This is a genomic window from Kitasatospora aureofaciens (genome assembly GCF_001188955.3).
GTDB lineage: Bacteria > Actinomycetota > Actinomycetes > Streptomycetales > Streptomycetaceae > Kitasatospora > Kitasatospora aureofaciens.
The window spans coordinates 1-57,671 of sequence record NZ_JPRF03000031.1; the positions used below are offsets into that span (position 1 = coordinate 1).

At 74.2% G+C, this 57,671-nt stretch carries 47 protein-coding genes and 1 pseudogene; 27 read left to right on the plus strand and 21 right to left on the minus strand.

Translation table 11 applies throughout. The features are described from left to right. The 3 genes and pseudogenes from HS99_RS20115 to HS99_RS20125 form a co-directional block, all read left to right on the plus strand. Positions 1 to 323, plus strand: a pseudogene (locus HS99_RS20115) (hypothetical protein); the annotation flags it as partial. Between the two features lie 121 nt (positions 324 to 444). Next, positions 445 to 879, plus strand: coding sequence for a sec-independent translocase (locus tag HS99_RS20120; RefSeq protein WP_030287429.1), 435 nt, complete (start codon positions 445 to 447; stop codon positions 877 to 879). Between the two features lie 213 nt (positions 880 to 1,092). Further along, entirely contained in the window at positions 1,093 to 1,767 is a 675-nt protein-coding gene (locus tag HS99_RS20125; protein ID WP_030287431.1) for a hypothetical protein, read from the plus strand. A gap of 85 nt (positions 1,768 to 1,852) precedes the next feature. Here the strand turns inward: HS99_RS20125 and HS99_RS20130 are convergent, their stop codons facing one another. The 4 genes from HS99_RS20130 to HS99_RS20145 all read right to left on the minus strand — a co-directional run bounded on the left by HS99_RS20130 (position 1,853) and on the right by HS99_RS20145 (position 5,650). Next, the gene (locus HS99_RS20130) at positions 1,853 to 3,013 is read right to left on the minus strand and encodes an Mrp/NBP35 family ATP-binding protein (protein ID WP_030287433.1); all 1,161 of its coding nucleotides are present in this window, start codon (positions 3,011 to 3,013) and stop codon (positions 1,853 to 1,855) included. A gap of 56 nt (positions 3,014 to 3,069) precedes the next feature. Next, complete coding sequence (locus HS99_RS20135; RefSeq protein WP_046386574.1) at positions 3,070 to 3,585, minus strand: DUF1003 domain-containing protein; 516 nt, start codon at positions 3,583 to 3,585, stop codon at positions 3,070 to 3,072. A gap of 109 nt (positions 3,586 to 3,694) precedes the next feature. Further along, a complete protein-coding gene (locus HS99_RS20140) occupies positions 3,695 to 4,981 on the minus strand; it encodes a magnesium transporter MgtE N-terminal domain-containing protein (protein WP_030287437.1) in 1,287 nt (428 codons plus the stop codon). Between the two features lie 129 nt (positions 4,982 to 5,110). Next, positions 5,111 to 5,650: a pyridoxamine 5'-phosphate oxidase family protein gene (locus tag HS99_RS20145; RefSeq protein ID WP_030554386.1), complete on the minus strand. Its 540-nt coding sequence runs from the start codon at positions 5,648 to 5,650 to the stop codon at positions 5,111 to 5,113. A 174-nt stretch (positions 5,651 to 5,824) separates the two neighbouring features. Here HS99_RS20145 and HS99_RS20150 point away from each other — a divergent pair, with 174 nt between their 5' ends. Beyond that, complete coding sequence (locus HS99_RS20150) at positions 5,825 to 6,754, plus strand: DMT family transporter (protein WP_043387846.1); 930 nt, start codon at positions 5,825 to 5,827, stop codon at positions 6,752 to 6,754. Between the two features lie 27 nt (positions 6,755 to 6,781). Here the strand turns inward: HS99_RS20150 and corA are convergent, their stop codons facing one another. After that, positions 6,782 to 7,903, minus strand: coding sequence for a magnesium/cobalt transporter CorA (corA, locus tag HS99_RS20155; RefSeq protein WP_030287444.1), 1,122 nt, complete (start codon positions 7,901 to 7,903; stop codon positions 6,782 to 6,784). A gap of 405 nt (positions 7,904 to 8,308) precedes the next feature. Between corA and HS99_RS20160 the strand changes: the two genes are divergently transcribed. Continuing rightward, a complete protein-coding gene (locus tag HS99_RS20160; RefSeq protein WP_078939048.1) occupies positions 8,309 to 8,950 on the plus strand; it encodes a suppressor of fused domain protein in 642 nt (213 codons plus the stop codon). 99 nt (positions 8,951 to 9,049) lie between these two features. On the opposite strand, the gene HS99_RS20165 is transcribed toward HS99_RS20160, so the two are convergent. From HS99_RS20165 to HS99_RS20180, 5 genes are all read right to left on the minus strand, one after another. Continuing rightward, positions 9,050 to 9,910 carry a PHP domain-containing protein gene (locus HS99_RS20165; RefSeq protein WP_030287448.1) on the minus strand — a complete coding sequence of 287 codons (861 nt, stop codon included), beginning with the start codon at positions 9,908 to 9,910 and terminating at the stop codon, positions 9,050 to 9,052. Positions 9,911 to 9,970: 60 nt separating this feature from the next. After that, positions 9,971 to 10,609 carry a DUF6758 family protein gene (locus HS99_RS20170; protein ID WP_063736192.1) on the minus strand — a complete coding sequence of 213 codons (639 nt, stop codon included), beginning with the start codon at positions 10,607 to 10,609 and terminating at the stop codon, positions 9,971 to 9,973. A gap of 354 nt (positions 10,610 to 10,963) precedes the next feature. Beyond that, positions 10,964 to 11,110, minus strand: coding sequence for a DUF8834 family protein (locus HS99_RS45080; protein WP_094742985.1), 147 nt, complete (start codon positions 11,108 to 11,110; stop codon positions 10,964 to 10,966). A 391-nt stretch (positions 11,111 to 11,501) separates the two neighbouring features. After that, positions 11,502 to 12,377 (minus strand): alpha/beta fold hydrolase, encoded by an 876-nt coding sequence (locus HS99_RS20175; RefSeq protein ID WP_030287453.1) that lies wholly within the window; start codon positions 12,375 to 12,377, stop codon positions 11,502 to 11,504. A 226-nt stretch (positions 12,378 to 12,603) separates the two neighbouring features. Next, on the minus strand, positions 12,604 to 14,616 hold the full coding sequence (locus tag HS99_RS20180; protein ID WP_043387848.1) for a DEAD/DEAH box helicase: 2,013 nt from the start codon (positions 14,614 to 14,616) through the stop codon (positions 12,604 to 12,606). A gap of 702 nt (positions 14,617 to 15,318) precedes the next feature. Between HS99_RS20180 and HS99_RS20185 the strand changes: the two genes are divergently transcribed. Next, complete coding sequence (locus HS99_RS20185; protein WP_030287457.1) at positions 15,319 to 16,044, plus strand: ferritin-like fold-containing protein; 726 nt, start codon at positions 15,319 to 15,321, stop codon at positions 16,042 to 16,044. 15 nt (positions 16,045 to 16,059) lie between these two features. Here the strand turns inward: HS99_RS20185 and HS99_RS20190 are convergent, their stop codons facing one another. From HS99_RS20190 to HS99_RS20200, 3 genes are all read right to left on the minus strand, one after another. Next, positions 16,060 to 16,386 (minus strand): hypothetical protein, encoded by a 327-nt coding sequence (locus tag HS99_RS20190; protein ID WP_063776500.1) that lies wholly within the window; start codon positions 16,384 to 16,386, stop codon positions 16,060 to 16,062. Positions 16,387 to 16,519: 133 nt separating this feature from the next. Further along, positions 16,520 to 16,747: a DUF3107 domain-containing protein gene (locus HS99_RS20195; protein WP_030287462.1), complete on the minus strand. Its 228-nt coding sequence runs from the start codon at positions 16,745 to 16,747 to the stop codon at positions 16,520 to 16,522. Between the two features lie 134 nt (positions 16,748 to 16,881). Next, positions 16,882 to 17,541, minus strand: a complete 660-nt coding sequence (locus tag HS99_RS20200; RefSeq protein ID WP_046386135.1) for a TetR/AcrR family transcriptional regulator — start codon at positions 17,539 to 17,541, stop codon at positions 16,882 to 16,884. Positions 17,542 to 17,763: 222 nt separating this feature from the next. Here HS99_RS20200 and HS99_RS20205 point away from each other — a divergent pair, with 222 nt between their 5' ends. The 4 genes from HS99_RS20205 (at position 17,764) to moeZ (ending at position 23,390) form a co-directional block, all read left to right on the plus strand. Next, on the plus strand, positions 17,764 to 18,681 hold the full coding sequence (locus tag HS99_RS20205; RefSeq protein ID WP_033347674.1) for an alpha/beta fold hydrolase: 918 nt from the start codon (positions 17,764 to 17,766) through the stop codon (positions 18,679 to 18,681). Positions 18,682 to 18,953: 272 nt separating this feature from the next. Continuing rightward, positions 18,954 to 20,975, plus strand: coding sequence for a DUF3492 domain-containing protein (locus tag HS99_RS20210; RefSeq protein ID WP_063737899.1), 2,022 nt, complete (start codon positions 18,954 to 18,956; stop codon positions 20,973 to 20,975). Beyond that, positions 20,972 to 21,979 carry an NAD-dependent epimerase/dehydratase family protein gene (locus HS99_RS20215; protein WP_030287470.1) on the plus strand — a complete coding sequence of 336 codons (1,008 nt, stop codon included), beginning with the start codon at positions 20,972 to 20,974 and terminating at the stop codon, positions 21,977 to 21,979. The genes HS99_RS20210 and HS99_RS20215 overlap by 4 nt, the downstream gene beginning before the upstream one ends. Positions 21,980 to 22,211: 232 nt before the next feature. Continuing rightward, positions 22,212 to 23,390: an adenylyltransferase/sulfurtransferase MoeZ gene (moeZ, locus tag HS99_RS20220; protein ID WP_030287472.1), complete on the plus strand. Its 1,179-nt coding sequence runs from the start codon at positions 22,212 to 22,214 to the stop codon at positions 23,388 to 23,390. A 72-nt stretch (positions 23,391 to 23,462) separates the two neighbouring features. Here the strand turns inward: moeZ and HS99_RS20225 are convergent, their stop codons facing one another. Beyond that, entirely contained in the window at positions 23,463 to 26,180 is a 2,718-nt protein-coding gene (locus HS99_RS20225; protein WP_078867498.1) for a lysylphosphatidylglycerol synthase transmembrane domain-containing protein, read from the minus strand. A gap of 134 nt (positions 26,181 to 26,314) precedes the next feature. Between HS99_RS20225 and HS99_RS20230 the strand changes: the two genes are divergently transcribed. From HS99_RS20230 to HS99_RS20245, 4 genes are all read left to right on the plus strand, one after another. Then, complete coding sequence (locus HS99_RS20230; RefSeq protein ID WP_030554400.1) at positions 26,315 to 26,692, plus strand: MGMT family protein; 378 nt, start codon at positions 26,315 to 26,317, stop codon at positions 26,690 to 26,692. Positions 26,693 to 26,777: 85 nt separating this feature from the next. Then, complete coding sequence (locus HS99_RS20235) at positions 26,778 to 30,098, plus strand: ATP-dependent helicase (protein ID WP_030554402.1); 3,321 nt, start codon at positions 26,778 to 26,780, stop codon at positions 30,096 to 30,098. Positions 30,099 to 30,131: 33 nt separating this feature from the next. Further along, entirely contained in the window at positions 30,132 to 33,362 is a 3,231-nt protein-coding gene (locus HS99_RS20240) for an ATP-dependent helicase (protein ID WP_030554405.1), read from the plus strand. Positions 33,363 to 33,556: 194 nt separating this feature from the next. Beyond that, on the plus strand, positions 33,557 to 34,741 hold the full coding sequence (locus tag HS99_RS20245; RefSeq protein WP_050366590.1) for a PP2C family protein-serine/threonine phosphatase: 1,185 nt from the start codon (positions 33,557 to 33,559) through the stop codon (positions 34,739 to 34,741). 4 nt (positions 34,742 to 34,745) lie between these two features. Here HS99_RS20245 and HS99_RS20250 read toward each other — a convergent pair whose 3' ends face one another. After that, a complete protein-coding gene (locus HS99_RS20250; protein ID WP_063736195.1) occupies positions 34,746 to 35,720 on the minus strand; it encodes an endonuclease/exonuclease/phosphatase family protein in 975 nt (324 codons plus the stop codon). Positions 35,721 to 35,787: 67 nt separating this feature from the next. Here HS99_RS20250 and HS99_RS20255 point away from each other — a divergent pair, with 67 nt between their 5' ends. The 6 genes from HS99_RS20255 to HS99_RS20280 all read left to right on the plus strand — a co-directional run bounded on the left by HS99_RS20255 (position 35,788) and on the right by HS99_RS20280 (position 43,906). Then, positions 35,788 to 36,420, plus strand: coding sequence for a PadR family transcriptional regulator (locus HS99_RS20255; protein WP_030287488.1), 633 nt, complete (start codon positions 35,788 to 35,790; stop codon positions 36,418 to 36,420). An 85-nt stretch (positions 36,421 to 36,505) separates the two neighbouring features. After that, a complete protein-coding gene (locus tag HS99_RS20260; protein WP_030287491.1) occupies positions 36,506 to 37,270 on the plus strand; it encodes an ABC transporter ATP-binding protein in 765 nt (254 codons plus the stop codon). Next, a complete protein-coding gene (locus HS99_RS20265) occupies positions 37,267 to 40,137 on the plus strand; it encodes an FtsX-like permease family protein (RefSeq protein WP_030554408.1) in 2,871 nt (956 codons plus the stop codon). Before HS99_RS20260 ends, HS99_RS20265 begins: the two co-directional genes overlap by 4 nt. A gap of 200 nt (positions 40,138 to 40,337) precedes the next feature. Then, on the plus strand, positions 40,338 to 41,741 hold the full coding sequence (locus HS99_RS20270; RefSeq protein WP_030554411.1) for a dipeptidase: 1,404 nt from the start codon (positions 40,338 to 40,340) through the stop codon (positions 41,739 to 41,741). A 142-nt stretch (positions 41,742 to 41,883) separates the two neighbouring features. Next, the gene (gene nudC, locus HS99_RS20275; protein WP_030287498.1) at positions 41,884 to 42,825 is read left to right on the plus strand and encodes an NAD(+) diphosphatase; all 942 of its coding nucleotides are present in this window, start codon (positions 41,884 to 41,886) and stop codon (positions 42,823 to 42,825) included. Positions 42,826 to 43,066: 241 nt separating this feature from the next. Further along, on the plus strand, positions 43,067 to 43,906 hold the full coding sequence (locus tag HS99_RS20280) for a GntR family transcriptional regulator (RefSeq protein WP_030287500.1): 840 nt from the start codon (positions 43,067 to 43,069) through the stop codon (positions 43,904 to 43,906). 36 nt (positions 43,907 to 43,942) lie between these two features. Here the strand turns inward: HS99_RS20280 and HS99_RS20285 are convergent, their stop codons facing one another. Then, positions 43,943 to 44,200 (minus strand): mycoredoxin, encoded by a 258-nt coding sequence (locus HS99_RS20285; RefSeq protein WP_030287501.1) that lies wholly within the window; start codon positions 44,198 to 44,200, stop codon positions 43,943 to 43,945. Positions 44,201 to 44,409: 209 nt separating this feature from the next. Between HS99_RS20285 and HS99_RS20290 the strand changes: the two genes are divergently transcribed. From HS99_RS20290 to HS99_RS48450, 4 genes are all read left to right on the plus strand, one after another. Then, on the plus strand, positions 44,410 to 46,677 hold the full coding sequence (locus tag HS99_RS20290; protein ID WP_078938980.1) for an ATP-dependent DNA helicase UvrD2: 2,268 nt from the start codon (positions 44,410 to 44,412) through the stop codon (positions 46,675 to 46,677). A gap of 292 nt (positions 46,678 to 46,969) precedes the next feature. Then, on the plus strand, positions 46,970 to 47,428 hold the full coding sequence (locus HS99_RS20295; protein WP_050366588.1) for a hypothetical protein: 459 nt from the start codon (positions 46,970 to 46,972) through the stop codon (positions 47,426 to 47,428). 169 nt (positions 47,429 to 47,597) lie between these two features. Next, positions 47,598 to 47,966: a WhiB family transcriptional regulator gene (locus tag HS99_RS20300; RefSeq protein ID WP_370863281.1), complete on the plus strand. Its 369-nt coding sequence runs from the start codon at positions 47,598 to 47,600 to the stop codon at positions 47,964 to 47,966. 77 nt (positions 47,967 to 48,043) lie between these two features. Continuing rightward, positions 48,044 to 48,364 carry a putative WhiB-interacting protein gene (locus HS99_RS48450; RefSeq protein WP_046386918.1) on the plus strand — a complete coding sequence of 107 codons (321 nt, stop codon included), beginning with the start codon at positions 48,044 to 48,046 and terminating at the stop codon, positions 48,362 to 48,364. A gap of 117 nt (positions 48,365 to 48,481) precedes the next feature. Here the strand turns inward: HS99_RS48450 and HS99_RS20310 are convergent, their stop codons facing one another. From HS99_RS20310 to HS99_RS20320, 3 genes are all read right to left on the minus strand, one after another. After that, complete coding sequence (locus HS99_RS20310; protein WP_046386915.1) at positions 48,482 to 49,906, minus strand: ABC1 kinase family protein; 1,425 nt, start codon at positions 49,904 to 49,906, stop codon at positions 48,482 to 48,484. Between the two features lie 281 nt (positions 49,907 to 50,187). Then, positions 50,188 to 50,790 carry a dihydrofolate reductase family protein gene (locus HS99_RS20315; protein ID WP_030287513.1) on the minus strand — a complete coding sequence of 201 codons (603 nt, stop codon included), beginning with the start codon at positions 50,788 to 50,790 and terminating at the stop codon, positions 50,188 to 50,190. Between the two features lie 377 nt (positions 50,791 to 51,167). Next, on the minus strand, positions 51,168 to 52,256 hold the full coding sequence (locus HS99_RS20320; RefSeq protein ID WP_050366587.1) for a TOMM precursor leader peptide-binding protein: 1,089 nt from the start codon (positions 52,254 to 52,256) through the stop codon (positions 51,168 to 51,170). Positions 52,257 to 52,679: 423 nt separating this feature from the next. Here HS99_RS20320 and HS99_RS20325 point away from each other — a divergent pair, with 423 nt between their 5' ends. After that, positions 52,680 to 53,255 carry a M48 metallopeptidase family protein gene (locus HS99_RS20325; protein WP_046386869.1) on the plus strand — a complete coding sequence of 192 codons (576 nt, stop codon included), beginning with the start codon at positions 52,680 to 52,682 and terminating at the stop codon, positions 53,253 to 53,255. Between the two features lie 116 nt (positions 53,256 to 53,371). On the opposite strand, the gene HS99_RS20330 is transcribed toward HS99_RS20325, so the two are convergent. Both HS99_RS20330 and HS99_RS20335 read right to left on the minus strand, forming a co-directional pair. Next, on the minus strand, positions 53,372 to 53,962 hold the full coding sequence (locus tag HS99_RS20330; RefSeq protein ID WP_030282295.1) for an NUDIX hydrolase: 591 nt from the start codon (positions 53,960 to 53,962) through the stop codon (positions 53,372 to 53,374). Further along, positions 53,959 to 55,491, minus strand: coding sequence for a zinc-dependent metalloprotease (locus tag HS99_RS20335; RefSeq protein ID WP_030282293.1), 1,533 nt, complete (start codon positions 55,489 to 55,491; stop codon positions 53,959 to 53,961). The genes HS99_RS20330 and HS99_RS20335 overlap by 4 nt, the downstream gene beginning before the upstream one ends. A 199-nt stretch (positions 55,492 to 55,690) precedes the next feature. On the opposite strand from HS99_RS20335, the gene HS99_RS20340 reads away from it, so the two are divergent. Both HS99_RS20340 and HS99_RS20345 read left to right on the plus strand, forming a co-directional pair. After that, a complete protein-coding gene (locus HS99_RS20340) occupies positions 55,691 to 56,839 on the plus strand; it encodes an NAD-dependent epimerase/dehydratase family protein (RefSeq protein WP_072654697.1) in 1,149 nt (382 codons plus the stop codon). 149 nt (positions 56,840 to 56,988) lie between these two features. Continuing rightward, a complete protein-coding gene (locus HS99_RS20345) occupies positions 56,989 to 57,429 on the plus strand; it encodes a molybdenum cofactor biosynthesis protein MoaE (RefSeq protein WP_223885980.1) in 441 nt (146 codons plus the stop codon). Positions 57,430 to 57,671: the final 242 nt, after the last annotated feature.

The window sequence follows — 57,671 nt, forward strand, 5'->3', positions numbered from 1 at the left end:
AGCCCGCCGCGGCCGCCGTCCGCCCCTCGGCGGCCCGCGGACGCCGGCTGGTGTTCGCCGCCGCGGGCGCCTTCTCGGTCGCCGCGGTGACCCTCGGCGGCGTCGGCGGCGGGCTCACCCAGGGCGAGGAGCAGCACGGCACCACGGTCAGCCCGGTCGGCGGCAGCGGCACCAGCGGCCGCACCGGTCTGGTCCCGATGACCGCGCAGGTCCCGGTGGACTTCCCGGGCCGCCCGGTGGCCGCCGACCGCGACCCGAACCCGTCCTCGTCCCCGGAGCGCTTCCTGGGCAACATCGCCGCCCTGCGCCAGCAGATCCGCTAGAACAGCGTTTGCCCGGGCCACCGGCCGGTCTTTACCACGGCTTCATCCCGCTGTGGACCAGGGACCCGCCGGTGGCCATTACGCTGTAGGAACCGTCGTCCGACGAGCTAGGGAGCAAAGGTTGTTCAGCGACGTAGGTGGGCTGGAGATCCTGACCCTGATCGTGATGGCGATCATCATCTTCGGTCCCGACAAGCTACCGAAGCTGATCCAGGACACCATGGGCTTCATCCGGAAGATCCGTTCCTTCGCCGACACCGCGAAGGAGGACATCCGCAGCGAGCTGGGCCCGGAGTTCAAGGACTTCGAGTTCGAGGACCTCAACCCCAAGACCTTCGTCCGCAAGCAGCTGATGGGCGACGAGCAGGACCCGCTGGGCCTGAAGGGCATGAAGGACTCGCTCGACATCCGCTCCGTCCTGGACGACAAGCCCGCCGCGCCGGTGAACGGCCGCGCGGGCAGCGTGGGTTTCGACAAGGCCGCCCCGGCGCCCGCCTCCGCCGGCGCCCCCCTGCAGCCCGGCGAGCGGCCCCCGTTCGACCCCGACGCCACCTGAGCGCACCGGGTCCCCACCCGGCGCCACCGCCCCGCCCGGCCGCCCGGCTGAGCGGGGCGGTGGCGTGTGCGCCGCTATTGTGCTGATTGTTCCCGCTGAGCCGTCCGTCACATCCGCGTCCGCGCGGACCAGGAACGGCCCCCGGGAACGCCGAGGTACGCCACCATGGGAGCGCGCCACGGCAGGCACACGTGCGTTTGAGGAGGCCCGGGGATGGACGCGACGAGTCAGGCGGGAGGGGCGACGGCCACGGCCGGCGGCCCGGTGGTCGGCGGGCAGGCCGGTCCGGCGGACCCGCTGCTGCCCTACCTGTCCGCCGACTTCCCCTGGTACGGCCTGGACGAAGGCTGGACCGGCCGCCGCTTCCTGATGCAGGCCGGCGCCGGCGGCGCCCGCGCCGGGGCGGCCGGCGTCGACTACGGCACCCTCGGCCACGGCGACGAGCCGGCCCGGCAGTTCGAGCCGCGCGACCTGCGGAAGTTCGCCGTCGTGGTCACCGTCGCCCGCCGGGGCAGCCGCCGCAGCGCCGACAACACCGGCACCCTGGAGGCGACCTCCGCCTCCTCCGCCGCCTGGCTGGCCGGCTCCGGCCTGCTCGCCGCGACCTGGCCCGGCCAGCTGGACCGCACGCTGCGCCAGGACTGGCTGGACCAGCAGAGCACCCTCGCCTGGGACCTCGCGGACGACCTGGCCGGCCCCGGCTGGTCCACCCTGAGCCTGCCGGTCAACGGCCTGCCGCAGCCCTTCCGCTACCGCGAGTCCGAGTACGGCTGGGTGCTCGCGGGCGAGGCCCCCGGCGTGCTGCTCGGCGCCTTCGGCCGGGGCGTCAGCGCCTACGGCATCGGCTTCTCCACCGTCCCGGACCTGAGCGGATACACCCGGCCGTAGCGCCCGTGGATACGCCGAGGGGCCGGGTGGTCACCACCCGGCCCCTGAGTCCGTGTCTCCCGGCGCGTCCGGTGTTCGCGTCCGGTCAGAACTTGTTCTTGGGCGTCAGTCCGAGCGACATCCCCGCCAGCCCGCGCTGGCGGCCGCCGAGCTTGCCGGCCACGGCGCGCAGGGCGGCGCCGGCCGGGGAGTCCGGGGCGGCCAGCACGACCGGACGGCCGTCGTCGCCGCCCTCGCGCAGCCGGACGTCGATCGGGATCGAGCCGAGCACCGGCACGGTCGCGCCGACGGTGCGGGTGAGCGCCTCCGCGACGGTCTGGCCGCCGCCGGTGCCGAACACGTCGATCATCTCGTCGCAGTGCGGGCACGGCATGCCGGACATGTTCTCGATCACGCCGACGATCTTCTGGTGGGTCTGCACCGCGATGGTGCCGGCCCGCTCGGCCACCTCGGCGGCGGCCATCTGCGGGGTGGTGACGATCAGGATCTCCGCGTTGGGGACCAGCTGCGCCACCGAGATCGCGATGTCGCCGGTACCGGGCGGCAGGTCCAGCAGCAGGACGTCCAGGTCGCCCCACCACACGTCGGCGAGGAACTGCTGCAGCGCGCGGTGCAGCATCGGGCCGCGCCAGACCACCGGGGCGTTGCCCGGGGTGAACATCCCGATCGAGATGACCTTCACGCCGTTCGCCTGCGGCGGCATGATCATGTCCTGGACCTGGGTGGGCCGGCCCTCGACGCCCAGCATGCGGGGCACGCTGTGGCCGTAGATGTCGGCGTCCACGACGGCGACCTTCAGCCCGTCCGCGGCCATCGCCGCGGCCAGGTTGACCGTCACCGAGGACTTGCCGACACCGCCCTTGCCGGAGGCGACGGCGTAGACCCGGGTCAGCGTGCCCGGCTTGGCGAACGGGATCTCCCGCTCGGGGGCGCCGCCGCGCAGCAGCTGGGAGAGTTCCTTGCGCTGCTCGTCGCTCATCACGTCGAGTTCGACCTCGACGCCGGTCACGCCGGCGACCTTGCCGACCGCCTCGCGGACCCGGGTGACGATGGTGTCGCGCATCGGACAGCCGGAGACGGTCAGGTAGACCGCGACGCGCACCGCACCGTCCTCGGCGATCTCGACCGATTTCACCATGCCGATCTCGGTGATCGGACGGTTGATCTCCGGGTCGTTGACGGTCGCCAGCGCCTGACGTACGGAGTCCTCCGTGACGCCGGCCGCGACCTCTGTCTCGTTGGCCATGCCTTGATGGTACGGCGCCGGGCGTACTGCTTAACCGGCCGGTAGCGTGCCGCCGGTCACAAGGACTCGGCGGCGTCCCGTCGTTCGTCGATCTCCTTGAGCAGCGACTGCAGCTCCGAGCGGATGAAGTCGCGGGTCGCCACCTCGCCGAGCCCGTGCCGCAGGGCGGCGACCTCGCGGGCGAGGTACTCGGTGTCGGCGATGTTGCGGTCGCTGCGGGCCCGGTCCTGCTCCATGTTGACCCGGTCCCGGTTGTCCTGCCGGTTCTGCGCCAGCAGGATCAGCGGCGCCGCGTACGAGGCCTGCAGCGACAGCACCAGGGTCAGGAAGATGAACGGGTACTCGTCGAAGCGCGCGGCCGGCGGCAGCATGGTGTTCCAGAGCACCCAGACGACGATCACCACCGTCATCCAGACGATGAACCGCCCGGTGCCGAGGAAGCGGGCGATCCGCTCCGACAGCACGCCGAAGGCCTCGGGGTCGTAGGAGGGCAGGGTGAGCAGGCCGGGGCGGGCGGTGCGCGGCTGGTCGAGCCGGACGCGGTTGGATCCGGTGATGGGGGAGGTCTCCAGGCGGTCCCGGCCGCCGCCCTCACGGGTGCGCAGTTCGCGCAGCTGGCGCAGTTCCCGCAGTTCCCCCTGCAGGCGCCGGCGCGCGGAGTCGCTCGGCCGTGCGTTGCGGTCACCGTCCACCGTGCATCTCCTCTCTGTCGTCGTCCCCGGCGTGCAAGTCGGCGTCGCGCCAGTCCTCGGGCAGCAGGTGGTCGAGCACGTCGTCGACGGTCACCGCGCCGAGCAGGTGGTCCGCCTCGTCCACGACCGGCGCGGCCACCAGGTTGTACGTCGCCAGGTAGCTGGTGACCAGCGACAGCGGGGTGTCCGGCGGCAGCGCGTCCAGGTCGTCGTCCACCAGCTCGCCGACCAGGACGTACGGGGGCTCGCGCAGCAGCCGCTGGAAGTGCACCGTGCCCAGGTACTTGCCGGTCGGGGTCTCGTTCGGCGGTCGGCAGACGTACACCTGGGCGGCCAGCGCGGGCTTGTGGTCGCGGATCCGGATCCGGGCCAGCGCCTCGGCGACCGTCGCGTCCGGCTCCAGGACGATCGGCTCGGTGGTCATCAGACCGCCGGCGGTGTCCTCCTCGTAGGACAGCAGGCGGCGGACCGGTGCGGCCTCCTCGGGCTCCATCAGCCCGAGCAGCCGTTCGGCCTCGTCGCCGGGCAGCTCGGAGAGCAGGTCTGCGGCGTCGTCCGGGTCCATCGCCTCCAGGACGTCGGCCGCCCGCTCCTCCTGGAGCTTGCCGATGATCTCGACCTGGTCGTCCTCGGGCAGCTCCTCCAGGACGTCCGCGAGCCGTTCGTCGGGCAGCGCGGCGGCCACCTCGGCGCGGCGCTTGGCGGACAGGTGGTGCATCACGCTGGCGAGGTCGGCCGGGCGCAGCTGTTCGAAGGTGGCGAGCAGGTTGGCCGCGCCCTGGTCCTGCTCGGGCAGCGAGAAGCCGGTGACGTCCTGCCAGTCCAGGGTGAGCCGCTCGCCCTTGCCCTTGCGCAGCCGGGAGGCCCGGCCGACCTGGACGAAGACCTTGCTGACCTCCCACTCGCGCAGCCGGGTCTGCACCATGCCGACGTCCAGCACGGTGACGTCCTCCCCGGTCTTGGTCCAGGTGACGGTGCGGTCCAGCAGCTCGGCGAGCACCAGGGTTTCGGCCGGGCGCTGCTCGAAGCGGCGCAGGTTGATCAGGCCGGTGGTGAGCACCTGACCGGACTCCAGACTGGTCACCCTGGTCATCGGCAGGAAGATCCGGCGCCGGGCGACGACCTCGACCACCAGACCGAGCACCAGCGGCGGGCGGCCGCCCAGACGCAGCGAGACGACCACGTCCCGGACCCGCCCGACCTGGTCGCCGTTGGGGTCGAAGACCGCGATGGCGGAGAGGTGGGAGATGAAGACCCGGGTGCCTGGCCCTGCCATGAACTCCCTCGACTCGCTCGACTCCGTCCGGCATGCGCCGGGGCGCACGTTCGGCCAAGGCTACCCGTGCGGCGTACGCCCGGCCCGGTGGGGCACGTTAGCGGTCACGGGCGTACTCGGCGTGAACCTTTAGCGGCGCTTGAGGAGCAGTTTGGGCAGCCCGGCCGGGATCGGCCGGCGGGTGGTGGCCGGGGTGGGCATCGGACGGGCGGCGTGCGAGCCGTCCGGCATCGCGCCCGGACGCTCGGTCAGCGCTCCGGCCGGCTGCAGCCGCAGCACCCGGCACTCGCGTGCCCAACGCTCGGCGATCGTGTCGGTGTCGGGCGCGTTCAGTCGCTTGCCCTTGAGCTCCTCGACGGCGCCCAGCCAGGCCTCGCCCTCGGGCGCCAGCTCGACGACCTCGGCGTCCCAGCCGGTCAGCCGGCCGCCCTTGTCCTTGCTGCGCACCGTGACCACGGCCCGGGCGCCCGCGGTCAGGCCGTGCAGCGGCTGCTCGGTGCCGTCGCCGACCACCACTACCGCGCCGTCGTGCCAGGCGTGCCACAGCGGGCGGGCCTGGGACTCGCCGTCCGCGCGTACCCACAGCAGTCCGGACTTCTTCGCGGCCTCCTCCAGCAGGGCCTGGTCGAGGAAGTCGTCGGCGGTCGTGGCGGCGGAGTTGCGGTCCATGGCGGACAGCGTACGGGTTTCCGGCCTCCGCCCGTCCGCCGGATGTCCACGTGCGGCCCGTCGGACGTCCGCCGGATGTCCCCGGACGTCTTATCCTCCGGGCGACAGTTCCATTGGCGGGCCACGGGCCTTACCGTATGACCGCCCCACCACCGCGACCAGCGAAGGAGCGCCGTGCCCGCCGCCCGGCCCGCGACCGCCCCCGCCCCTGCCACCGCCGCCGACCCGCGGCCCACGCAGCCGCTCCCCACCCTCGACCTGCTGCTGCTCGCCGTCTCGATCGGTGGCATCTCCTTCTCCGGCCCGCTGATCTCCGCCACCGCCGCGCCCGCACTGGCCATCGCCTTCTGGCGCAACGTCATGTCGGTCGGCGCCCTCGGCCCGTACGCCCTGCTGCGCCACCGCGCCGAACTGCGGGGGATCGGCCGCCGGGCACTGCTGCTCGCGGTCGCCGCCGGGGCACTGCTCGCGGTGCACTTCGCGCTCTGGATGCCCAGCCTGCGGATGACCTCGGTGGCCTCCGCCACCGCCCTGGTCACCACCACGCCGCTGTGGACGATCCTGCTGATGCGGCTGTTCGGCGTCCGCGCGCCGCGGATGGTCTGGCTCGGCACCGTCGTCGCCTTCGCCGGCGTGCTGGTGCTGACCGGCGTGGACCTCTCGATGTCCCCCCGCGCGCTGCTCGGCGACGCGCTCGCCCTCGCCGCGGGCTTGGCCGCGGCCGGGTACATGCTGCTGGGCGCCGAGGTCCGCAGGGCCGTCAGCACCACCGCGTACACCCTGGTCTGCTACGCCACCACGGCGGTCGGCCTGCTGGCGATCTGTCTGGTCACCGGGACGCGGCTGTCCGGCTGGTCGGCCGGTGCCTGGTGGCAGATCGTGCTGCTGATGGTCACCGCGCAGCTGCTCGGGCACTCGCTGAGCAACCGGGTTGTGCGCAACCTCGGTCCGTCGATCACCTCCACCGCGATCCTGCTGGAGACCCCGGGCGCGGCCCTGATCGCCGCCCTGTGGCTCGGCCAGTGGCCCCCGGCGGCCGCCTACCCGGCGGTGGTGCTGATCCTGCTCGGCCTGGTCCTGGTCGCCCGCGGCGGGCGCAGGTAGGCAGCAGGCGGGCGGGCGTCGCGGGCGCTACAGCCAGCCGTTGCGGCGGAAGCCCCGGTACATCCCGATGCAGATCAGCGTGATCGCGCCGAGCACCATCGGGTAGCCGTACGCGTGGTGCAGCTCGGGCATGTAGTCGAAGTTCATGCCGTACACACCGGTGATCATGGTGGGCACCGCGAAGATCGCCGCCCAGGCGGTGATCTTGCGCATGTCCTCGTTCTGCGCGACCGACACCTGCGCCAGGTTCGCCTGCAGCAGCGAGTTCAGCAGCTCGTCGAAGCCGTGCACCTGCTCGGTGACCCGGGCCAGGTGGTCGGCGACGTCCCGGAAGTACTTCTGCATGTCCGGGTCCACCAGCCGCTGCAGCGGCTCGGACAGCTGCTGCATCGGACGCAGCAGCGGCGCCACCGCGCGCTTGAACTCCAGTACCTCGCGCTTGAGTTGGTACACCCGACCGACGTCCGCGCTGCGCGCGCCCTTGGCCGAGAAGACGCCGTACTCGATCTCGTCCACGTCGTTCTGCAGCCGTTCGGCGACCAGCAGGTAGTTGTCCACCACGTGGTCGGCGATCGCGTGCAGCACCGCGGCCGGGCCCTTGGCGAGCAGCCCCGCCTCGTCCGCGTCCGCCTCCAGCCGGTGCCGCAGCTCCTGCAGCGAGCCGTGGCCGCCGTGCCGCACGGTGATCACGAAGTCCCGCCCGGCGAAGACCATCAGCTCACCGGTCTCCACCACCTCACTGGTGGGCGTGAGTTGGTCGTGCTCGACGTAGCGGATGGTCTTGAAGACGGCGAACAGCACGTCGTCGTAGCGCTCCACCTTGGGCCGCTGGTGCGCGTGCACCGCGTCCTCCACCGCGAGCGGGTGCAGGCCGAAGCGCTGGGCGATGCCCTCGAACTCGGCCCCGGTCGGTTCGTGCAGCCCGATCCAGCTGAACGACCCACTGCTGTCCGGGAGTTGGTGCGCCGCCTTGACCCGGCGGGCGGCCTCGCGCGGGCTGCAGGTCTCCCCGTTGCGCCGGCCGTGCTGGTACACCGCGCAGTCCACGACCGCCGAGCCGCTGCCCTCCGGCACGGCGTCGTACGCCCCGGCGGCGCCCCGGCGGCGGTTGGTGCGGACGGCGGCACGCAGGCTGTTGATCATCGACATGACAGGCTCCCTGGGAGAGGAGCCGTCGCACGGCGGCGCGGTAGGGCCGCGGGGCAGGGCCGTGGTGCGACGGCGCGGAACACCGGTGAAAAGGGATGAGGGGTGCTCTCCCGGCCGGTCCGTCCGCCGCCGGCCCGCGCCCTGGGCAACTACGGCTGGATCAGCCGCTGAGGCCGGAGGGGCGGGGGATGCGGGGAAGTCGGGTCCGGGCAGAGCTGCCGGTACTGCATGGTCGGCCGGTATCCACCGCAACCACCTCCTTCGCGCCGCCGCCCCGGGACGAACGATCCCGGTGGCCAGTCGCTCACCCTAACATCTGACCGAGCATCGGCGCCCGCGGGTTTCCCGGCCCCGCCCGTACGCCCCCGCGCGGACGCGCGGACCGCGCGGGTTACGCTCACCGGCATGGCGCACGACTTCCCGTCCTTCGGCGACCCCCACGGCGGCAGCTCCCCGGAACTCTCCCGGGAGGCGGTGCTGGCCGCCGTCGAGGCCCGGCTGATCACCACCTTCGGCGAGCCGAGCGGACGCGCCGCCGTCACCTTCCTCGGCACCGACCGGATCGAGGTGCTGCGCTTCGGCCCGGACGCCGAGGGACTGGTCCGCTACGCGACCCTCGGGATGTCCGCCGCTCCCATGGCCGACCCGACCGCGCTGGTCGCCGACCAGCTGCGCGGACCGCGCGCCGAACTGGTGCTGACGGTGCGCGGAGGACGCGACGGCGTGCTGCGCAGCCTGGCCACCTTCGCCGCGACCCCGCAGGTCGAGGGCCTGGTGGTGGCCCCGGGCGGCTCGCTGGACCTCGGCGCCCCGCTGTGGGACGGCGCCCCCTTCACCTCGGTGCTGGCCGCCGAGCCGGGCGGCCTGGTCGAGGACCTGGAACTGGCCGAGCCCGCCGAGCCGGTGCGCTTCCTGCCGCTGCTGCCGATGACGCCCAACGAGGCGGGCTGGAAGCGGGTGCACGGCGCGGCCGCGCTCCAGGAGCGCTGGCTGGACCAGGGCACCGACCTGCGCGACCCGCAGCGGCGGGGCGTCAAGCTCGACTGACATCCCGACCCCGGCCGGCCGCACCAACGTCAGGGCGTACGGCGCTGCCCACACGCCCTGACCGCGCTCCGGTACGCCGGGGCGCGACACCACGCGCCGTCAGCGCGTGATCGGCTTCGCCCCGGTCGCCTGGGCGAGCAGCGCCTCGTACACCTCCGGGTCGGTGGTGTGCTCGCCGAGCCGGACGGTCTTGCGGCCGCCGTGGTAGTCGCTGGAGCCGGTGACCAGCAGGCCGAGGTCGCCCGCCAGGCCGCGCAGCCGCCGCCTGGTCTCCTCGTCGTGGTCGGTGTGGTCGACCTCCAGCGCGGCCAGCCCGGCCGCCGCGAGGTCGGCGATCACCTGGTCCGGGACCGTCCGGCCGCGCTTGACCGCGCCGGGGTGGGCGAACACCGGCACCCCGCCGGCCGCCCGGACCAGCCGGACCGCCGCCACCGGGTCGGTCTCGTGCTTGCGGACGTCCGCCCGGCCGCCGTTGGCCAGCCAGTCCGGGGTGAAGGCGTCCGAGACGGTGCCGACCACACCCGCCTCGACCAGCGCGCTGGCGATGTGCGGGCGCCCGACCGAGCCGGCCCCGGCGATCCGCTGCACCTGCTCCCAGCTGATGTCCGCCCCGAGTTCCCGGCAGCGCTCGACGACCGCCCGGCCGCGCCGGAACCGGTCGGTGCGCACCAGCTCCCGCTCGCGCGCGAACTCCGGCTCCTCGGGGTCGAACAGGTACGCCAGCAGGTGCATGCTGATGCCGTCCACCACGCACGACAGTTCGGCCCCCGGGACGACGGTCAGCCGGGTGCCGTCCGGCAGCGCGTGCACCGCGTCGGCGGCCTCGGCGTGGCCGGCGACGGTGTCGTGGTCGGTCAGCGCGACCACGTCGAGGCCGGCGACGACCGCCGCCCCGACCAGCTCGGCCGGGCTGTCGGTGCCGTCGGAGGCGTTGCTGTGGGCGTGCAGGTCGATGCGCACGGGGCGGACTCCTGGAAGCTCGGGGTGCCGCCCAGGATAGGCCGTCCGGCTGTCGTGCGGTCAGCCCAGCAGCCGGGGGGAGAGCGCCCCGCAGGGCAGCAGGTCCAGTTCGGCGCCGGCCTCGCGCAGGTCGGTGAGCACCAGTTCGTCGTACATCACCAGGGCGGACTGCTCGGGCCAGGCGATCGCCCAGATCCAGAGCCCGCGGGCCTCGCCCACGAACACCGCGCGGTCCGCCGGGGCGTCCGGGACGTGGAACATCGGAGTGGGCCGCCCGGCGGCCATCAGCTTGGCGTCGGCGGGTTTGTACAGGCCGACCGAGTCGCCCGGGTCCGGCCCCGGGAGTCCGGCGTAGCGGGCACCGAGCCCGACGCCGAGCTCCTCGGCGACCAGCACCAGCTCGCCGAAGCCGCCGAGCGGGGCGGGCCCGGAGCAGGCGACGGCGGTGGCCCGGGCGCCGGAGACGTCGTCGCCGACGTGGGCGATGCCGGTGTAGAGCCAGCCGACCGGGAGCGGCCAGGGCAGCCAGACGGGGACCTGCGAGCGGGCGACGGCGACGCCCAGGGCTTCCACGCTCGGGGGCAGCACGGGCTGCATCGGGTGAACGGCTCCGTGCCGGTCGCACTGCCAGGTGTCCGAAAAAAGACCGGGGGCGCGGACCCGACCGGCGCACCTCGGGCAGCTTGGCTCGCCCCTCATAGCCGACAACGCTCCTCCCTCCGGTCCGCCGCGTCAAGGACGATCACCCGTACGGACGGCTCGGCGGCACTGTCGGTGCTGGACGCCCGGCCGGCGCGGGTGGGGTGCGGCACGGGCGGCGGTCCCCGTTGGGGGATGTCCCGTGGCGGGTGGCGGCAAACGTCCCGGGGCCGGGGCGGGGGGGTGCCGGAAGTCGGGGCGGCGCCGGAAGTCGGGTCGGGGCCGGACGCACTGACGCCCCGTCATCGGCGATCGCGGTGACGGGGCGTCAGTCGGGTATCGGTACGTCCGGATCGGACGCTCCCGGCTCGTCGGCGGCGGGTGGGGCCTCCCGTTCGGAGGCGCCGCGCTGGGTCAGACGGTCGGGCACGGGCGGATGAGCAGGCGTTCGCCGGTGCGGGCGGCGTCCTGGACGAGCTCCCGAACGGTCTCGGCGTCGGCGATCACGCGGTCGGTCGCGGAGCCGTCGACGTCGTCCAGTCGGAGGATCTCGAAGCGCATGGGCTTGGTCATGGGCGTCTCCTTTCCGGGCCCCGGCATGCGGGGCGGTTGCGGCTGAGTGGGTATCAGCCCTTTCGGGGTCCTGCGGATCCGGCGCTGGAGCCGGATCGGGCGGGTCGTACGTGCGGCGGTCTGCTGCGGCAAGGGCTCCCCCTGCTTGCCTGGTGCGTCCAATGCCTGGTGAACCACGGTGTCGTGGCGGTGCTACCGGGCCGTTGCCCGTCCGTAACGCCCGGGTTTCGGCTGATCGGTACCCGGTGCGGGCCGGCGATGATTCCCGGACAGAATCAAAGATTACCGTAACTAACGAATTTTGTCCTGCGTTGAGACCGGTCGAACCGCCGGAAGTGGTAGAGACCACTTCGGTGGGGCTGCCGCTCGGCGGCGCCGCTCAGGCCCAGAACGCGGCCAGCGCCCGGGCCGTTGCGGCCGGCTGCTCGGCGTTGGGGGAGTGCCCCGCGTCCGCGACCACCACCCGGCGGGCGCCCAGCCGCTCCGCCATGCCGCTCTGCTCCGGCACCGGCCAGGCGTAGTCCCGCTCCCCGGACAGCACCAGCACCGGCAGCGCCCCGGCGGTCACCGCGGCCAGCTCGTCCACCCGGTCCGGCGCGGCCACCAGGTGCCCGCCGGTGACGGCCAGCGCCCGCGGCACGTTGGCCACCCAGCGGCGGTGCAGGAACTTCGCGACGGCCGGCTCCAGGACGGGCTTCGGCTCCCCGCTGCTCTCGTCCATCTGCCGCATCACCTGCCAGATCTCCTCCAGGGTCATCACCGGCAGGACGTCCAGCAGCAGCTTGGTGCGGGCCGCCTCGGCCGGGTCGATCGGCCCCGGGCCGGTGGCCATCAGGGTCAGCGATCGCCAGGGCAGCGGGCCCTCCGCGGCCGCCGCGAGCACCGCCTCCCGGACCACCTGGCCGCCGAAGGAGTGCCCCAGCAGGTGCAGCGGGCCGTCCTGCGCCAGCACCTCGGTCAGCGCCCGGACGTCGGCGCCCAGCGCGTCGACGGTGTACGCCGCGTCGTCGTCCGGTCCGCCGGTCTCGTACTGGCCCCGCTGGTCCACGGCCGTCACCCGGTACCCGGCGGCCACCAGCGGTTCCAGCAGCGCGATGAAGTCCTCCTTGCTGCCCGTGAACCCGGGCACCAGCAGCGCCGACCCGCGCACCGGCCCGTCCGGCTCCGCCCGCAGCGCGGCGAACTCCCCCCGCGCGGTCACCACGCGCTCCGCCCGGGCGCAGTCGGGCAGGGTCAGGAACGGCGGAGTACTCATCAACGGCTTCCCTTCCGCGACAGCGACTCCCCGAGCGTATGCCGTCCCGGCACCCCGCCCCACCAGCCGGGACGCCCGCGTGGCGTGTCGGCTTCCCGGCCGTGCGCACAGGCTGCGCGGGCCGGGGGCGGGAGCCCCGGGGCGTCGTCCTCGTCGTGCGGCGCGGAAAAGCCCGAGGGGGCGGACCGGGCTGGGGACCCGGTCCGCCCCCTCGGGGCGGGGTGTGTCAGCCCTCCGGAGTGGTCTCCGGGGTGGCCACGGCCTTGCGGGTCCGGGTGCGCTTGCGCGGAGCCGGCACCTCGGCGGCCGGGGCCTCGGCGGCCGGGGCCTCCGGGGCGGTCTCGGCGACGGCCTTGGGCTTGCGCGCGCGGGTCCGGGTGGCCGGCTTCTCCTCGGCCGGGGCCTCGGTCGCCGCGGCGGCCTCGACGGCCTCCGCCTTGGGCTTGCGGGTCCGGGTGCGCGTCGCGGGCTTCTTCTCGGCCGGTGCCTCGGCCGGAGCCTCAACGGGGGCCTCGGTCACGACGGCCGCCTCGACGGCCTCGGCCTCCGCCTTCGGCTTGCGGGTGCGGGTCCGGGTGGCCTTCTTCTCGGCCGGGGCCTCGGCGGGAGCCTCGACGACCGCGGCCGCCTCGACGGCCTCGGCCTCGGCCTTCGGCTTGCGGGTGCGGGTCCGGCGCGGCTTCTCCTCGGCCACCGGCTCCGCCACGGCCACGGCGGCCTCGACGACCGCGACGGCCTCGGTCACGGCCTCGGCCGCCACCGCGGCGGTCTCGTTCACCGCGGCGCCACCGCGCGAGCGGCGGCGACGGCGGCGCGGAGCGGTGTCGCCCTCGGCACCCTCGACGGCCGGAGCCGCCTCGGTCACCGCGGCGGCGACAGCGGCCGTCCCCTCGGCGCCCTCGGCGAGCTCCGCGCCACGGCGGGTGCGGCGGCGCTCACGGGTACGGCGCGGCTTCTCCTCCGCCGCCGGGGCCTCGACGGCGGGGCGGCCGGAGCCGCCACGCCCGCCACGGCCACCGCCGCGGGCGGGGCGGGCGCCCCGTCCGCCGGTCTCGCCGAGGTCCTCGATCTCCTCGGCGCCGAGACCGGCCCGGGTGCGCTCCGAGCGCGGCAGCACGCCCTTGGTGCCAGGCGTGATCTTCAGCAGCTCGTACAGGTGCGGCGAGGTGGAGTAGGTCTCCTCCGGCTCGTTGAACGGCAGGTCCAGCGCCTTGTTGATCAGCTGCCAGCGCGGGATGTCGTCCCAGTCGACCAGGGTGACGGCGGTGCCGGAGGCGCCGGCCCGGCCGGTGCGGCCGATCCGGTGCAGGTAGGTCTTCTCGTCCTCGGGGCACTGGTAGTTGATGACGTGGGTGACGCCCTCGACGTCGATGCCGCGGGCGGCCACGTCGGTGCAGACCAGCACGTCGACCTTGCCGTTGCGGAAGGCGCGCAGCGCCTGCTCGCGCGCGCCCTGGCCGAGGTCGCCGTGGACGGCGCCGGCCGCGAACCCGCGCTGGGTCAGCTGGTCGGAGACGTCGGCGGCGGTGCGCTTGGTGCGGCAGAAGATCATCGCCAGCCCGCGGCCGTCGGCCTGCAGGATGCGCGAGACCATCTCGACCTTGTCCAGCGAGTGCGCACGGAAGATGTGCTGCTCGATGTTGGCGACGGTCGTGCCGGTGTCGTCCGGGGCGGCGGCCCGGATGTGGGTCGGCTGGCTCATGTACCGGCGGGCGAGGTTGATGACCTGGCCCGGCATGGTGGCCGAGAACAGCAGGGTCTGCCGCTTGGCCGGCAGCATGGTGATGATCTTCTCGACGTCGGGCAGGAAGCCCAGGTCGAGCATCTCGTCGGCCTCGTCCAGGACCAGCGCGCGGACCTTGGACAGGTTCAGCTTCTTCTGCCCGGCCAGGTCCAGCAGGCGGCCCGGGGTGCCGACCACGATGTCGACGCCCTTGGTGAGCGCCTCGACCTGCGGCTCGTACGCCCGGCCGCCGTAGACCGCGAGCACGCGGACGTTGCGGACCTTGCCGGCGGTCTGCAGGTCGTTGGTGACCTGGGTGCAGAGCTCGCGGGTCGGGACGACGATCAGCGCCTGCGGGAAGTCGGAGAGCTGCTCCTCGGTGGCCCGGCCGGCGTCCACGTCGGCGCGCACGGTGCACCGCTCGATCAGCGGGAGGCCGAAGCCGAGGGTCTTGCCGGTGCCGGTCTTGGCCTGGCCGATGACGTCGTGGCCGGTCAGGGCGACCGGGAGGGTCATCTCCTGGATCGGGAAGGGATGGACGATGCCGACGGACTCGAGCGCCTCGGCGGTCTCCGGGAGGATCCCCAGATCCCGGAACGTCGTCTTGATGGGTTCAGCGGTGGTGGACAGGGTGCTGCCTCTTCCGTTTTCGGAGGGGCCGAGAGCGAGCGGCGGGCGGGCAGCCGCGCGGCTGCGTACGGGCCTGGGCGGCCCCGAATACAGCTGCGCGGACGCACAACCGCGCCGGTCCCTGCGGCCGGCCGGTGCGCGCGGCCCGATGGCGGGGCGCGTCGCCGGCGGCGTCGGGGAGGGTTCCCGTGAGGGACCTGCGCGGGACCTCCGCCAGGGGGCGTGGTCTCGGCGGCCCTCGCTCGGCCACTGATGCGGTGCCAAGGCTTGAAGTCCAAGCCATGGTCGGAGCCGATCGGCTCTCCGACCGGGCATCCGCGTACGTGAGTACCCGTGCCTCCGGTGCGGACACGTCCGAGGGGGACGGCGCCGCTAGGGAGCGGGCTCGTGCGGGTCACCGAGACGGCGGCGACACCGTGCGAACACGACGGGGCTCCGTACCACCATACAGTCAGGCGACGACTCGAACACGTGACGCGTCTGACATCGTTCCCGGCGAGCGGGCCGCGAGCGGCCGATCCCGCAGGTCACCCGGTTGTCCCGGGCGGTGCGGCGGGGGTTCGAGGACAGGCCTTAGGGTGACGGGTCATGGAGACCCATGGTGAGACGCAGGACGGTGCCGACTCGATCGGCGACTGGGCCACGTGCTCGGCCGAGCCGGGCTACCGCGCGGCGGTGCTGGATCTGCTCGGCGCGCTCGCGTACGGCGAGCTGAGCGCCTTCGAGCGGCTCGCCGAGGACGCCAAGCTGGCGCCCGACCTCGCCGACAAGGCGGCGCTGGCCCGGATGGCGTCCGCCGAGTTCCAGCACTACCAGCGGCTGCACGACCGGCTCGCCGAGATCGGCGCCGACCCGCAGGAGGCGATGCGCCCCTTCGTCGAGCCGCTGGAGCTCTTCCACCGGATGACGGCGCCCTCGGACTGGCTGGAGGGCCTGGTCAAGGCCTACGTCGGCGACGCCATCGCGACCGACTTCTACCGCGAGGTGGCCGTCCGGCTGGACGACGACACCCGGGAGCTGGTCCTCGGCGTCATGTCCGACACCGGCCACGGCCAGTTCGCCGTCGACAAGGTCCGCCAGGCCATCGAGGCCGACCCGCGGGCCGGCGGGCGGCTCGCCCTGTGGGGCCGGCGGCTGATGGGCGAGGCGCTCAGCCAGGCCCAGCGGGTCGTCGCCGAGCGGGACGCGCTGTCCAACCTGCTGGTCGGCGGCGTCCACGTGAAGGGCTTCGACCTGGTCGAGGTCGGCAAGATGTTCAACCGGATCACCGAGGCGCACACCAGGCGGATGGCCGCCCTCGGCCTCGCGTCCTGACGGGCAGGCCCCTGGCTAGGCCGGCCGGTGCCGCCGCGGCGCGCGGTGGGCGCCGGCCCGGTGCGGGCGGTGCCGGTGCGCCGGGGCCCGCCCGGCGGCCAGGTCCGGCCGGGCCAGCAGCGAGGTGAGCACACCCGCGGACAGTGCCGCGAACGCCACCGCGACCACCGGGTGGCGCCCGCCCAGGCAGAAGTGCGCGACCGCCCCGCCGAGCAGCGCCGCCGCCAGCGCCGTCCCCGCCACCGTCGGGCGGGAGGCCCGGAAGTACCCGGGCAGGCCCAGCAGCGCGGCCGCGGCCACGACCAGGCCCACCAGCGCGAAGGCGATCGATTCGACCAACAAGGCGGCCTCCCGGGGGACGGGCGTACGGCACCGGCGCCGTACCTGTCGCCGTACCCCGGCCGATCCGTCCGTACACACGACGGTGCCCCGCTCCCGGTGGGGAACGGGGCACCGAAGGATGAGCGGTGGCGCCTCAGAGGGTGCCGAAACCGACCTTGCGGGCGGCCTGCTCGCCGATCTCCACGTACGCCAGGCGCTCGGCCGGGACGATGACGCGGCGGCCGTGCTCGTCGGTGAGCGAGAAGAGCTTCGAGGAGCCCTCCAGTGCCTTCGCGACCGCGCTCTCGATCTCATCGGCAGTCTGCGAGCTCTCGATCACGATCTCGCGCGGCGTGTTCTGCACGCCGATCTTGACCTCCACGGCTTCCGTCCCTCCGGGGTTGCAGCCTCCACGCGCGGGCACCGGAGCGCCTGGAACAAGCGTTCGCGGCGACCGCGCCGTACGGCTTCACCATAGAGCACCCGATCACCGCCCCGGCGAAGGTCAGCGGATCGTCAGCGCTGAGCGGAACCCTCCGCCGTGAGGTCGCCCGGGTGCATCGGGAAGCCCTTCAGCCCCCGCCAGGCCAGACTGGCGACCAGCCGCACCGCCTCGTCGCGCGGGATCTCCAGCCCCTGCGACAGCCAGTACCGGGCGGTGATCTGGGCCAGGCCGCAGACCCCGGCGGCCAGCAGCTTCGACTCCGACTCCGGCAGGTCGGTGTCCTCCTGGATCACCTTGCTGACCAGCGTCGCGCTCGCCTCGGAGGCCCGCTCCACCCGCTCGCGCACCGCCGGCTCGTTCGTCAGGTCCGACTCGAAGACCAGCCGGAAGGCGCCCGACTCGCTGGAGACGTAGTTGAAGTACGCCTCCATCGTCGCGGCCACCCGCAACTTGTTGTCGGTGGTCGTGCCCAGCGCCTCGCGGGTCGACTCGACCAGGGCGTCGCAGTGCTTGTCCAGCAGCGCCAGGTACAGCTCCAGCTTCCCGGGGAAGTGCTGGTACAGCACCGGCTTGCTCACCCCGGCGCGGTCGGCGATGTCGTCCATGGCGGCCGCGTGGTAGCCCTGCGCGACGAACACCTCCTGGGCGGCACCGAGCAGTTGTTCACGGCGGGCGCTTCGCGGCAGGCGGGCACCGCGCGGGCGCTCCTGCGCCTCCTGGATGGCCGTCACGGCGCTCCTCACTTCGGGCTTGTTCGGGGCTGGCAAGAGGGCCGATTCTACTTTTCGGTAACCGCGCCCGCGTTCGGCGAAGGCGAGAAAAGCTGCCCGGTCCCCTTGTCAGGAGCCCACAATACGGCGCTGACCTCGGCCCCGGCAGTGGTGTGACGAGGGATGGGACAGCCGCACCACCCCCCGCCGCCGCCCACCCGGGGCTCACTACCATCGTCCACCATGAGCAGCGCTGAGCAGCAGGTACGTACGGTCGAGGTCCCCGGCGCGGTGCTCGCGGTGCACCGGCCCGCCGAGGCGCCCCGGATTGCCGCCGGCCGCACCGACGGGCGCCAGCCCGGGCTCTTCGTGCACGGACTCGGTGGCTCCGCCGCCAACTGGACCGCCCTGATGGAGCGGCTCTCCGGCCTCGTCGACGGCGAGGCCGTCGACCTGCCCGGCTTCGGCCACTCCGACCCGCCCGCCGACGGCAACCTCAGCCTCTCCGGCCACGTCCGCGCCGTCATCGGCTACCTGGAGGCCTCCGGCCGCGGACCCGTCCACCTGTTCGGCAACTCGCTCGGCGGCGCCGTCGCCGTCCGCCTCGCCGCACTGCGCCCCGACCTCGTCCGCACCCTCACCCTGGTCTCGCCCGCCCTGCCCGAACTGCCCCCGCAGCGCTCCGCCTGGTCCACCGGCCTGCTCGCCCTGCCCGGCCTGCCCGCGCTGCTGCGCCGGCTGCCCGGCGGCCGGCGCGACGCCGAGGCGGCCACCGAGGACCTGCTGCGCCTGGTCTACGGCGACCCGGCCGGCCTCAGCCCGGTCGCCCGGGCCGAGGCGGTGGCCGAGTACCGGCGCCGGATGGACCTGCCGCACGCCATGACGGCCCTGGTCGGCTCGGCCCGCGGCATCGTCTCCGCGTACACCGAGCGCGGCGACCAGGCGCTGTGGCGCCAGGCCGAGCAGGTGCAGGCGCCGGTGCTGCTGGTGTACGGGCTGCGCGACAAGCTGGTCGCCTACCGCTCCGCCCGCCGGGCCTGCGCGGCCTTCGCCGACGCCCGGCTGCTGGTGCTGCCGGAGTCGGGGCACGTGGCGATGATGGAGCACCCCGACGCGGTCGCCCGGGCCGTGCGCGAGCTGATCGCGGCCACCGCCCGCTGAGACGGACGGGGAGACCCGGCGCACAGCGCCCGCTAACGCCCCGGTCGTGGGCGAGGTCACGGCGGTTCACTCGTTCAGGTGGCACGCAGGCATGTGAGCGATGGGTGACCGCAGGCCGGTCCTACCGTTCTGCTGCCGGACCGAACAGGTGTGGGGGAGAGCCGCAGACACCGGACCACTCGGTGGGTTCCGGGCAACAGCACGGGTCCCGGCGTACGGCCCCGCGGCTCCGGTAGCCCCTCGGAGGGGGTAGCAACCAGAGGAGGTCTCCCGTGCGCGTCGCCCTGCTCACCGAGGGTGCCCGCCCGCATCCCGACCGTGGCGCCGGAGCCTGGTGCGACCGGCTGGCCGAGGGTCTGCCGGAGCACGACTTCGAGCTGTACCTGCTGACCGGCCCGGCCGGACTCGGCTCCGCCGCCCGGCTCTCGCCCGCCTGGCAGGGCGCCCACGACCTGGCGCTGTGGGGCCGCCGCCCGCGCGGCCGGGCCCCCGGGACACTGCGCAGACGCCAGTACGCCCGGGCGTACGAGGAACTGGTGCGGGCCCTGGTGCTGCCGGGGGAGCGGGCCGGCTTCGGGGCCGGGCTGTACCGGCTGGCCGCGCTGGCCCGGGAGGACGAGGGCACCCTGCCCGCCTTCCTGGGCTCCGCCCACGCCCGGCGCGTGCTGGAACGGACCTGGCGGCTGCCCGGCGCGGACACCTCGGCCGGACAGCCGCTGGTCCGCGACGTCCTGGTCGCCGCCGACCTGCTGGAACAGTGCCTGCGCCCGCTCTCCGCGCCCTGGTACGGCACCGGGCCCGGCGGCCTCGGCGGCGCCGACCTGTGCCACGTCGTCGGCGGCGGCCCGGCCGCGCTGCCCGCCCTGGTCGCCCGGCACCTGCACGGGGTGCCGTTCGTCGTCACCGAGCACGGGCTGCACCTGCGCGAGCAGTACCTCGGCTTCCCGCCCCGAGCCGATGGGGGCGCCGGTGCCGAGAGCGAGGAGCGACAAGCGAGGGACGAGTGCCGGAGCGACGACCGTCGGCATCGGGTTCGAGCGCCCGGAGGCGAGCGGGCGAGTCACGAGGCGCCGTACCGCTGGCCGGTCCGGGCGCTGCTGCTGTCCTTCTTCCGGGCGCTCACCGAGGAGACCTACCGGCAGGCCGCGATACTCACCCCGGGCAGCGCCCACGACCAGCAGTGGCAGCGCCGCTGCGGGGCCGACCCGGCGCGCACCCGGGTGGTTTACGAGGGCACCCCGGCCGTGGACCGCCCGGCGGCCGGACCGGAGCCCGAGCGGCCGACCCTGGTCTGGGCGGGCGCGCTGGAGCCCGGGCGCGACACCGAACTGGTGCTGCACGCCTTCGCCAGGGTCCGCGCCGAACTGCCCGCGGCGCGCCTGGTGGTGCACGGGCAGGAGACGGCCCCCGGCTACCTGGCGCACTGCGCGGCGGTCGCCGAGCGGCTCGGGGTGGCGGTGGCGGTGGACTTCGCCGGGCGGCCCGGCTCACTCGCCGAGGCCTGGCAGAGCGGCACCGTCGTCGTCTTCTCCGCACTCTCCCAGCGCAGTCCCCGGCTGCTCGCCGACGCCATGCTCAGCGGCCGCGCGGTGGTCTCCACCGACGTCGGGGTGGCCCGCGAGGTGGTCGGCCCGACCGGACTGCTGGTGCCCGCCCGCGACCCGCGCGCCCTGGCCGGCGCCTGCCTGGCCCTGCTGCGCGACGAGGAGCGGCGCTCCCGGCTCGGCCTGGCGGGACGGCTGCGGGCGCAGGAACGCTTCGCCGTCGAGCCGGTGATCGGCGTCTTCCGGGAGATCTACCTGGAGCTGGTCTCGCAGTACCCCGCCTTCCCCGGGGGCGGCGGCGTGGGCGAAGGCAACCGGGCGCCGCGCCCGTTCGCCCGGCCCGCCGAGTACTGGCTCGCCGACGGCGCGCGCGGCCGGGACGACCGGGACAGCCGTGACGGCCGTGACGACCGGGAAGCCTCGGCGGGCCCGGCGGACCGGGCCGACCCGGCCGATCCGGAGCCCGGCGGCGGGGGCGCGGGGGCGCCCGACGGCCGCAGCGCTGGGCGCCGCGGCCGGGCCCGCCGCGACGGCGGTGCTGCTGGCCCTGGGCCGCCCCTGGCCGTCGGCCGTCCTGGTGGGCGGCGGAGCGGTCGCGGCGGTGCTGCTGGCCCACGGCTGGGCGGTGCTCGGCCGGGCCGGCTCGCACCGTTGACCCCGGCCCGACGAACCCCTGTCAGATCTCGTTCGCTGTTTTTCAGTCCGCCAGGTCGTCCCCGACCTCGCTTCGTGGAAGGACGCCCCCGATGAGGGTGCTGCTGCTGGGCGCCGACGGCTTCATCGGCCGCCGGGTGACCGATCGTCTGCTGATGGACCAGGAGTTGCAGGTGACGGTGCTCGGCCGGCGCGACTCGGCCGACATCCGCTTCGACCTGACCACCGGGAGTCCGGGCGCGCTGGCCCGCTTCCTGGACGCGGTCGCGCCGCAGGTGGTGATCAACTGTGCGGGCGCCACGTACGGCAGCTCGCGCACCCTGATCCGGTCGAACACGCTGGCCGTCGCGACGGTCTGCGAGGCGATCCGGCGCAGCCGGGAGCCGGCCCGGCTGGTGCACGTCGGCTCGGCCGCCGAGTACGGGCCGGTGCCCGGCGGGGTGCCGGTGTCCGAGCAGGCCGAGCCGCGGCCGGTCGGCCCGTACGGGGTGTCCAAGCTGGCCGGGACGGAGCTGGTGCTGGCCTCCGGGCTGGACGCGGCGGTGCTGCGGGTGTTCGACGTGGTGGGCCCGGGGGCGCCGACGGCCTCGCTGTTCGGGCGGCTCGCGGAGGGCCTGCGGCGGGCGCTGGAGCGGGACGAGAACCAGGTGCGGATGCCGGACCTGTCCGGATACCGGGATTTCGTGGACGTGCGGGACGTCGCGCGGGCGATCCAGGCGGCGGCGGTCTCGGCCGCGACCGGGGTGATCAACGTGGGCAGCGGGCATGCCGTCCGGGCCCGGGACGCCGCCCAGCTGCTGGTCCGGGCGTCGGGCTTCGAGGGGGCGATCGTGGAGGAGAACCGGCAGGTCCTGCTGCCCGCGCAGGTCGGCGGTCAGGGCGGCGACCACCTGGCGGGCCACGGTCACCAGTCGGGGCAGTACCTGCCGGGGCACCGGCCGGAGGAGCGGCGGCCGGAGGGCCGGCCCGCCCCGGGCGAGCCGGTGCCGTGGCGGCAGGCGGACGTGCGCACCGCCCGGGACCGTCTCGGCTGGCGGACACAGGTGCCGCTGGAGGAGTCGCTCGGGGACGTCTGGCTGGAGACGGCCTGCCGGGTGTGAGGCCGTGCCGGCGGCGCTCGGGCCCCGGAAAGAGCGGGCCCGGGGCGCCCTGACCGGCCCGGCGGCCGGTTCCACGATCCGGCGCGGCCCGTCTCGCCTACCGGACGGGCTGTCTCGGAATACCGGAGGGGCGTGACACTGTTGGTCTGGAGAGCCACCCGCGTGGCGGAGCAGCAACCCCGTCCGAGGCTGGCCCTTTGGCCATTTGAACAAGACACCCATCGGAGTCCCCGTGTCGTTGCCACCCCTGGTCGAGCCGGCCGACGAGCTCACCGTTGACGAGGTCCGCAGGTACTCCCGCCACCTGATCATCCCGGACGTCGGGATGGCCGGGCAGAAGCGGCTGAAGAACGCCAAGGTGCTGTGCGTCGGCGCCGGCGGCCTCGGCTCGCCCGCGCTGCTGTACCTGGCCGCGGCCGGGGTCGGCACGCTGGGCATCGTCGAGTTCGACGTGGTCGACGAGTCGAACCTCCAGCGCCAGGTGATCCACGGCCAGTCGGACGTCGGCCGTTCCAAGGCGGAGTCGGCCCGCGACTCGGTCAAGGAGATCAACCCCTACGTCGACGTGGTGCTGCACGAGGAGCGCCTCGACAACTCCAACGTGATGGAGATCTTCTCCGGCTACGACCTGATCGTGGACGGCACCGACAACTTCGCCACCCGCTACCTGGTGAACGACGCCGCGGTGCTGCTCGGCAAGCCGTACGTGTGGGGCTCGATCTACCGCTTCGACGGCCAGGCCAGCGTGTTCTGGGCCGAGCACGGCCCCTGCTACCGCTGCCTCTACCCGGAGGCCCCGCCGCCGGGCATGGTCCCGTCCTGCGCCGAGGGCGGCGTGCTGGGCGTGCTGTGCGCGTCCATCGGCTCGATCCAGGTGAACGAGGCGATCAAGCTGCTGGCCGGCATCGGTGACCCGCTGGTCGGCCGGCTGATGATCTATGACGCCCTGGAGATGAACTACCGCCAGGTGAAGGTCCGCAAGGACCCGAACTGCGCCGTCTGCGGCGAGAACCCGACGGTCACCGAGCTGATCGACTACGAGGCCTTCTGCGGCGTCGTGTCGGAGGAGGCGCAGGCCGCCGCCGCCGGTTCGACCGTCACCTCCCAGCAGCTCAAGCAGTGGCAGGACGACGAGGAGGACATCTACCTCATCGACGTCCGCGAGCCCGGTGAGTACGAGATCGTCAACATCCCGGGTGCGGTGCTGATCCCTAAGAACGAGTTCCTCATGGGTGACGCCCTGGAGAAGCTGCCGCAGGACAAGAAGATCGTGCTGCACTGCAAGTCGGGCGTGCGCTCGGCCGAGGTGCTGGCCGTGGTCAAGGCGGCGGGCTTCGCCAACGCCGTCCACCTGGGCGGCGGCGTGCTCGGCTGGGTGAACCAGATCGAGCCGCACAAGCCGGTCTACTAGACCGCCGCCGGTACGTGGAGGAGGGCCCCACCGCTCGGCGGTGGGGCCCTCCTTCGTCGCAAGCCGCGCGGGTCAGAGCGCGTGCTTGCGCTGCAGCACGTTGTAGGCGATCCAGCCCGGCAGCACCGGCAGCCAGAAGGTCAGTGCCCGGTAGAGGAAGACCGCCGGGGTGGCGACCGCGGGCGAGACGTCCGCGACGGTCAGCGCGCCGATCAGGGCGACCTCGACCGGGCCGATGCCGCCCGGGGTGGGGATCGCCGAGCCGGCCGCGTTGGCGGTCAGGAAGACCACCGCGACGGCCGAGAAACTGACGGTGCCGCCGAAGGCCTGCACCGAGAAGTCCAGGCAGGCGGTGAAGGACAGGGTCAGCAGCAGGATGCCGCCGAAGCCGGTGACCAGCTTGCGGGGCGTCTGCATCAGGTCGAGCATGCGCGGCACCACGCCGAAGAACAGCGAGCGCAGCCGGCCCAGGACGAAGCGGCGCAGCGGTGCGACCGCGGCCACCACCAGGGCGAGCACCGCGGCGGTCAGCACCCCGATGATCACCGCCCGGGAGGCGGAGAGGTCGCCGTTGGTCTGGCTGCCGGTGATCAGGCCGAAGCTGAACAGCAGCAGCAGGTGCCCGGCCAGGCCCGCCAGCTGGGAGGCGCCGACCGAGGCGACCGCCTGGCCGGGGCGGATGCCGGCCTTCTGCAGGTAGCGGGTGTTGAGCGCGATGCCGCCGATCGCGGCGGGGGCGACCAGCTTCACGAAGGAGCCGGCCAGCTGGGCCGCGACGGTGCGCCGGAACGGCAGCCGCTCGGGGACGAAGCCGGTCAGGCTCATCGCGGCGGCGACGTAGCTGAACGCGGCCGCCAGCAGGGCCGCCGCCGCCCACGCCCAGTTCATCTGGGACAGCTTGAGCTGGGCCGGCTTGATGGTGGTCAGCGCCAGGTAGGCGGCGAAGGTGAGCGCGATCACCATGATCAGGCTCTTCGGCTTCAGCCGCTCCAGCTTGGCCGGCTCCATCGGCGCCTCGGGGGCGATCTGCAGGATCTGGCCGCGGATGCGGCTGAGCAGGTCCTCGCCGGCCGCCGCGATGTCCTCCTCGGCCTGCTGCTGGGTGCGCTCGCCGGCCGCGACCTGCTCCAGCGCCCTGGCCCGGGCGGCGGCCTTGCGCTCCTTGGTGAGCTTGGCGAGGTCGATCCGGGTGGAGCGGCTCATCCCGACCGGCTGGAGCAGCGGCAGCGCCTGGGCGACCCGGTCCGCGCCGAGCACCGCGTTGGCGGTGGCGACGGCCCGCTCGGGGCCGATCCGCAGCGCGAAGGTGGTCAGCAGCTGGGCGACGTCGATGCGCAGGGTCAGGTCGGTGGCGGCGATGTCGCCGCCGGAGAGGTTGACCAGGCAGCCCGCCTTCTCGTCCACCACCAGCAGCGACTCGCCGGTCAGCCGGCGGTGGGCGATCCGGCGCTCGTGCAGAGCGGCCACCGAGCGCCACAGCGAGGCCATCACCAGGTCGGTGACCTCCTCGTCGGCGAGCTCGTCGAGGGTCCGGCCCTCGACGTTCTCGTACACCAGGATCGCGGCGTCCGGGCCCAGCTCGGAGGTGGCCACCAGCTGCGGCGCGCGGGCGCCCGAGGCAGCCGCCGCGTACGCGATCAGGGCCTCCTGCTCCAGCGCCTGGCGCAGCGACTGCGGACTGCGGCGCACCGCGACCGAGCGCAGCCGCAGCCGCCGCCAGGCCCGGTAGAAGAAGCCGGAGGCCTGCTGCTCGCGGTCGATGATGTGGACGTCCAGCGGCGGGCCGTCCTGCTGGGTGACGTGGTAGCGCCGGGTGCCGCCGGGGGCGTCCGGGGCGCGGTGGGCGCCGTCCGGGGTGAAGCCGACCTTGCGCAGGCCGATCATCAGGTGCTGGCCGGTGGGCCGGATGTTGGGGGAGCCGATCGCGTACAGCGTGCCGTACGCGACGGACCAGCCGATCAGCACGGTGAGCAGCAGCGACAGCGGGGTGGTGTAGCCACCGAGCAGCTCGGTGACCCCGCTGAAGACCACCACCACCCACAGGGCGACCCGCCAGCGCGGTCTGCTCGACATGCCGACGGCGGTCATGTAGGCGATCACCGGGGCGAGGTAGCCGTGCACCGGGTCGGTGAGGGTGCTGTTGCTGTCCAGCGGCAGCCGGGTCAGCGCCTCGCGCAGGTGCTCGGAGGCGCCCTCGGCCACCCACCAGTCGATGCCCAGCGAGACGCCGTACGCGAGCACCGAGGCGAGCACGCCGTCGGCGACCCGCAGGCCGTCGCGCTTGATCAGCCGCTCGACCGCGAAGGCCAGCGGCACGGCGAGCACCGCGACGCTGGAGACCAGGCCGGTAATGGTGGACAGCACCGCCGAGAAGTGCGGCGCGTTGGTGGCGATGTCCTGCTCGATGCCGCTGGTGGTCGAGGTGGCGATGCCGGCCAGGACGAAGACGGCGACTATCCCGAGGACCCCGGCCAGGAAGCGGATCAGGTCGGACGGGCGGTGCGCGCGGGCGGCGAGCAGCGGCTCGTCGACGTCCAGGTGCGGTGCGTCGTCCTGCGGGTCGTGGTGCTCGGTCCGGGGGGCGGGCGGCGCCGCGGCGGGTGGCCGCGGTGGCGACCCGGGGGCCTTCTCCGGCGTGGGGGTCTTGATCACAGGGTCCTTGATCAGGGAGACTTCCGGCGTCGGTCCGTTCCCGGACCGTCCCTCGGGCTCGTCGCCGGCGGCCGGGGGCACGGCGGAGCCGGACTCGTCGGAGTCCCTGTCCACGCCCACGTCAGCCGTCCCGGTCATCTGGTCTTGTCCTCGTATCACCACTCACCGCCCCGAAGATGGTGGCATGCCCCGGCCCCCCGTGCTGGACAGGGGCCGGATCGGGCGCGGCGGGTCGTTCGTACGGGGCCGCGCACGCGTCCCTGTAAGGAAGAATGCCGCAGGTGACGGACGTAACAGACGACGGCGTCCCGGACGCCCTACCGCCGTTCGCCGAACTGGTGCTCGATCTGACCGAGCGGATTCCACCCGGCAGGGTGATGACCTACGGCGACGTCGCCGAGTACCTCGGCCAGGGCGGGCCCCGCCAGGTCGGACGGGTGATGGCCCTGTACGGCGGCTCCGTGCCCTGGTGGCGGGTGATCCGCGCCGACGGCCGCTTCCTGCCCGGGCACGAACACCGCGCCCTCGCCCACTACAGCGAGGAGGGCACCCCGCTGCGCGAACTCGCCGACCCGCCCCGCGTCGACCTCGGGCGGGCCCGCTGGGACGGCCGGGAGAATTCACCGAACGCCGCCCACGGACGGGATTGACGGGGCAGGATCGTAGGCTCGATGCGGGCGGGCCCCGACGGGCCCGCCCCGGCCATGCCCCTCCGCTCCACCCAGGACCTTGTTCGTGAGTTCCCCCTACCGGCTCGTGCGCAGCCCGCTCGTCCAGCCCGACCCACCCGAGCTGGACGCCTACCAGCGCGCCGTGGTCGAGCACACCGGCGGCCCGCTGCTCGTCCTCGCCGGACCGGGCACGGGCAAGACCACCACCCTGGTCGAGGCCGTCGCCCGGCGCATCCAGGACGGCACCGACCCCGAACGGATCCTCGTCCTCACCTTCAGCCGCAAGGCCGCCACGGAACTGCGCGACCGGATGTCCGGCCGGCTCGGCAGCTCCGCCGCCGCCCCGCAGGCCACCACCTTCCACTCCTTCTGCTACGCCCTGCTGCGCGCCCACCAGGAGCCGGAGGACTACGCCGAACCGCTGCGCCTGCTCTCCGGCCCCGAACAGGACGTCATGGTCCGCGAACTGCTGGCCGGCGGCGCCGAGGACGCCAAGTCGGGCAGCACGCGCATCCAGTGGCCGCTCGACCTGCGCGCCTGCCTCACCACCCGCGGCTTCGCCGACGAGGTCCGCGCCGTCCTCGCCCGCAGCCGCGAACTCGGCCTCGGCGAGGCCGAACTCGAACGCTTCGCCCAGGGTGTCCAGCGCCCCGACTGGGCCGCCGCCGCGCACTTCCTCGCCGACTACCTCGACGTGCTCGACCTGCGCGGCGTCCTCGACTACGCCGAACTCGTCCACCGCGCCGTCCTGCTCGCCGAACGCCCCGAGGTCGGCGAACGGCTCCGCGAGCGCTACCAGGTCGTCTTCGTCGACGAGTACCAGGACACCGACCCCTCCCAGGTCCGGCTGCTGCGCCAGCTCGCCGGCGGCGGACGCGACCTGGTCGCCGTCGGCGACCCCGACCAGTCGATCTACGCCTTCCGCGGCGCCGACATCAACGGCATCCTCGACTTCCCCCAGACCTTCCGGCAGGCCGACGGCAGCCCCGCCGACGTCAAGGTGCTGCGGGTCTCCCGCCGCTCCGGCGCCGTCCTGCTCGCCGCCTCCCGCGAACTCGCCCGCCGGATGCCGATGGGCCGGCTGCCCGCCGACAAACTCGCCCAGCACCGCGCCCTGCTGCCCTCCCGCGAGGGCGGCCGGGTCGAGGTCTACACCTACCCCACCCCCGGCGCCGAACTCGACTCGATCGCCGACCTGCTGCGCCGCGCCCACCTGGAGGACGGCGTGCCCTGGGGCGAGATGGCCGTCCTCGTCCGGGCCGGCGCCCGCTCCATCCCCGGCGTGCGCCGGGCCCTCGGCGCGGCCGGCGTCCCCCTGGAGATCGACGGCGACGACCTGCCGCTGCGCGAGGAACCCGCCGCCGCCCAACTGCTGCTCGCCCTGCGGGTCTGCGCCGAGCAGGCCGCCCGCGACAAGCAGGGCGACCCGGACGCCCCCGACCCGCTCACCACCGACCTGGCACACGCCCTGCTGACCGGCCCGCTCGGCGGCCTCGACGGCTCCGACCTGCGCCGCCTCGGCCGCGCCCTGCGCGAGGAGGAACGCGCCGCCCTGCGCGCCGACGGCCGCCCCGCCGCCGTCCCGCGCCCGGCCGGCGAGCTGATCCGCGAGGCCCTCGCCGAACCCGAGCGCCTGGTCGCCCTCGACCCGGCGACCGCCCGCCGCGCCCGCGACCTCGGCACCCTGCTCCGCAAGGTCCGCGAACTGCTGGCCGGCGGCTGCACCGCCGAGGAGGCCCTCTGGGAACTGTGGGACGGCAGCCGCCGCTGGCGCGAACGCCTGGAACGGGCCGCCCTGCGCGGCGGCGCCGCCGGCCGCAACGCCGACCGCGACCTGGACGCCCTGTGCGCCCTGTTCGAGACCGCCGCCCGCGCCGAGGAACAGGTCACCGGTCACCGCAGCGCCCTCGACCTGCTCGCCGAACTCGAAGCCCAGGACATCGCCGCCGACACCCTCACCGTCCGCACCGTCCGCCCCGAGGCGGTACGGCTGATGACCGCCCACCGCTCCAAGGGCCTGGAATGGCGCCTGGTCGTCGTCGCCGGCGTCCAGGACGGCCTCTGGCCCGACCTGCGCCGCCGAGGCTCCCTGCTGGAAGCCGACCGGATCGGCCGCGACGGCCTCGCCGAACCGCTCTCCCCGGCCGCCCTGCTCGGCGAGGAACGCCGCCTCTTCTACGTCGCCGCCACCCGCGCCAGGGAACGGCTGGTCGTCACCGCCGTCAAGGCCCCCGCCGACGACGGCGACGAACCCTCCCGCTTCCTGCGCGAGCTCTACCGCGAGGACGTCGACCCGCGCACCGGCAAGACCGTGCGCCGCACCCCGCCGGTCACCGTCGAGGACGTCACCCACCGCCCGCGCCGCCCCCTCTCGGTCGCCGCCCTGGTCGCCGAGCTGCGCGCCGTCACCGTCGACCCCTCCCGCTCGCCCGAACTGCGCCGCGCCGCCGCCGAACGCCTCGCCGTCCTCGCCGCCGCCACCGACGAGGACGGCCTGCCGCTGGTCCCCGCCGCCCACCCCGACCGCTGGTGGGGCCTGGACGACCCCACCGCCGCCCCCGAACCGCTGCGCAGCGCCGACGCGCCCGTACGGCTGTCCGGCAGCGGCCTGGAACAGCTGGAGAACTGCTCGCTGCAGTGGTTCCTGGACAAGGAGGTCAGGGCCCGTGGCGCCGGCACCGCCGCCCAGGGCTTCGGCAACGTGGTGCACGCCCTCGCCGACGAGGTCGGCTCCGGCCGCACCCCCGCCGACCTCGCCGTCCTCATGGCCCGCCTCGACACCGTCTGGGACGCCCTCGCCTTCGACGCCCCCTGGAAGTCCCACCAGGAGAAGACCGAGGCCCGCGCCGCCCTGGAGCGCTTCCTCAACTGGCACGTCCTGGAACGCGGCCGGGACGTCGTCGCCACCGAGCACGGCTTCGACGTCACCCTCGACGTCGGCGGCGTCTCGGTGCGCATCCGCGGCTCCATGGACCGGGTCGAGAGGGACCACGCCGGACGCGCCTACGTCGTCGACTTCAAGACCGGCAAGCAGATCCCCACCGACAAGTCGCTGCCCGAGCACAAGCAGCTCGCCGTCTACCAGCTCGCCGTCCGGGCCGGCGCCCTCAACGAACTGCCCGGCTTCACCGAACGCCCTCCGGCCACCGGCGGCGCCGAACTCGTCCACCTGCGCGAGGCCGCCGCCAAGGCCGCCCCGGACGCCCCCAAGGTGCAGCGGCAGGAGCCGCCCGAGGGCGAACCGTGGATCGAGAACCTGCTCGCCGAGGCCGCCGGCAAGGTCCTCGCCGAACGCTTCGTCCCGCAGACCGGCGGCGGCTGCGACCGCTGCAGCTTCCGCCGCAGCTGCTCCGCCCAGCGCGACGGGGCACAGCTGGTGGAATGAGGGCTTGTCCGCCGCTCCGGTTACGGTTGCGGGGTGACCGCCGTGCTCAGCCATCCCGACCAGCTCAAGGAGCTGCTGGGCATCCCGTTCAACCGGGAACAGACGGCGGCCATCGGCGCCCCCCTGGCCCCCGCCGTGATCGTGGCCGGCGCCGGCTCCGGCAAGACCACCGTGATGGCCGCCCGCGTCGTCTGGCTGGTCGGCTCCGGCGCCGTACGCCCCGAGGAGGTGCTCGGCCTCACCTTCACCAACAAGGCCGCCGGCGAACTCGCCGAACGCGTCCGCACCGCCCTGCTGCAGGCCGGCGTCGCCGACCGGGACGACACCGAACCGCTCGGCGAACCCGAGATCTCCACCTACCACGCCTTCGCCGGCCGCCTGCTCAAGGAACACGGCCTGCGCATCGGCATAGAGCCGGACGTGCGGCTGCTCGCCGACGCCACCCGCTTCCAGCTCGCCGCCAAGGTGCTGCGCACCGCCCGCGGCCCCTTCCCCGCCCTCACCGGCACCTTCGCCAACCTCGTCGCCGACCTGACCGCCCTGGACGGCGAACTCGCCGAACACCTGGTCGAGCCCGCCGCCCTGCGCGCGTACGACGAGGAACTGCTCGACACCCTCGCCACCGTCAAGCTGGGCAACGACGACCTGCGGGCCGTCCCCGCCACCGCCCGCGCCCGACTGGAACTGCTGCGCCTGGTCGAGGACTACCGCCGCCGCAAGCAGGCCGCCGGACTGATGGACTTCGGCGACCAGATAGCCGCCGCCGCCCGCCTCGCCCAGCAGCGCCCCGAGGTCGGCGCCCTGCTGCGCGGCCAGTTCAAGGTCGTCCTGCTCGACGAGTACCAGGACACCTCCGTCGCCCAGCGGCTCATGCTCGCCGGACTCTTCGGGGCCTCCCGGGACGGCGCCGGCGCCACGGGCCACCCGGTGACCGCCGTCGGCGACCCCTGCCAGGCCATCTACGGCTGGCGCGGCGCCTCCGTCGCCAACCTCGACGACTTCCCCCGGCACTTCCCGCAGGCCGACGGCCGCCCCGCCGAGCGCTACGCGCTCAGCGAGAACCGGCGCAGCGGCGGACTCCTGCTCGCCTTCGCCAACGAACTCGCCGCCCCGCTGCGCGCCATGCACGAGGGCGTCGAGGCGCTGCGCCCGGCCCCCGGCGCCGAACAGGACGGCTACGTGCGGGCCGCGCTGCTGCCCACCCACGCCGAGGAGATCGACTGGCTCGCCGACTCGATCGCCCACCTGGTGCGCACCGGCACCGCGCCCGGTCGGATCGCCGTGCTGTGCCGGGGCGGCGCCGCCTTCCCGGACATCCACGCCGCGCTCGTCGCCCGCGAGGTGCCGGTCGAGGTGGTGGGCCTCGGCGGCCTGCTGCAACTGCCCGAGGTGGCCGACCTGGTGGCGGTCTGCGAGGTGCTGCAGGACCCGACCGCCAACGCCGCCCTGGTGCGCCTGCTGATCGGCCCGCGCTGGCGGATCGGCCCGCGCGACCTCGCCCTGCTCGGCCGCCGGGCCGCCGAACTGGTGCGCACCGAGCGGCCCGAGGGCGTGGAGGCGCTGGCCGCGGCCGTCGCCGAGGCCGACCCGACCGAGGTGGTGTCGCTCGCCGACGCGGTGGAGACCTTCCTCACCGCCCCAACCGGTGAGCAGGGGGATCCGAGCGACGACCTGCCGTTCTCCGCCGAGGCCAGGGTGCGCTTCGCCCGGCTCGCCGCCGAACTGCGCGAACTGCGCCGCTCGCTCGCCGACCCGCTGATGGACGTGCTGCACCGGGTGCTGACCGTCACCGGCCTGGAGGTCGAACTCGCGGCCTCCCCGCAGGCGCTGGCCGCCCGGCGCCGGGAGACCCTGCACGCCTTCCTGGACGTCGCCGCCTCCTTCGCCGACCTGGACGGTGACCCGGGCCTGGCCGCCTTCCTCGGCTTCCTGCGCGCCGCCCAGGAGTACGAGCGCGGCCTGGACAGCAGCCTGCCCGGCGGCGAGGACACCGTGAAGGTGCTCACCGCGCACAAGTCCAAGGGCCTGGAGTGGGACGTGGTGGCCGTCCCCGGCCTGGTGAAGGGCGCGTTCCCGTCCGGCACCGCACGCGAACGCTGGACCAGCACCAAGCGGGTGCTCCCGCACGCCCTGCGCGGCGACGCCGCCACCCTGCCCGACGTGCGCGGCGGCTGGACGAGCAAGTCGATGGCCGCGTTCAAGAAGGAGCTGGCCGAGCACTCCGGCACCGAGGAACTGCGCCTGGGCTACGTCGCGTTCACCCGCCCCCGCTCGCTGCTGCTGGCCTCCGGGCACTGGTGGGGGCCGAGCCAGAAGACCGTCCGCGGCCCCTCCGCCTTCCTGGAGCAGCTGCGCGCGCACTGCGAGCAGCCCGGCGCCGGCGAGGTCGAGCACTGGGCCGAGCCGCCGGAGAAGGGCGCCGTGAACCCGGCGCTGGCCGCCGCCGTCGAACGCCCCTGGCCGCTGCCGCTGGACCCGGCCGCCCAGCACGCCCGCCGCCGGGTCGCCGAGGTGGTGCGCGGCAGGATCGGGGGAGCGCCCGCTCCCGAACCGGAGCCGATGGCCGCCGAGGACCAGCGCCAGGTCGCCTCCTGGGACCGCGATCTCACCGCGCTGCTGGGCGAGTTGGAGCGCTCCCGGCGCACCGCCCGGGAGGTGCCGCTGCCGCCCGCGCTGTCCGCCACCCAGCTGCTGCGACTGGCCGCCGACCCGGACGGCTTCGCCCGCGACCTGGCCCGCCCGATGCCGCGCCCGCCGCAGCCTGCGGCCCGGCGCGGCACCCGCTTCCACGCCTGGGTGCAGTCCCGGATCGAGCCGCTGCTGCTGATCGAGCCCGGCGCGCTGCCCGGCGCCGACGACGACGGCATCGAGGACGAGCAGGACCTGGAACGGCTCAAGGAGGCGTTCCTGCGCACCCCGTACGCCGAGCGCAGGCCCCACCGGGTCGAGGCGCCCTTCCAACTGGTGCTGGCGGGGCGGGTGGTGCGCGGCCGGATCGACGCGGTCTACCGGGACGGTGACGGGCTGACGGAATCCGGTGGTGCGTCACGCTACGAAGTGGTGGACTGGAAGACCCACCGCGAGGAGACGGCCGACCCGCTGCAGCTCGCGGTCTACCGGCTCGCCTGGGCCGAGCAGGCGGGCGTCGATCCCGAGCAGGTCACGGCCTCGTTCCTGTACGTCCGCAGCGGACGGATCGTACGACCGGAAGGACTTCCCGACCGAAAAGAGTTGGAACGGCTCCTGATCGGGAACAGTGACTAATGAGTCACACAGAGCATCCAAGTCATCGCGCCGACGCCCGAAACCTGTGCGTCGTACACGTTTCGTGCCTATTGTGGGGTCGGTAACCGGTCAACCCCCGTGCTCCGGCCGCCAGCGAGGCCCGCATTCCCTGACCCTCAGTCATCACCGCAGGTGCCCCCGGGCATCGGCGTCTTCTGCTGGAGAGACCGAAGTTGAGCGCGACCGGATGGATCAGAGAGCGGTTCACCGGGCCGACCCCGGGACCCGCACCGGGCGCGACCGGCACCTGGCCGAGGACGGCGCTCGCGCTGCCCCTCATCGGCATGGCGCTGATCGTCGTCCTCGACCACCTCAGCGGCACCGAGGTGACGGTCGAACCCGCCCTCACCGCCGTACCCGCGCTGGCCGCCGTGGTCAGCCGCCGCACCTGGTACCCGCTCGCCATCGGCCTGTGCACCGAGGCGGCGGCGTTCCTGATGGCCTTCCGCAGCGACGCGCTCGGCGAGTCCGTGCACGCCGCCAGCGTCATCGCGATCCTGCTGGTCGCCACGATCGGCTGGGTCAGCGCCACCCTGAGACTGCGCCAGGAACAAGCCCTGGCCGACGCCCAGCTGGTCGCCGCGATCGCCCGCCGGGTGCTGCTGCGGCCCGTCCCCGAACGGGTCGGCAGCGTGCGCGCCGCCGTCCACTACGAGGCCGCCGCCGCCCACGCCCGCATCGGCGGTGATCTGTACGAGGTCGTCAACACCCGGCACGGCGTCCGGGCCGTGGTCGGCGACGTGCGCGGCAAGGGCCTCGGCGCGGTCGAGACCGCCGCCGCCGTCCTCGGCGCCTTCCGCGAGGCCGCCCACCAGGAGCCCGCCCTCGACCGGGTGGCCGGCTGGCTGGCCGACAGCCTCGACCGGGCCCTGCACGAGAACGACCACCCCGGCGTGGAGGAGGAGTTCGTCACCCTTGTCCTGATCGGGGTGCGGTCCGACGGCACCGCCGAACTCGTCAACTGCGGCCACCCCTCGCCGCTGCTGCTGCGCGGCGGACTGGTCCGCCCGCTCGAACTCACCGAGACCGTACCGCCCCTGGGCGTCCTCGACCCGGCCGACGTCCACCCCCCGGTGCACCGGGTCCCGCTGCACGGCGGCGACCGGGTACTGCTGTTCACCGACGGGGTGATCGAGGCCCGCGACCGCTCCGGCGCCTTCTACCCGCTCGCCGAACGCTTCCCGCGCTGCGCCGACGGCCGCCCCGCCGACGTCCTCCAGCGCCTGCACGAGGACGTGGTGCGCCACGTCGGCCGCCAACTCGGCGACGACGCGGCCATGCTGCTCCTGCAGTACGAGCCCACCCCGCCCGCCATCGCCCACCTGCCGCAGCAGACTGGCGTCCTGACGACCAGGTAGCCCGCTACAGCGAGACCCGCACCAGCAGCGGCCGGTGGTCCGACACCGCCGCGCGCGGCGCCGCCGCCGGGCCCACCGCCGCGCGCGGCACCCCCACCGCCAGCACGTGGTCGAACTGCACCGCCGGCCGGTGCGAGGGATAGGTCGGCGTACGCGCCAGGTCGTACCAGCCCTGGAGCCGGGCCCGCGGTTCCCGCACCCGCCGCCGGCGCGGCTCCACCACCACCGCGGGCCGGGCCCGCCGGGCCGCCCGCAGCTCCCGCACCCGCACCCGCGGCGCCGTGCGCTCCAGCGCCGTCGCCCCGCCGAGCACCGTGCGCGGCACCGCGCCGACCAGGTTGAAGTCCCCCAGCACCAGGTGCGGCTGCGGCAGGTCGGCGATCCAGCGCCGGATCCCGGTCAGCTGCGCCATGTTCCAGCCCGGTACGAAGGACAGGTGCGCGGCCACCACGGTGAACGGCCCGCGCTCGCCCTCCAGCACCGCCGCCAGCGCCGCTCGCGGCTCGTCCGGCACGGGGGTCAGCCCGCGCCGCCCGGCCACCCGCAGCGGCAGCCCGAACGGCGCCGGGGCGAAGCGCCGCGCCCGCCAGTGCCGCACCGGCAGCCGGGTCAGCAGCGCCGTCCCGTACGAGGACGGGGCGCCGTCGCCGACCTCGCCCGGCCCGTACACCCGCAGGCCGTTCGGCCCGGACGGGTCCGGCACCCAGCCCGCCACCGGCGCCGGGCGCCCGTGCAGCGCGGCGGCGAAGCGCCAGTCGCCCGCGCCCATCGCCCCGGCCGCCACCGACGCCTGGTCGGTGCCGCCGGAGCGCGGCTGGTGTCGGTCCACCTCCTGCAGGGCCAGCACGTCGGCGTCCAGCGCGGCGATCGCCTCGGCCAGCGGGGCCGCCGCGTCGGCCGGGTAGGGCCGCGGTGCGCCGTCCGGGGCGAGCGGCTGACCGTGCAACAGGTTGAAGGTGGCGATGCGCAACTGGCTCACACCGCACGACGGTACCCGAGGGGGCGCGGCTTGAGGCCGGAGGGCATACCGGGTATACATACTGAGTATGTCCATCCGCCACGGTCTGCTCGCCCTGCTCGACCAGGGCCCCCGCTACGGCTACCAGCTGCGCACCGAGTTCGAGGCGCGCACCGGCGCCACCTGGCCGCTCAACGTCGGACAGGTCTACACCACGCTGTCCCGGCTGGAACGCGACGGCCTGGTCGAAGCCGCCGGGGAGGACGACGAGGGCCACCAGTTCTACGCCGTCACCGACGCCGGCCGCGCCGAACTGCGGACCTGGTTCGACACCCCGGTGCCCCGGACCAGCCCCCCGCGCGACGAACTGGCGATCAAGCTCGCCATGGCCGTGACCGTCCCCGGAGTGGACGTCTCCGCCGTCGTCCAGGGCCAGCGCCGGCACAGCATCAAGGCGCTGCAGGACTACACCCGGCTCAAGGGCCGCGCCCTCGCCGGCGAGACCGGACCCGGCACCGTGCCCTCCGAGGGCAACGACCTCGCCTGGCTGCTCGTCCTCGACCAGCTGATCTTCCAGACCGAGGCCGAGATCCGCTGGCTCGACCACTGCGAGACCCGGCTCGCCCAACAGGCCGAACTCCAGCAGGCCCGCGCCGCAGAGGCCGCCCGCGACGGCGCCGCCAGGAAGCCCGGCCGACTCGGCCGCCGCACCCGCGCCTGAGACGGGCCCCGGGCGGCCCCGCCACCCGATCCGCAGGCCCGGCGCCCCGAACGCCGGGCCCGTACCCAGTACAGAGGGGGGAACCGTGTCCCACACCGACCAGTCCCGGCAGGCGCCGGTACTGCACCTGGAGGACGTCACCCGCGTCCACGGCCAGGGCGCCGCCGAGGTCCAGGCCCTGCGCGGCGTCGACCTCAAGGTCCACCCCGGCGAGTTCGTCGCCGTCATGGGCCCGTCCGGCTCCGGCAAGTCCACCCTGCTCACCCTCGCCGGCGGCCTCGACACCCCGACCACCGGCCAGGTCCTGGTCGAAGGCGTCGCCCTCGGCACCCTCAGCCGCAAGAAGCTCGCCCAGGTCCGGCGCCGCTCCATCGGCTACGTCTTCCAGGACTACAACCTGATACCGGCCCTCACCGCCGCCGAGAACATCTCACTGCCGCGCGAACTCGACGGCCTGTCCGCCCGAGCCGCCCGCCGTGAGGCCCTCGCCGCCCTGGAGGAACTCGGCATCCCCGAACTCGCCGACCGCTTCCCCGACGACATGTCCGGCGGCCAGCAGCAGCGCGTCGCCATCGCCCGCGCCCTGATCGGCGAGCGCCGACTCGTCCTCGCCGACGAACCCACCGGCGCCCTCGACTCCACCACCGGCGAAGCCGTCCTCGCCGTCCTGCGCGCCCGCTGCGACGCCGGCGCCGCCGCCATGATGGTCACCCACGAAGCCCGCCACGCCGCCTGGGCCGACCGCGTCGTCTTCCTGCGCGACGGCCGCATGGTCGACGAGTCCGTCAGCCAGGACGCCGCCAGCCTCCTCGTCAGCGCCGCCGCCAACAGCAGGAAGGTGGACGAGTGAAGCCCGGAGCCTGGCGGCTCGCCCTGCGCATCGCCCGCCGCGACGCCCTGCGCGCCAAGGGCCGCAGCGCCCTCGTCGTCGCCATGGTCGCGCTGCCCGTCCTCGGCGTCACCGGCGCCGACGTGTTCTTCCGCAGCGCCACCCTCGAACCCGCCGAACGTGTCGTCCGCACCATGGGACAGGCCGACGGCCAACTGGAGCTGGTCGACCGCGGCGCCTCCGTCAAGCAGGCCCCCGACCCCGGCGACCACTCCTACCTGGCCGTCAACCCCAAGTACGAGACCAAGGACGGCGCCGCCCCCCACTACACCCCCGAGCAGCAGCGCTCCCGCGACACCGAACCCGCCCGGCTCGCCAGGGAACTGCTGCCGCCCGGCAGCACCCTGCTGACCGACTCCCCGGGCCCGGACACCGCCGCCAGCAGCACCGAGGGCCTGCTCACCACCCGCACCAGCGAAGCCGACCTGACCGACCCGGTCTGGCACGGCCGGCTCGACGTGATCGAGGGCAGCGCCCCCACCAACGACCAACAGGCCGCCGTCACCCGCGAGTTCCTCAACCGCTCCGGCCTGCGGATCGGCGACCGCACCACCGTCCGCGGCCTGGAGTCCACCCCCTTCACCATCACCGCCGTCGTCGAGTACCCCGGCGACCTCAAGGGCACCGAACTCGTCACCCGCCCCGGCACCCTGATCGGAAAGCTCCCCGGCGGCTCCGGCAGCTCCGGCCGCGACACCGCCGGCGCCACCCGCTGGCTCGTCAAGCTCCCCGCCGGCGCCACCCTCGACTGGGCCAAGGTCACCGAACTCAACGGCTACGGCTTCGTCCTCGCCTCCCGCAGCGTCATCCTCCACCCGCCGGCCCGCGCCGACGTGCCCTACTACGTCGAGATGGACCGGATCCACGGCGAGAGCGGCACCGCCCTGCTCGACCGCACCTACGTCGTCATCCTCGCCACCGTCGTCGGCATGGCCCTCCTGGAGATCGTCCTCCTCGCGGGCCCCGCCTTCGCCGTCGGGGCCCGGCGCTCACGGCGGCAGCTCGGCCTGCTCGCCGCCGCGGGCGGTGACCGCGCAAACGTCCGCGCGGTCGTCCTCGGCGGCGGCATCGTCCTCGGCCTCACCGGCGCCGCCCTCGGCCTCGGCCTCGGCGTCGCCCTGGTCGCCCTGCTGCGCCCCCGCGCGGAGGAGTACTCCGGCGCCCGCTTCGGCCACTTCAACCTCCAGCCGCTCGACCTGCTCGGCGTCCTCCTGGTCGGCCTCGTCACCGGACTGCTCGCCGCCATCGTGCCCGCCGTCCAGGCCTCCCGCCAGGACGTCGTCTCCGCCCTCACCGGCCGCGACTCGCTCAAGCCACCGAGCCGCAAACTCGCCCTGCTCGGCCTGCTGATGCTCGGCGCCGGCAGCGCCCTCGCCCTGGTCGGCGCGACCAGCGGCTTCTCCAGCCGCACCCTCGCCGTCCTCGGCGGCTCACTCCTCGCCGAACTCGGCATGGTCGTCCTCGCCCCGTACCTCGTCGGCCTGTTCGGCAAGCTCGGCCGCTGGCTCCCGCTCGGCCCCCGGCTCGCCCTGCGCGACTCCGTCCGCCACCGCGGCCGCACCGCGCCCGCCGTCGCCGCCGTGATGGCCGCCGTCGCCGGCTCCGTCGCCGTCAACGTCTACCTCGCCAGCTACGACGAGCAGTACCGCCGCGAGTACGTCGCCGCCGGCCCGCCCGGCGCCGTCATCCTCGGCACCGGCTACGGCACCGGCACCGAGACCAAACTGCTGCCGCAGATGCGCGACACCGTGGAACGCAGCATCACCGCCCTCGGCCCGCGCGCCGACGTCTCCCACGTCGACTACAAGGGCGACTGCCAGGACGGCAACCCCTGCGGCTACATCCAGGTCATGCCGCCCAAGGAACGACGCTGCCCGGTCTTCGACCGCGACACCGACGACCCGGTCGAACCCGGCGAGATCAAGCGCGTGATGAGCACCGACCCGCGCTGCCAGGTCAACGAACGCCGCGGCAGCCAGTACGGCGACCTCACCGCCGGCGACGCCAACCTGCTGCGCAACCTCTACGGCGTCACCGACCCGGCCGCCGGCCAGGCCCTCACCGCCGGCAAGGCCGTGGTCTTCGACCCGCGCTACTTCGAAAACGGCAAGGTCGTCCTGCGGTACAGCGAGCCGATCACCACCGGCGCCGACGGCGCGCGCACCAAGCCGAAGAACATCGAGACCACCGTCGACGCCGTCCTCGCCCCCTCCGCGATGCCGGCCCCCGGCCAGCTCGTGATCAGCCCGGACACCGCCACCCGCCTCGGCTTCACCACCAGGCCGGCCGGCTCCGTCTGGCTGCCCGGCACGGCCCCCTCCGACGGCGACCAGCAGAAGGCCGACGGCGCCCTCGCCAAGCTCACCGACCACACCGTCCTCAGCGTCGAACGCGGCTACCAGTCCAAGGCCGGACTCGTCGGCCTCGGCCTGGCCGGCTTCGCCGGACTCGTCGCCCTCGGCGCGGCCGGCATCGCCACCGGACTGGCCGCCGCCGACTCCCAACGCGACCTCACCACGCTCGCCGCGGTCGGCGCCGAACCACGCATCCGCCGCTCGCTCTCCGGCTTCCAGTGCGGGGTCATCGCCGCCATGGGCACCCTGCTCGGCGCCGTCTGCGGACTCCTGCCCGCCGTCGCCCTGCGCAAGGTCCAGGGCCTCGCCGCCGACTACCCCGGCATCAGCCCCGAGGAACTCGCCGACAAGTCGTCCGTGGTCCTGCCCTGGCCCACCATCGCCGCCACCGTCGTGGTGCTGCCGCTGCTCGCGGCGGCGCTGGCCGCGCTGCTCACCCGCTCGCGGATCTCGCTGCTGCGCCGCACCGGCTGAGACCGGCGGCTGCTCCCCGTCACCCCTGTCCGCGCGGCCGCGGCGGGGGTGACGGCGGTTGCGGGGGCGGTGGAGGCGGGGGTGGCAGCGGTTGCGGGGGCGGTGGAGGCGACGGGGGTGACGGAGGTTACAGCCCCGACGGCGTCCGGCACCCGGAGGGCCGGGGCGGGCACCCGCACGGGCGAACTACAGTCGTCGGTATGACGAGAACCCCGGACAGCGCCGTCCGCTCCTTCATCGACCAGCACCAGGCCGCGTTCCTCGCCGACCTCTCCGAGTGGCTGGCCATCCCCTCGGTCTCCGCCGACCCCGAGCGGGCCGGCGACGTGCGCCGCTCCGCCGAGTGGCTGGCGGCCAAGCTGCGCGGGACCGGCTTCCCGGTCGCCGAGGTGTGGGAGACCGACGGGCTGCCCGCGGTGTTCGCCGAGTGGCCGTCCGGGGACCCGTCCGCGCCGACCGTGCTGGTCTACGGGCACCACGACGTGCAGCCCGCCGCCAAGGAGGACGGCTGGGACACCGACCCCTTCACCCCGACCGTCGTCGGCGAGCGGCTGTACGCGCGCGGCGCGGCCGACGACAAGGGCCAGGTCTTCTTCCACACCCTCGGCGTTCGCGCCCACCTGGCCGCCACCGGCCGCACCGCGCCGGCCGTCACCCTCAAGCTGCTGATCGAGGGCGAGGAGGAGTCCGGCTCGCCGCACTTCGCCGACCTGGTCCGGCGCGAGGCCGAGCGGCTGGCCGCCGACGTGGTGGTCATCTCCGACACCGGCATGTGGTCCGAGACCACCCCGACCGTGTGCACCGGCATGCGCGGCCTCGCGGACGCCCAGCTCGACCTGTACGGGCCGGACACCGACATCCACTCCGGCTCCTTCGGCGGCGCCGTCCCCAACCCGGCCCAGGTCGCGGCCGAACTGGCCGCCGCCCTGCACGACGACGACCGCAGGGTCGCGATCCCGGGCTTCTACGACGGGATCGTGGAACTGACCGAGCGCGAGCGCGAGCTGTTCGCCGAACTGCCCTTCGACGAGGCGCAGTGGCTGCGCGTCGCCAAGTCGTACGGCACCCGCGGCGAGGCCGGGTACTCCACCCTGGAGCGGGTCTGGGCCCGTCCGACCGCCGAGGTCAACGGCATCTGGGGCGGCTACACCGGCCCCGGCGGCAAGACCATCGTGCCGTCCTCGGCCCACCTCAAGCTGTCCTTCCGGCTGGTCGCCGGGCAGGAGGTGGAGAAGGTCCGCGAGGCCGTCCGGACCTGGGTCGCCGAGCAGGTGCCCGAGGGCATCCGGTACGAGCTGGTCTTCCCGGGCGCGACCCGGCCCTGCCTGACCCCGCTGGACCACCCGGCGCTGCAGTCCACCGTCCGCGCGATGGGCCGCGCCTTCGGGCAGAAGATCCTCTTCACCCGCGAGGGCGGTTCCGGCCCCGCGGCCGACCTGCAGGACGTGCTGGGCGCGCCGGTGCTGTTCCTCGGCATCTCGGTGCCCTCGGACGGCTGGCACTCGGTCAACGAGAAGGTCGAGCTGGACCTGCTGGCCAAGGGCGTCGAGACCGCCGCCTACCTGTGGGGCGACCTGGCCGAGAACTTCCGGCCCGGCGCGTGAGCCCGCGCGCTGCGGGCGCGCCTCGTGTGGGCCCGCGCGCTGTCGGCCCGCGTGCCGTGGGGCCCGCGCGTTGTGGGCCCCTTCGCGCACATCGCAGTCAGATCACTCATCCGGATGATTCACCACGTGGGGATGGAACGAAGTGAGCACCGTGCCTGAGACCGAGCGCCCGCAGGCCCTGGCCCTGGCCAGGGCGGGGGTGGACCGGGCCGCCGAGCACCGGTTCGACGAGCCCTGGCTGGCCGCCGCCTGGAGCCACCCCACCACCCGGGTCCTGCCGATCGCCGGCGGCGAGGCCTTCGTCGTCGACACCGCGCAGGGCACCGAACTCGTCCTGCTGCCCTCCTTCGAGGCGCCGCAGACCGGGGACCGCTACTTCCTCGGCACCGACGAGGACGGCGTCTCCTACTTCGCGCTGGCCGGCGAGAGCCTGCCCGGGCGGCTGGACGGCGACGCCCGCCCGGCCGGCCTGCGCGAGGTCGGCGCGCTGCTGTCCGACCGCGACGCGGGCCTGCTGGTGCACGCCGTCGCCCTGGAGCACTGGCACCGGCTGCACAGCTTCTGCTCGCGCTGCGGCCACCCGACCGAGAAGGCCGGCGCCGGGCACGTGCGGCGCTGCACCTCCTGCGCGGCCGAGCACTACCCGCGCACCGACCCTGCGGTGATCATGGTGATCACCGACGAGCAGGACCGCTGCCTGCTCGGCCGCCAGGCCCTGTGGCCGGAGGGCCGCTGGTCCACGCTGGCCGGCTTCGTCGAGCCGGGGGAGTCGATCGAGCAGGCGGTGGCCCGTGAGGTCCAGGAGGAGGCGGGGGTGCGGGTCGGCGAGGTCCGGTACGTCGCCAGCCAGCCCTGGCCGTTCCCGTCCTCCCTGATGCTCGGCTTCATGGGCAAGGCCCTGCCCGGCGGCACCGACATCACCGTGGACGGCGAGGAACTGGCCGAGGCGCGCTGGTTCTCCCGCGAGGAGCTGCGCGCCGGGATGGAGGCCGGCGAGATCCTGCCGCCCTCCGGCATCTCGATCGCCCGCCACCTGGTCGAACTCTGGTACGGCGAGCCGCTGCCGTCGGCGGCGCGCTGGTAATCCTGTACGAATTCCCCGGCGACTGCGGGGAGTTCCGGGCCCGCGGGGGCGCGCGACTCAAGGTGCGCGCCCCCGATTTCCTTTTCCATCCCTTCCCGCACCCGCCACGACCAGCTGTTCGTGGCCGGACGGGCCAGTTCTGCTACCGCCGGGCCCTCCGACGCCCCCACCGCCGACCCGCGCGGACGACATTGCCGGAAACGGCTGAAACCGCGTCACCGCGCTCGCTACATTCACTCGGGTGACAATCCCCCGGGGCACCGCCCAATCCCCCAAATACCAGCGCCTCGCCGCCGACCTGCGCCGCCGGATCGCCGAAGGCGAGTTCACCACCGACGCCGCCCTCCCCGTCGAGAGCGAACTGGAACGCCAGTACGGCGTCGCCCGCAACACCGTCCGGCTCGCCGTCGACGTCCTGGTCAACGAAGGCCGCCTCGTCCGCCTCCAGGGCAAGGGCACCTACCTGCGCGAACACCCCGTCCTCGACCACCACGCCTACGGCCCCACCCTGCCCCCGGCACCCCGCGACTGCCTCGCCGCACCCTCCGACGTCTACCTCGGCGAAGCCGCCGAAGCCGGGCGCGAACTCAGCACCGACTTCGAGATGATGATCGTCCGGGCCCGCGTCGACATCGCCGAACGCCTCGGACTGCGCCCCGGCGAGACCATCGTGGTCCGCCGCCAGCTGCGCCTGCTCGACCGCGAGCCGTACTCCATCGAGGAGAGCCACTACCGGGCCGGCCTCGCCGCCGGCACCCCGCTGATGGAACCCGACCCCGTCGAGGGCGGGGACGAAGCCGTCCTCGCCGCCCTCGGACGCACCGAGATCGGCGCCGTCGACCACCTCGTCGCCCGGATGCCCGGCCCCGAGGAGGCCCAGTGGTTCCAGGGCGGCCCCGGCGTCCCGCTCGTGGTCCAGACCCGGGTCACCTACGACCGGCGCGGCCCCGTCCGGGTCATCGAGACCCGCTACTCGGCCGACCGCAGCCGGCTCGTCTACGGCATCGGCGACCTCAGCGCGCGCACCACCCTGCCCGCCCCCGCCACCCCCGTCGACCCGGCCCGGGCCGACGCGCCGTGAGGCTCGCCGACCCCGGCCGGCCGTCCCGACGCCCGGTCAGGCGGCCAGGGCCTTCTTGACCTGGATCAGGCTCGGGTTCGTCATCACCACCTGCTCGCCGCCGCCCACCGGCTGGACCAGCACCGTCGGCACCGTCTGGTTGCCGTTGTTCACCGACTCCACGAAGGCCGCCGACGCCGGGTCCTCCTCGATGTTGATCTCGGTGTAACCGATGCCTTCACGGTCCAGCTGGCTCTTGAGTCGGTTGCAGTACCCACACCAGGTCGTGCTGTACATCGTCACGGTGCCGGACATCGAGGGGGCTCCTTCGGAAGAGGGGTTCGTACGGTCTCACAGCCGCAACGTCCACCGGGCGGCCGGCATTCCGGCGCCCGTACCGACAGCGGCGACCCCGAACGGGACGCGGCGATGCGGAGCGATGCGGAGGGATGCGGAGGGATCATCCTGCGATCACACCGGGCCTGTGGACAACCCCGCCCCCGTTGTCCCACCGGGCTGAGAAGATGGAACGCATGCAGGAAGACCTCTTGAGCGGCAGCCCGTACGACGCCCCCCACGGCTCCCCCTGGGCCGACCCCGGCGCCGCCACCGGCCCCGACGCCGTGCTCGCCGGGCTCGACCCCGAACAGCGCGCCGTCGCCACCGCCCTGCACGGCCCCGTCTGCGTCCTCGCCGGCGCCGGCACCGGCAAGACCCGCGCCATCACCCACCGCATCGCCTACGGCGTGCGCAGCGGCGTCTACCAGCCCGCACAGGTCCTCGCGGTCACCTTCACCGCCCGCGCCGCCGGCGAGATGCGCGGCCGACTGCGCCAGCTCGGCGCCGACGGCGTCCAGGCCCGCACCTTCCACGCCGCCGCCCTGCGCCAGCTCCAGTACTTCTGGCCCCGCGCCGTCGGCGGCCCGGTGCCCCAGCTCCTCGAACGCAAGGTCCAGCTCGTCGCGGAGGCCGCCGGCCGTTGCGGACTGCGCGTCCAGCGCACCGAACTGCGCGACCTCACCGCCGAGATCGAATGGGCCAAGGTCACCCAGACCTCCCCCGAGGACTACCCCGCCGCCGTCGCCAAGTCCGGCCGCGAAGCCCCCCGCGACCCCGCCGAGACCGCCCAGGTCTACCGCGTCTACGAGGAGACCAAGAGCCGTCGCGGCAACATCGACTTCGAGGACGTCCTGCTCCTCACCGCCGCCATCCTGGAGGACCGCCCCGACATCGCCGAGCAGGTCCGCAACCAGTACCGGCACTTCACCGTCGACGAGTACCAGGACGTCTCCCCGCTCCAGCAGCGCCTGCTCGACCAGTGGACCGGCCCCGGCGGCGGCGCCAGCCTCTGCGTCGTCGGCGACGCCAGCCAGACCATCTACTCCTTCACCGGCGCCACCCCCGACTACCTGCTGAACTTCCGCAGCCGCCACCCCGACGCCACCGTCGTCAAGCTCGTCCGCGACTACCGCTCCACCCCCCAGGTCGTCCACCTCGCCAACGGACTGCTCGCCCAGGCCCGCGGCGAGGCCGCCCGCCACCGCCTCGAACTCGTCTCCCAGCGCGAGGCCGGCCCCGAACCCGTCTACACCGAGTACGAGGACGAACCCACCGAGGCCGAGACCACCGCCCGCCGGATCAGGGACCTCCTCGCCACCGGCGTGCGCGCCAGCGAGATCGCCGTCCTGTTCCGCACCAACGGCCAGTCCGAGGTCTACGAACAGGCCCTCGCCGACCTCGGCGTCCCCTACCAGCTCAAGGGCGCAGAACGGTTCTTCGAACGCCCCGAGGTCCGCGACGCCGGCGTCCTGCTGCGCGGCGCCGCCCGCGCCGCCGCCGACCCGCTCACCGCCGGCGCCCCCGACCTCGCCGGCCAGGTCCGCGCCGTCCTCGCCAGCCGCGGCTTCACCCCCGAACCGCCCGCGGGCTCCGGTGCCGTCCGCGACCGCTGGGAATCCCTCGCCGCCCTCGTCCGCCTCGCCGAGGAGTTCGAGCGCACCCGCACCGCCGAAGGCCTCGGCACCGACCTCGCCGCCTACGTCGCCGAACTCGACGCCCGCGCCGCCGCCCAGCACGCCCCCGCCGTCGAAGGCGTCACCCTCGCCTCCCTGCACGCCGCCAAGGGCCTCGAATGGGACGCCGTCTTCCTCGTCGGCCTCACCGAGGGCACCCTGCCGATCATCTACGCCAAGACCGACGAACAGATCGAGGAGGAACGCCGCCTCCTCTACGTCGGCGTCACCCGCGCCCGCAAGCACCTCAGCCTCTCCTGGGCCCTCTCCCGCTCCCCGGGCGGCCGCGCCTCCCGCAAGCCCAGCCGCTTCATGGACGGGCTGCGCCCCGGCTCCTCCGCCCCGGGCGCACGCACCGGCGCGCGGGGCGGGCGGGGTGGCGTCGAGCCCGGCGAGCGCTCGGCCGCCCGGCGGGTCCGCGGCCCGGTCAAGTGCCGGGTCTGCGACAAGCCGCTCACCGATGCCGTCGAACGCAAGCTGCGCCGCTGCGAGGACTGCCCGTCCACGATGGACGAGGCGCTGTACGAGCGGCTGCGCGAGTGGCGGGCCCGGCAGGCGAAGAAGCAGGGCGCCCCGGCGTACGTGGTGTTCACCGACGCGACCCTGATGGCGATCGCCGAGGACGTGCCCGCCGGCCGCCAGGAACTGGCCCTGATCTCGGGGGTCGGCGCCATGAAGCTGGACAAGTACGGGGCCGCCGTGCTCTCGTTGTGCGCGGGGGAGGAGCCCGAGGAGGATCCGGACGGCGTCGAGGACGACGGTCCGGTCGATCCGGCGTGAGCCGGCACGGGCGCGGTCCAGGGGACTGCTCGGGGGACTTCGCAACCGCTGCGGAACGTCGCGCGGATCCTGCCGTCGACGGCGCCGCGTGAACTCGCGTGAAAAATAGTTTGCGCGGCATACCGGGAGCGCAATAGCCTGCCGGGGCGGTCAAGGGGACGCGGTCGCACGGGGTCACACCTGTGCCGATCTCCCTCGCCCCGCAGCTTCACCAGCTTCACCGAGACAGACATCCGAACATTCGGAGCCCGGGGAACCAGGCTCCGCGAGACGCCGAGAGGAGGCGAAGACAGTGGGAAACATCATGATCACCAAAATGACTGGCCAGACCGTTGTCGCTGCCTCCCTGCGTGCCGCCCGTCTGCGGGCGCTCGCCGAGCTCGGTGGAACCGGTCTGGGTCTCGACGCCACCGGTGTCTCCGTCGCCTCCGCTGTCAGTGGTCTTGGACACACTGATCTGTGCCTCACGGGCGGCAGGAGTGTCGAAGGCACCGCTGTCGAGACCGGTCTGTCCCGTGACTGGGCGTCGGTCGACGCGTCGCGTCCCGAGCGCGATGAGCGACCGACCCAGGCACCGAAGGCGGCCGTAGCCGCCGCCATGCATGGCGGCTATGCGCAGGTCATCGGTGCCGGAAACGCCCAGAAGCAGAACGAGCAGCAGATCAACCAGGCCACGGCCGCCTTTATCGGCGCCAAGGCCATCCGGATGCGGGCCTTCCGCGGGCCTGAACCCTGGAGAGAACGAACCTGAGCCAGCCTCAGGTCGGCACCTCCAGGGCCGCGGAACCCGTCACACCGGGATCCGCGGCCCTTCTGTTTTGTCCGGTACGCAAGACCACCCCAGGCCCTCCGGGGCCTCCGGCCCAGCACCACCAGTCCACTGGGCCGGAACCACTGAGAAGACGAGGAAGACGCCCACAGTGTCCACGGTCATCACGCCGCCCATCCCGTCCGTACCGCCGACAAGCCAGATCACCAAGGCCGACCAGGCCGACCCTCCGGAGGTTCCGTTCATGCAGCTCAACTCGATCGAGCAGGCCGAGGCGCTCGGTCTCCCCATCCCTTGCCGCGCCTTCGACCCCGAGGTCTTCTTCGCCGAGACGCCCGCCGACGTCGAGTACGCGAAGTCCCTCTGCGGCACCTGCCCGGTGAAGGAGGCCTGCCTCGCCGGCGCCCTGGAGCGTCGCGAGCCGTGGGGCGTCTGGGGCGGCGAGCTGTTCGTCCAGGGTGTCGTCGTGGCCCGCAAGCGGCCGCGTGGGCGTCCGCGCAAGACCGAGGTCATGGCGTGAACCCCGCCGAGCACGTCAGGGCCGTCCGCCGGGGCGAGCAGCCCCCGCTGGACACCGCCCTCCGCCGGTCCGTACGGATCGCCGCCGCCAAGGCCGACACAGCGGCCAGCACCCGCCCATTCCCGAGCACGCACCACGAGCAGGACCACCACATGACCCCCGCCGCCATCGATCCCACCGTCCGCGCCGAGCAGACCACTGAACTTCAGATCCAGAACAGGACCCTCGAAATGCAACTCCTGCATGAATCCCTGGCCCGTGCCCATATGCAAGACAGGCTCCACGAGGCCGAGGAACAACGCCTCGTCAGCCGGGTCGTCCGGGCGCGCAAGCTCCGGCAGCGGGCCGAGCGGGCCTCCATGCGGGCGCGCAAGGCGCTCGCCGTCGCGCTGATGTAGGCGCACCGCCGCTGATCCGACTGACCCCCGTCGTGCCGCAGGCCGCCCCCCGTTCGAGGGGAGCGGCCTGCGGCCGTTGCGGTCGGCTGCCGTTGTCGGTCGTCCTTGGGTGCTCCCTCAGGGACGGGCGGGCTTGGTGGTCGTCCTGGCCGGCGCCGTGGTGTGCTTCGCGGGCCCGGCCGCCTTGGCCGGGTTCGCGGCCTTCGCAGGCGGCTCGTCGGAGAACTCGGGCAGCCACTCCAGCATCTCGGCGCGGAACGGTGCCTTGGCGCCCAGCTGGCACAGCACCCCGATGGTGCTCAGCGTCACCCGGTGGATCAGCAGGTACGCGGGGGGCAGGTTCAGCTGCTTGCCCAGGTTGTAGGCGGGAGAGCGCGGATCGGCGATCCGGGCCGCCTGGGCGCGCATCCAGGCCCGGGTGAAGTGGAAACTGTCCACGGCAGCCGGCTCGATGATCGGCAGCAGATAGTCCAGCACCGCGTCCGGGTCCAGCTGGATCGAGGGCTTCACGAAGCCCTCCTCGCGGAGCATCTTCAGCACGCCCGCGGCGTCCCCGGCCAGTGCCATCCGCAGCGAGGCCCCGATCGGCGCGGGCAGCCCGCCCGGCAGCCGGTCCACCGTGCCGAAGTCCAGCACCCCGAGCCGCCATCCCTCGGCCGGGCCGTCGTCCTTCAGCAGCCGGAAGTTGCCCGGGTGGGGGTCGGCGTGCAGCAGACCGGTCCGGGACGGCCCGGCGAACAGGAACCGGGCCAGCAGCTGCCCGGCGCGGTCACGCTCCTCCTGGGTGCCGTTCGCGATCACCTCGGCCAGCGGGGTGCCGTCCATCCACTCGGTTACCAGCACCTGGTCGGCCTGTGCCACCACGACCGGCACCACGATGTCCGGGTCGCCGGCGAACTCCTCGGCGTGCCGACGCTGGGCCTGGGCCTCCAGCTCGTAGTCCAGCTCCTCCGAGACGCGCTCGCGCAGCTCGTTGATCAGCGGCTTGATGTCCAGCCCGGGGATCAGCGGGCCGACCAGCCAGGCCACCCGGCTCAGCTGGGAGAGGTCGGCGAGCAGCGCGTCGCCCGCGCCCGGGTACTGCACCTTGACCGCAACCTGCCTGCCGTCGTGCCAGACCGCCCGGTGCACCTGGCCGATCGAGGCGGCCGCCGCCGGGCGGTCGTCGAACTCCAGGAACAGCTCGCGCCAGTTGCTCCCGAGCCGCTGGGCGAGCGCGGTGTGCACCTTGGCGGCGGGCATCGGGGGAGCGGCGTCCTGCAGCTTGGTGAGCGCGGCCCGGTACGGCCCGGCGACCTCCTCGGGCAGGGCGGCCTCGAAGACGGACAACACCTGCCCGAACTTCATCGCCCCGCCCTTGAGCTCGCCCAGGACCTTGAACAGCTGGTCGGCGGTGGCCTGCTGGAGCTCGGCCGTCACCACCTCGGCGGATCGGCCGCCTATGCGCTTGCCCAGTCCGAGCGTGGCGCGGCCGGCTATCCCCAGCGGCAGGGCGGCGAGCCGTGCCGTGCGGGTCACTGCCTTGCGCGGAAGATCGCTCACCCGGGCCTCCAATCGCCTGGCCCCCCGACACCGGACGGCCCACCATCACTAGGCCATTGTGCCCGCTTCCTGGTCTGCTCCCGCCGGTATTTCACGGGGGACGACGGGCGGTGGCCTTCCTTTGCGGGGAGCTGGGCGGCTCGGTCTGGTGGGGAGTCGCCGGTGGCGGACTCGGTCGTGCGGGCGGTGGCCTGGTGTGGGCCGGGCGGCGGTGCGGGGTGATGCTGTTTCGGTGGTCGTCACAGGAAGTCGGCGGGGCCGACTTCCTGTGACGTGGGGTGTCAGGCGTCGGCTTGGGTGGCGCGGCGGTAAGTGGCCAGGTGGACGCCGGTCCTGGCGGTCGTGGTGGAGACCAGCTCCAGGGTGCGCCGCACGCCGTCGGCCGGGAAGAGCGACTTGCCGCCGCCGAGCAGTACGGGCATCACCATGAGCCGGAGTTCGTCCACCAGGTCCTCGCCGAGGAGGGAGCGGACGAGGGTCGGGCTGCCCATGATCAGCAGATCCCCGCCGTCGGCCGCGCGTTGCCCCCGGATCCAATCGACGGCCGCGGTGCCAGGGACGAGGGTGCTGTTCGTCCAGGTGAGGTCAGCTTCGTCGAGGGTGTCGGAGACGACGTACTTCTTGATCGAGTTCATCCGGTCGGCGAGCGGGTCGCCGGCCCGCTCGGGCCAGGCGGCGGCCATGGTGCGCCAGGTGCGGCGGCCGAACAGCAGGGCGTCGGTGCTGCTCATCGCCTCGTTGATGAACGGGCCGATGGTCTCCGGGTCGAAGAACGGGTGGGACCAGCCGCCGTGGGCGAAGCCTCCGTCGGTGTCCTCCTGCGGGGCGCCGGGGGCCTGGACGACGCCATCGAGGCTGATGAACTCGCTGATCACGATGCGCATGGGGTGCTCCTCCGGTGGCTTGCTCGGGGTTGTGCAATGGAGACCGGGGGGCCGGGCGAGACTCATTGCCCGTAAGTAGTGACCCTGGTCACATTGTTGACGCTTCGGGGGCCCGCCCCCCTCCCCCCACCCCCCCGCTCGCCCTCCTCCTCCCGCCTCACCCGCCAGCTGCCCACCCGCCTCCAGCCCTCGCTCCGCTCCTTCGGAACAGCGGCTCCGCCTCTCCCGGCCCGCGCCCTGCCCCGGGCAGGGCGCGGGCCATGGGCTCACCTGGCCGGGCGTTCCGCCCGTTTCGGTCGGGGCCTCAGGTCGGGCGGCTGCTGAGCCCTGCAGCCGCCGGGCCCGGGCCCGGTACCTTGCTCGTTCCTCGCTCCCTCTCACCCCGGTGGCAGCGGCTGCCACAGACAGCCGCAGTCCGGGTGTCCTCGTAGCCGTAGGCGGCGGGGCATCCCGTCGCCCGCCGAGATCTCGCACCAGCCGTCCACGCTCGGCGGTCGGCCGCCGTCCAGGTACACCTGGACGTGCAGTGCCGCCAGGCCGGCGACGGCCGTCGCCAGGGCGGTGTCGCAGGCCGGTGTGCGGGCCCGGCCGGGGCCGTTGTCGGCCAGCTGGGCCAGGACCCGCGGCCAGGCCGCGTCCTCGTCCTCCCGCCGCAGCACCAGGCAGTGCCCGCAGGCCGACCGTCCTGGGATCACCAGCGGCCCGATGATGCCGAACTCCTCGACCACGCCCACGTACAGGTGGGGCACCCCGGCGCGGAGCAGCAGCCGGGCCTCGTACGTCCCGCCTGCGAAGGCGGCGCTGCCGTCCCGGGGCGCGAGGACCACGAAGTCGGGTGGCGGGTCGTCGGACTTCCGCCGTGGCACCGGGACCAGTGGTCGGCCTGTGGCCCGCTGCACCGTCTCCCGGGCGACCGTCGAGCGCAGCCGTCCGACGTCTGCGGGTGGCAGCCCCGCGGGCGAGCAGTCGGCGGGCTGGACCCGCCCGCTGTCAGCCACCGTGACGCTGCCGGTGCCGCCGGCGGCGAGCACCGCCGCCACGGCCGCGCCGACCCGGCCCGCGCCGCGCACCTCGATCCGGGTCTCGGCCCGCCGGGCCAGGACCGCCGGTGCGGCGCCCGGGCCGGAGTGGACCAGGGACAGCGAGGCGAGGTCGGGCCCGAGCAGGTCCCGGTGGGGCCGGGGGAAGTGGGAGAGCGCCCGGTCGGTCGCTTCCGCGTCGTCCAGCAGCCCGGTCTCCTCCAGTTCGCTCAGCAGCGTGTCGGCGGGTTCGCGCCCGAGGCCGATCCGCTCGCCGGCGGACAGCAGCTCGGGTCGGTCGCGCGTTCCGTCGACGAGTTCGAGGAACTCGCACAGCGTCTTGTCGGCGTTGCCGAGCACCCCGGCGTACCGGGTGACGGTGCCGAACTGCAGGGTCTCGGAGTCCCGCCAGCTGCGGGACAGAGCGGGCTTCAACACGAGGCGCACGACGATCTCCCTTCCGATCGTTTCCGGACGGCTGACCGCAGCATGCCCCATCGCGCAGACCGCGCGCAGAAAGTTATCCACAGGCCTGGAGTTATGATCACAACATCTGTTCGCGCACCTTGTGGATAACTGCCCATCCCCTCTGGCGTCGGTTTCCGGACACCCCCTGTCGGCCTTTCGTTCCCGATCGCTCCATGAAAGTTTTCGGCCACGGCACCGGACTTCTGTCAGCCGCACCGGGTAACGTCGTGTGCCATGGCAGCCGAGCGGGACTCCCATCGATCGGCGTCGCGTCGGCGTGCCCGTGCAGCGACCGGGTCGCAGGTGGCGGCGCCGAGCACGCGCGGGCGCCCGGACGGGAAGCAGCGCGAGAAGCAACACGAGAGCCAGCAGGCGGCGTCGCAGCTCCCGCCCTCCGGTGCGCTGCCCCCGGAGGGGCACGACCGCAGCCGGGTCGAGGTGCGGCGCAGCGCGCGCCGCAGCCGTACCGTCTCCGCCTACCGCGAGGGCGATCGCACCGTCGTCCTGATTCCGGCCCGGATGTCGCACGCCGAGGAGCAGCGCTGGGTGACGCAGATGCTGGAGAAACTCGCCGCGCAGGAGCGCCGGCGGATCCTCGGGGACGACGCCCTGATGGGCCGGGCCCGGGAGTTGTCGGCGGCCTACCTGGGCGGTCGCGCCCAGCCGGTCCAGGTCCGCTGGGTGACGAACCAGAATTCGCGCTGGGGCTCGTGCACGCCCAGCGAGGGGACGATCCGGCTGTCCCACCGGTTGCAGGGCATGCCGGAGTACGTGCTGGACTACGTGCTGTTGCACGAGCTGGCGCACCTGCTGGTGCCGGACCACGGCCCGGCGTTCTGGGCGCTGCTGGAGGCCTATCCCCGAACTGAGCGGGCCCGCGGCTATCTGGAGGGAGTGGTGTCCGCCGCGCGGCTGCCCCACATTCCGGGTGCCCGGCACGGCGCGCCGAGTCCGGATCCGGCGGCCTCCTGCGGCTGACGGGGCCTGGGGCGCCGAGGAGGCCCGAGGGGCTGAGGCGGCTTGAGGAAGACTGACCGAAAAGGGGGCGCGGGCTCATCGGCCCGCGCCCCCTTGGCGCGCTTCACCTCAGTCGGTCAGGCGGTCAGCCGCCGTGCCCGGGCGACCAGGTCGCGCACCGAGTGGTCGGTGAGTTCCGGCAGCCGGTCGAAGTCGAACCAGCGCAGGTCCAGCGACTCCTCGCTGATCAGCGCCTGCGCCCCGGCCGGGGCCAGCGCGATGTACTGGACGTCCAGGTGGGTGTTCTCCGGCCGGTCCTTGCCGGTGCAGCGGACCTGGTGGCGGTCCAGCTTGGCGGGGACGGGGGCACCGTTCTCCCGCAGCAGGGTGAGGTCGGGGATGCCGGACTCCTCGACGGCCTCGCGCAGCGCGGCGGAGGCGAGGTCGGCGTCGCCGGGCTCGCAGTGCCCGCCCATCTGCAGCCACATGCCGACCTTGGGGTGCAGGGTGAGCAGCACCCGCCCCGCCGCCGGGTCGATGACGGCCGCGCTCGCCGTGAGGTGGGCGGGCAGGCAGGACCGGTACACGCCCTCGGGTTGTTCGGCGAGGTGCGCGAGGTAGTCGAGCCGCAGCTGTTCCTGGTCCTGGTCGGCGGGCCGCCAGTCGGTCAGGGTGCGGACGGCGTCCGCGTGCAGGGTGGACGTCGTGCCCGTCCCGGTGGCCGTCATGCGGTGGGCTCGCCCTTCCCGTCGGTGCCGTCCTGGTCGGTCCCCGGCGCATCGCCCTTCGGCCGCTCGTCCTTGGTGAGGTCGGGCTTGCCGGCCGCGGCCTCGCCGAGCAGCTTGTCGAGGGCGTCGAAGTCGAAGCCGCCCTCCAGGTCGCCGCTGCCGCGGTGCACGAAGGCGTCCGGGTCGTCCAGGTCGGCGGCGGTGGGCAGCATGTCGGGGTGCTGCCAGAGGGCGTCGCGGCCCTCGATGCCGCGGGCGTCGGCGAGCAGTGCCCACAGCCGGGCGGCGTCGCGCAGCCGGCGCGGGCGCAGTTCCAGGCCGACCAGGGTGGCGAAGGTCTGCTCGGCGGGCCCGCCGGCGGCGCGGCGGCGGCGGACGGTCTCGCGCAGCGCGCCGGCCTGCGGCAGGTGGGGTTCGGCAGCGGCGTGGACGACGGCGTCGACCCAGCCCTCGACCAGCGCGAGGGCGGTCTCCAGGCGGGCGAGCGCGGCCTTCTGCTCGGGAGTGTCCTCGGGCTGGAGCAGGCCTCCGGCGAGGGCCTCCTGGAGGGCCTCCGGGTTGCTCGGGTCGAGCTGGCCGGCGAGTTCCTCCATGCGGGAGGTGTCGACCTTGATGCCGCGGGCGTAGGCCTCGACGGCGCCGAGCAGGTGGGCCCGCAGCCACGGCACGTGGGCGAAGAGCCGCTGGTGGGCGGCCTCGCGCAGGGCGAGGTAGAGCCGGACCTCCTCGGCGGGCACGTTCAGGCCCTCGCCGAACTCGGCGACGTTCTGCGGCAGCAGGGCGGCCTTGCCGGCCGGGGCGAGCGGCAGGCCGACGTCGGTGGAGCCGACGACCTCGCCGGCCAGGGCGCCGAGCGCCTGGCCGATCTGGGTGCCGAACATGGCGCCCCCCATGGAGCGCATCATGCCCATCAGCGGGCCGGCCATGGCCTGCATCTCCTCGGGAAGGACGCCGCCCATGGCGGTGCCGACGCGCTCGGCGACGGGGTCGACGAGGTCCTTCCAGACCGGGAGGGTGGCCTCGATCCACTCGGCGCGGCTCCAGGCGACGGCGGTGCCGGCGCCGGAGGGGAACTCGGTGACGCCGTCGAGCCACAGGTCGGCCAGGCGCACGGCCTCCTCGACGGCGGCGCGCTCGGCGGCGCCGACCGAGCGGTCCTTGCTCTTGCCCTCGGCGGGTTCGGCGACGACGGTCTGCCGGGCGATGTTCTGGGCGAGTTCCCAGTTCACCGGGCCGCCCTCGAAGGAGAGCATCTGTCCGAGCTGCTGGAACGCGGCGCCGAGGTCACCGGGGTTCAGGCCGCCGAACATCGCGCCGAAGGGGTTGTCGGCTCCGGCGCCGCCGGGGCCGCCCGGGGCGCCGGGCATGCCGAACATCGCGCCGAAGGGGTTGCCGGCTCCGAAGCCGAACGGCTGGGGGCCGCCGCTGCCTTCCTGGCCCTGCTCCTTCTTCTGCGCGTCGTCGGGCTTGGCCTTGCCGTCCTCGGGCTCCTCGGGCGGAACGCCGAATCCGAAGGGAAGGTCGCTCACGGGGTCCTCGATCCGGTCGGCCGTCATGCGGGTGTGGCGGGAAGTGCTGCCGCCCGGGGGTCCGGTGGAGCGGGGGACTCGTGGGCGGCTCCCGCACGCAAGGCCCGCGCCGGGTGCACCGCCGGGCCTTCGCCTCGGGCAGGATGGACGTACGTGACACACGTCCGTACGCACATAAGCTAACCGTGGAGGATGGCCGGTGAGTTCCCCGCCCTCGGACGTTCGCTCTGGGCTGACCGCAGGAGAGGACGACCCGGACACCACGGTGTCGCCGCCTCCAGCCTACGGCGGGCGGCCGTTGACCGTGGCCGTCACCGGCGCGGCGGGGGTGCTGGGCGAGCGGGTCGCGGCCCGGCTGGTGGCCTCGCCCCACGTGCGCAGGGTGCTGGCGGTGGACGACCGGCGCGGTGAGGTCGCGGGCGTGCAGTGGCGGGTGCTGGACGTACGGGATCCGGCGGTCGCCGAGCGGCTGGCCGGGGTCGACGTGGTGGTGCACCTGGCGATGGACTTCGGCATGGAGTCCGATCCGCGGGCCCGCAGCGCCTACAACGTGCGCGGCGCCCAGACGGTGCTGACCGCGGCCGCGGCCGCCGGGGTGCACCGGGTGGTGCTCTGCACCTCCGCGATGGTCTACGGCGCGCTGGCCGACAACGAGGTGCCGCTGGCCGAGGACTCCGAGCTGCGGGCGACGGAGGAGGCCTCGCTGGTCGGGGACCTGCTGGAGATCGAGCGCCTGGCCCGGCGGGCGCCGCGGGCCCACCCCGGCCTGCAGGTGACGGTGCTGCGCCCGGCGGTGGTGGTGGGTCCCGGGGTGGACACCGTGCTGACCCGGCACTTCGAGGCGCCCAGGCTGCTGGTGGTGGCCGGTTCCCGCCCGTGCTGGCAGTTCTGCCACGTGGAGGACCTGGCGGCGGCGTTGGAGTACGCGGCGCTGGGCCTGGTCGAGGGCGAGGTGACGGTCGGCTGCGACGGCTGGCTGGAGCAGGAGGACGTGGAGCGGCTGTCGGGGATCCGGCGGATGGAGCTGCCGGCCGCGCTGGCGCTCGGGACGGCGGCCCGCCTGCACCGGCTGGGCCTGACCCCGGCCCCGGCGGGGGATCTGGCGTACACCATGTACCCGTGGGTGGTGTCCGGCAGCCGGCTGCACGAGGCGGGCTGGCGGCCGGAGTTCACCAACGAGCAGGTGCTGGCGGAACTGCTGGCGCAGGTGTCCGGCAAGCACGCGGTGGCGGGGCGACGGCTGGGCGGCAAGGAGGCGGCGACCAGTCTGGGGGCGGCCGGGGCGACGGTGGCGCTGGTCGGTACGGCGGCGCTGGTGCGCCGGGCCCGCAAGCGGCGACGCTTCTGATCCGAGGGACTCCCGGGCGGGCACCGGACGAGCGGTGACGAACGGCCGGGCATCGAACGGGCCGCCTGGATTCTCACGATGCGAAATTTCGCAATCGTGATGCGGAAGCCCCTTGCCGGGGGCGGACCCGGATGGGGAATCATGGAGTCATGTCCGAGAACCACGACCCCATCCGCCTGCTCGCCATCCGTGAGGCCCCGCTCTCCCTGGACGAGGTGTACGAGGCGGTCGGCGACGACGCGGCCGGCGGCACCACCGTCTTCGTCGGAACGGTCCGGGACCACGACGGCGGCAAGTCGGTCTCCGCGCTGGAGTACAGCTGCCACCCCACGGCCGAGGATGAGATGCGCCGGATCGCCGAGAAGGTCGTCGCCGACTTCCCGGTCAAGGCGCTCGCGGCGGTGCACCGGGTGGGCCGGCTGGAGATCACCGACAAGGCCGTGATCGTCGCCGTCTCCTGCGCGCACCGCGGGGAGGCCTTCGCAGCCGCCCGCCGGCTGATCGACGACCTCAAGCACGAGGTGCCGATCTGGAAGCACCAGGTCTTCGCCGACGGCGAGGAGGAGTGGGTCGGCGCCGGCGGCTGCTGACCGCCACCCGCACCCCGCACCCCGCACCCCGCACCCCGGCATCCCGGCATTGCGCGCCGGGCATCCCGCACCCCGGCATCCCGCGCCAGGTACCCCGCACCCGACGGCCCTCGCCCGGCGGCCTCCGCCGCGCTGCCTCCGGGCGCCGGTCCCGACCGCGTGCGGCGGAACCGGCCGCACACGGAGCGCGTCCCCCGGGTCAGGCGCGCCGCGGTTTCACCCGAACGGGTCCGGCGCGGTGG

What these genes read in the sequence shown, in the direction of transcription:
- HS99_RS20145 (WP_030554386.1), bottom strand. Translation starts at nt 5,650, where the DNA reads ATGGACCGCAACTCCGCCGCCACGACCGCCGACGACTTCCTCGACCAG.
- HS99_RS20205 (WP_033347674.1), top strand. Translation starts at nt 17,764, where the DNA reads ATGAGCAGCGCTGAGCAGCAGGTACGTACGGTCGAGGTCCCCGGCGCG.
- HS99_RS20125 (WP_030287431.1), top strand. Translation starts at nt 1,093, where the DNA reads ATGGACGCGACGAGTCAGGCGGGAGGGGCGACGGCCACGGCCGGCGGC.
- HS99_RS20225 (WP_078867498.1), bottom strand. Translation starts at nt 26,180, where the DNA reads ATGACCGGGACGGCTGACGTGGGCGTGGACAGGGACTCCGACGAGTCC.
- HS99_RS20255 (WP_030287488.1), top strand. Translation starts at nt 35,788, where the DNA reads ATGTCCATCCGCCACGGTCTGCTCGCCCTGCTCGACCAGGGCCCCCGC.
- HS99_RS20180 (WP_043387848.1), bottom strand. Translation starts at nt 14,616, where the DNA reads ATGACCCTCCCGGTCGCCCTGACCGGCCACGACGTCATCGGCCAGGCC.
- HS99_RS20140 (WP_030287437.1), bottom strand. Translation starts at nt 4,981, where the DNA reads ATGGCAGGGCCAGGCACCCGGGTCTTCATCTCCCACCTCTCCGCCATC.
- HS99_RS20285 (WP_030287501.1), bottom strand. Translation starts at nt 44,200, where the DNA reads ATGTCCGGCACCGTGACGATGTACAGCACGACCTGGTGTGGGTACTGC.
- HS99_RS20215 (WP_030287470.1), top strand. Translation starts at nt 20,972, where the DNA reads ATGAGGGTGCTGCTGCTGGGCGCCGACGGCTTCATCGGCCGCCGGGTG.
- HS99_RS20290 (WP_078938980.1), top strand. Translation starts at nt 44,410, where the DNA reads ATGGAACGCATGCAGGAAGACCTCTTGAGCGGCAGCCCGTACGACGCC.
- HS99_RS20130 (WP_030287433.1), bottom strand. Translation starts at nt 3,013, where the DNA reads ATGGCCAACGAGACAGAGGTCGCGGCCGGCGTCACGGAGGACTCCGTA.
- HS99_RS20330 (WP_030282295.1), bottom strand. Translation starts at nt 53,962, where the DNA reads ATGACGGCCACCGGGACGGGCACGACGTCCACCCTGCACGCGGACGCC.
- HS99_RS20230 (WP_030554400.1), top strand. Translation starts at nt 26,315, where the DNA reads ATGCCGCAGGTGACGGACGTAACAGACGACGGCGTCCCGGACGCCCTA.
- HS99_RS20345 (WP_223885980.1), top strand. Translation starts at nt 56,989, where the DNA reads ATGTCCGAGAACCACGACCCCATCCGCCTGCTCGCCATCCGTGAGGCC.
- HS99_RS20315 (WP_030287513.1), bottom strand. Translation starts at nt 50,790, where the DNA reads ATGCGCATCGTGATCAGCGAGTTCATCAGCCTCGATGGCGTCGTCCAG.
- HS99_RS20270 (WP_030554411.1), top strand. Translation starts at nt 40,338, where the DNA reads ATGACGAGAACCCCGGACAGCGCCGTCCGCTCCTTCATCGACCAGCAC.
- HS99_RS20175 (WP_030287453.1), bottom strand. Translation starts at nt 12,377, where the DNA reads ATGAGTACTCCGCCGTTCCTGACCCTGCCCGACTGCGCCCGGGCGGAG.
- HS99_RS45080 (WP_094742985.1), bottom strand. Translation starts at nt 11,110, where the DNA reads ATGCGCTTCGAGATCCTCCGACTGGACGACGTCGACGGCTCCGCGACC.
- corA (WP_030287444.1), bottom strand. Translation starts at nt 7,903, where the DNA reads ATGTCGATGATCAACAGCCTGCGTGCCGCCGTCCGCACCAACCGCCGC.
- HS99_RS20160 (WP_078939048.1), top strand. Translation starts at nt 8,309, where the DNA reads ATGGCGCACGACTTCCCGTCCTTCGGCGACCCCCACGGCGGCAGCTCC.
- HS99_RS20170 (WP_063736192.1), bottom strand. Translation starts at nt 10,609, where the DNA reads ATGAGGGGCGAGCCAAGCTGCCCGAGGTGCGCCGGTCGGGTCCGCGCC.
- HS99_RS20185 (WP_030287457.1), top strand. Translation starts at nt 15,319, where the DNA reads ATGGAGACCCATGGTGAGACGCAGGACGGTGCCGACTCGATCGGCGAC.